This window comes from Acinetobacter sp. AOR12_HL, from assembly GCF_027855275.1.
Lineage (GTDB): Bacteria > Pseudomonadota > Gammaproteobacteria > Pseudomonadales > Moraxellaceae > Acinetobacter > Acinetobacter baumannii.
Genome location: NZ_JAKTIJ010000022.1, coordinates 115,344 through 173,014, shown reverse-complemented (window position 1 = coordinate 173,014; position 57,671 = coordinate 115,344). Strand labels below are relative to the sequence as shown.

General features: G+C 38.5%; 57 protein-coding genes and 2 pseudogenes (1 of these 59 only partly in view). 26 read left to right on the top strand and 33 right to left on the bottom strand.

Annotated elements, in window-relative coordinates:
• Positions 1-84: 84 nt before the first annotated feature.
• The gene (locus MKL36_RS11510; RefSeq protein WP_001112081.1) at positions 85-1,908 is read left to right on the top strand and encodes an acyl-CoA dehydrogenase C-terminal domain-containing protein; all 1,824 of its coding nucleotides are present in this window, start codon (positions 85-87) and stop codon (positions 1,906-1,908) included.
• Positions 1,909-2,005: 97 nt separating this feature from the next.
• Here MKL36_RS11510 and MKL36_RS11505 read toward each other — a convergent pair whose 3' ends face one another.
• Entirely contained in the window at positions 2,006-2,653 is a 648-nt protein-coding gene (locus MKL36_RS11505) for a hypothetical protein (protein ID WP_031222150.1), read from the bottom strand.
• A gap of 253 nt (positions 2,654-2,906) precedes the next feature.
• Between MKL36_RS11505 and MKL36_RS11500 the strand changes: the two genes are divergently transcribed.
• Positions 2,907-3,161: a PspC domain-containing protein gene (locus tag MKL36_RS11500; protein WP_000013717.1), complete on the top strand. Its 255-nt coding sequence runs from the start codon at positions 2,907-2,909 to the stop codon at positions 3,159-3,161.
• Between the two features lie 69 nt (positions 3,162-3,230).
• Here MKL36_RS11500 and MKL36_RS11495 read toward each other — a convergent pair whose 3' ends face one another.
• The 4 genes from MKL36_RS11495 to MKL36_RS11480 all read right to left on the bottom strand — a co-directional run bounded on the left by MKL36_RS11495 (position 3,231) and on the right by MKL36_RS11480 (position 7,052).
• Complete coding sequence (locus tag MKL36_RS11495) at positions 3,231-4,331, bottom strand: HPP family protein (protein ID WP_000111467.1); 1,101 nt, start codon at positions 4,329-4,331, stop codon at positions 3,231-3,233.
• Positions 4,332-4,463: 132 nt separating this feature from the next.
• Positions 4,464-5,261: a TIGR03915 family putative DNA repair protein gene (locus MKL36_RS11490; protein WP_021510127.1), complete on the bottom strand. Its 798-nt coding sequence runs from the start codon at positions 5,259-5,261 to the stop codon at positions 4,464-4,466.
• Between the two features lie 2 nt (positions 5,262-5,263).
• Positions 5,264-6,526, bottom strand: a complete 1,263-nt coding sequence (locus tag MKL36_RS11485; RefSeq protein WP_021510128.1) for a putative DNA modification/repair radical SAM protein — start codon at positions 6,524-6,526, stop codon at positions 5,264-5,266.
• Between the two features lie 109 nt (positions 6,527-6,635).
• On the bottom strand, positions 6,636-7,052 hold the full coding sequence (locus MKL36_RS11480) for a lysozyme inhibitor LprI family protein (RefSeq protein WP_000910993.1): 417 nt from the start codon (positions 7,050-7,052) through the stop codon (positions 6,636-6,638).
• Positions 7,053-7,081: 29 nt separating this feature from the next.
• Between MKL36_RS11480 and MKL36_RS11475 the strand changes: the two genes are divergently transcribed.
• From MKL36_RS11475 to MKL36_RS19105, 6 genes and pseudogenes are all read left to right on the top strand, one after another.
• Positions 7,082-7,504: a hypothetical protein gene (locus tag MKL36_RS11475; RefSeq protein WP_002010652.1), complete on the top strand. Its 423-nt coding sequence runs from the start codon at positions 7,082-7,084 to the stop codon at positions 7,502-7,504.
• A gap of 94 nt (positions 7,505-7,598) precedes the next feature.
• Positions 7,599-8,573, top strand: a complete 975-nt coding sequence (gene glyQ / locus MKL36_RS11470) for a glycine--tRNA ligase subunit alpha (RefSeq protein WP_000085213.1) — start codon at positions 7,599-7,601, stop codon at positions 8,571-8,573.
• A gap of 11 nt (positions 8,574-8,584) precedes the next feature.
• Positions 8,585-9,058 carry a DUF6678 family protein gene (locus MKL36_RS11465; RefSeq protein ID WP_000070074.1) on the top strand — a complete coding sequence of 158 codons (474 nt, stop codon included), beginning with the start codon at positions 8,585-8,587 and terminating at the stop codon, positions 9,056-9,058.
• On the top strand, positions 9,055-11,121 hold the full coding sequence (gene glyS / locus MKL36_RS11460; protein WP_021510129.1) for a glycine--tRNA ligase subunit beta: 2,067 nt from the start codon (positions 9,055-9,057) through the stop codon (positions 11,119-11,121). The genes MKL36_RS11465 and glyS overlap by 4 nt, the downstream gene beginning before the upstream one ends.
• 85 nt (positions 11,122-11,206) lie before the next feature.
• Positions 11,207-11,680, top strand: a complete 474-nt coding sequence (locus MKL36_RS11455; protein ID WP_031222157.1) for a hypothetical protein — start codon at positions 11,207-11,209, stop codon at positions 11,678-11,680.
• A gap of 8 nt (positions 11,681-11,688) precedes the next feature.
• Positions 11,689-11,841, top strand: a pseudogene (locus MKL36_RS19105) (hypothetical protein); the annotation flags it as partial.
• Here MKL36_RS19105 and MKL36_RS11450 read toward each other — a convergent pair.
• Positions 11,838-12,122: a YciI family protein gene (locus MKL36_RS11450; RefSeq protein WP_021510131.1), complete on the bottom strand. Its 285-nt coding sequence runs from the start codon at positions 12,120-12,122 to the stop codon at positions 11,838-11,840. The pseudogene MKL36_RS19105 and the gene MKL36_RS11450 overlap by 4 nt on opposite strands.
• Positions 12,123-12,414: 292 nt before the next feature.
• On the opposite strand from MKL36_RS11450, the gene MKL36_RS11445 reads away from it, so the two are divergent.
• On the top strand, positions 12,415-12,864 hold the full coding sequence (locus MKL36_RS11445) for a hypothetical protein (protein WP_000739385.1): 450 nt from the start codon (positions 12,415-12,417) through the stop codon (positions 12,862-12,864).
• A gap of 159 nt (positions 12,865-13,023) precedes the next feature.
• Here the strand turns inward: MKL36_RS11445 and MKL36_RS11440 are convergent, their stop codons facing one another.
• On the bottom strand, positions 13,024-13,911 hold the full coding sequence (locus MKL36_RS11440) for a DMT family transporter (protein ID WP_021510132.1): 888 nt from the start codon (positions 13,909-13,911) through the stop codon (positions 13,024-13,026).
• Between the two features lie 108 nt (positions 13,912-14,019).
• On the opposite strand from MKL36_RS11440, the gene MKL36_RS11435 reads away from it, so the two are divergent.
• The 3 genes from MKL36_RS11435 (at position 14,020) to MKL36_RS11425 (ending at position 15,980) form a co-directional block, all read left to right on the top strand.
• Positions 14,020-14,886, top strand: a complete 867-nt coding sequence (locus tag MKL36_RS11435; protein WP_021510133.1) for a LysR family transcriptional regulator — start codon at positions 14,020-14,022, stop codon at positions 14,884-14,886.
• Between the two features lie 148 nt (positions 14,887-15,034).
• Positions 15,035-15,454 carry a hypothetical protein gene (locus tag MKL36_RS11430; RefSeq protein ID WP_000644157.1) on the top strand — a complete coding sequence of 140 codons (420 nt, stop codon included), beginning with the start codon at positions 15,035-15,037 and terminating at the stop codon, positions 15,452-15,454.
• 94 nt (positions 15,455-15,548) lie between these two features.
• Positions 15,549-15,980 carry a hypothetical protein gene (locus MKL36_RS11425; protein WP_001088069.1) on the top strand — a complete coding sequence of 144 codons (432 nt, stop codon included), beginning with the start codon at positions 15,549-15,551 and terminating at the stop codon, positions 15,978-15,980.
• A 99-nt stretch (positions 15,981-16,079) separates the two neighbouring features.
• Here MKL36_RS11425 and MKL36_RS11420 read toward each other — a convergent pair whose 3' ends face one another.
• Together MKL36_RS11420 and MKL36_RS11415 are read right to left on the bottom strand one after the other, a co-directional pair.
• Entirely contained in the window at positions 16,080-17,435 is a 1,356-nt protein-coding gene (locus tag MKL36_RS11420) for a S8 family serine peptidase (protein WP_021510135.1), read from the bottom strand.
• Positions 17,436-17,470: 35 nt separating this feature from the next.
• Positions 17,471-17,779 carry a hypothetical protein gene (locus MKL36_RS11415; protein WP_086374154.1) on the bottom strand — a complete coding sequence of 103 codons (309 nt, stop codon included), beginning with the start codon at positions 17,777-17,779 and terminating at the stop codon, positions 17,471-17,473.
• Between the two features lie 593 nt (positions 17,780-18,372).
• Here MKL36_RS11415 and MKL36_RS11410 point away from each other — a divergent pair.
• The gene (locus MKL36_RS11410; RefSeq protein WP_021510137.1) at positions 18,373-19,134 is read left to right on the top strand and encodes a hypothetical protein; all 762 of its coding nucleotides are present in this window, start codon (positions 18,373-18,375) and stop codon (positions 19,132-19,134) included.
• Between the two features lie 62 nt (positions 19,135-19,196).
• On the opposite strand, the gene astE is transcribed toward MKL36_RS11410, so the two are convergent.
• From astE to MKL36_RS11370, 8 genes are all read right to left on the bottom strand, one after another.
• Positions 19,197-20,171 carry a succinylglutamate desuccinylase gene (gene astE, locus MKL36_RS11405; RefSeq protein ID WP_001150820.1) on the bottom strand — a complete coding sequence of 325 codons (975 nt, stop codon included), beginning with the start codon at positions 20,169-20,171 and terminating at the stop codon, positions 19,197-19,199.
• 12 nt (positions 20,172-20,183) lie between these two features.
• Entirely contained in the window at positions 20,184-21,527 is a 1,344-nt protein-coding gene (gene astB, locus MKL36_RS11400; protein ID WP_000679450.1) for an N-succinylarginine dihydrolase, read from the bottom strand.
• 17 nt (positions 21,528-21,544) lie between these two features.
• Positions 21,545-23,014 (bottom strand): succinylglutamate-semialdehyde dehydrogenase, encoded by a 1,470-nt coding sequence (gene astD, locus MKL36_RS11395; RefSeq protein WP_000071645.1) that lies wholly within the window; start codon positions 23,012-23,014, stop codon positions 21,545-21,547.
• A complete protein-coding gene (astA, locus tag MKL36_RS11390) occupies positions 23,014-24,045 on the bottom strand; it encodes an arginine N-succinyltransferase (RefSeq protein WP_000973732.1) in 1,032 nt (343 codons plus the stop codon). The genes astD and astA overlap by 1 nt, the downstream gene beginning before the upstream one ends.
• Positions 24,046-24,063: 18 nt before the next feature.
• The gene (locus tag MKL36_RS11385; protein WP_000437496.1) at positions 24,064-25,278 is read right to left on the bottom strand and encodes an aspartate aminotransferase family protein; all 1,215 of its coding nucleotides are present in this window, start codon (positions 25,276-25,278) and stop codon (positions 24,064-24,066) included.
• Positions 25,279-25,422: 144 nt separating this feature from the next.
• Positions 25,423-26,694, bottom strand: coding sequence for a Glu/Leu/Phe/Val family dehydrogenase (locus tag MKL36_RS11380; RefSeq protein ID WP_001281781.1), 1,272 nt, complete (start codon positions 26,692-26,694; stop codon positions 25,423-25,425).
• A 1,035-nt stretch (positions 26,695-27,729) separates the two neighbouring features.
• A complete protein-coding gene (locus MKL36_RS11375; RefSeq protein ID WP_001191140.1) occupies positions 27,730-29,163 on the bottom strand; it encodes an amino acid permease in 1,434 nt (477 codons plus the stop codon).
• A 413-nt stretch (positions 29,164-29,576) separates the two neighbouring features.
• Positions 29,577-30,854 (bottom strand): hypothetical protein, encoded by a 1,278-nt coding sequence (locus MKL36_RS11370; protein ID WP_086374085.1) that lies wholly within the window; start codon positions 30,852-30,854, stop codon positions 29,577-29,579.
• A gap of 127 nt (positions 30,855-30,981) precedes the next feature.
• Between MKL36_RS11370 and MKL36_RS11365 the strand changes: the two genes are divergently transcribed.
• Both MKL36_RS11365 and MKL36_RS11360 read left to right on the top strand, forming a co-directional pair.
• Positions 30,982-31,776 (top strand): class I SAM-dependent methyltransferase, encoded by a 795-nt coding sequence (locus tag MKL36_RS11365; RefSeq protein WP_021510140.1) that lies wholly within the window; start codon positions 30,982-30,984, stop codon positions 31,774-31,776.
• 15 nt (positions 31,777-31,791) lie between these two features.
• Positions 31,792-32,325 (top strand): hypothetical protein, encoded by a 534-nt coding sequence (locus tag MKL36_RS11360; RefSeq protein WP_021510141.1) that lies wholly within the window; start codon positions 31,792-31,794, stop codon positions 32,323-32,325.
• Between the two features lie 49 nt (positions 32,326-32,374).
• Here MKL36_RS11360 and MKL36_RS11355 read toward each other — a convergent pair whose 3' ends face one another.
• Both MKL36_RS11355 and MKL36_RS11350 read right to left on the bottom strand, forming a co-directional pair.
• A complete protein-coding gene (locus MKL36_RS11355) occupies positions 32,375-32,938 on the bottom strand; it encodes a hypothetical protein (protein WP_000744750.1) in 564 nt (187 codons plus the stop codon).
• Between the two features lie 136 nt (positions 32,939-33,074).
• Entirely contained in the window at positions 33,075-33,545 is a 471-nt protein-coding gene (locus MKL36_RS11350; RefSeq protein ID WP_000118036.1) for a Holliday junction resolvase-like protein, read from the bottom strand.
• Between the two features lie 158 nt (positions 33,546-33,703).
• Here MKL36_RS11350 and MKL36_RS11345 point away from each other — a divergent pair, with 158 nt between their 5' ends.
• From MKL36_RS11345 to yccS, 4 genes are all read left to right on the top strand, one after another.
• Complete coding sequence (locus tag MKL36_RS11345; protein WP_000849145.1) at positions 33,704-34,348, top strand: ParA family protein; 645 nt, start codon at positions 33,704-33,706, stop codon at positions 34,346-34,348.
• 122 nt (positions 34,349-34,470) lie between these two features.
• The gene (locus tag MKL36_RS11340) at positions 34,471-35,589 is read left to right on the top strand and encodes an AI-2E family transporter (RefSeq protein ID WP_000553809.1); all 1,119 of its coding nucleotides are present in this window, start codon (positions 34,471-34,473) and stop codon (positions 35,587-35,589) included.
• Positions 35,590-35,704: 115 nt separating this feature from the next.
• A complete protein-coding gene (gene sodC, locus MKL36_RS11335; RefSeq protein ID WP_001143885.1) occupies positions 35,705-36,280 on the top strand; it encodes a superoxide dismutase family protein in 576 nt (191 codons plus the stop codon).
• Between the two features lie 192 nt (positions 36,281-36,472).
• On the top strand, positions 36,473-38,623 hold the full coding sequence (gene yccS, locus MKL36_RS11330) for a YccS family putative transporter (RefSeq protein WP_001061826.1): 2,151 nt from the start codon (positions 36,473-36,475) through the stop codon (positions 38,621-38,623).
• 37 nt (positions 38,624-38,660) lie between these two features.
• Here the strand turns inward: yccS and craA are convergent, their stop codons facing one another.
• Complete coding sequence (gene craA / locus MKL36_RS11325; protein ID WP_000790118.1) at positions 38,661-39,890, bottom strand: chloramphenicol efflux MFS transporter CraA; 1,230 nt, start codon at positions 39,888-39,890, stop codon at positions 38,661-38,663.
• Between the two features lie 369 nt (positions 39,891-40,259).
• Entirely contained in the window at positions 40,260-40,625 is a 366-nt protein-coding gene (locus MKL36_RS11320) for a hypothetical protein (protein ID WP_000719497.1), read from the bottom strand.
• 224 nt (positions 40,626-40,849) lie between these two features.
• Between MKL36_RS11320 and MKL36_RS11315 the strand changes: the two genes are divergently transcribed.
• Entirely contained in the window at positions 40,850-41,437 is a 588-nt protein-coding gene (locus tag MKL36_RS11315) for an NAD(P)H-dependent oxidoreductase (protein ID WP_000065452.1), read from the top strand.
• 13 nt (positions 41,438-41,450) lie between these two features.
• Positions 41,451-41,765, top strand: coding sequence for a putative quinol monooxygenase (locus tag MKL36_RS11310; RefSeq protein WP_000955560.1), 315 nt, complete (start codon positions 41,451-41,453; stop codon positions 41,763-41,765).
• 44 nt (positions 41,766-41,809) lie between these two features.
• Here MKL36_RS11310 and MKL36_RS11305 read toward each other — a convergent pair whose 3' ends face one another.
• On the bottom strand, positions 41,810-42,178 hold the full coding sequence (locus MKL36_RS11305; protein ID WP_021510142.1) for a hypothetical protein: 369 nt from the start codon (positions 42,176-42,178) through the stop codon (positions 41,810-41,812).
• Positions 42,179-42,273: 95 nt separating this feature from the next.
• Complete coding sequence (locus tag MKL36_RS11300) at positions 42,274-43,683, bottom strand: FAD-binding oxidoreductase (protein WP_021510143.1); 1,410 nt, start codon at positions 43,681-43,683, stop codon at positions 42,274-42,276.
• Positions 43,684-44,071: 388 nt separating this feature from the next.
• Between MKL36_RS11300 and serA the strand changes: the two genes are divergently transcribed.
• The 3 genes from serA to MKL36_RS11285 all read left to right on the top strand — a co-directional run bounded on the left by serA (position 44,072) and on the right by MKL36_RS11285 (position 47,238).
• The gene (gene serA, locus MKL36_RS11295; protein WP_000077814.1) at positions 44,072-45,304 is read left to right on the top strand and encodes a phosphoglycerate dehydrogenase; all 1,233 of its coding nucleotides are present in this window, start codon (positions 44,072-44,074) and stop codon (positions 45,302-45,304) included.
• Positions 45,305-45,402: 98 nt separating this feature from the next.
• Positions 45,403-46,287, top strand: a complete 885-nt coding sequence (locus MKL36_RS11290; protein WP_000098158.1) for an EamA family transporter — start codon at positions 45,403-45,405, stop codon at positions 46,285-46,287.
• A gap of 90 nt (positions 46,288-46,377) precedes the next feature.
• Positions 46,378-47,238, top strand: coding sequence for an EamA family transporter (locus tag MKL36_RS11285; RefSeq protein WP_001180517.1), 861 nt, complete (start codon positions 46,378-46,380; stop codon positions 47,236-47,238).
• Between the two features lie 7 nt (positions 47,239-47,245).
• On the opposite strand, the gene MKL36_RS11280 is transcribed toward MKL36_RS11285, so the two are convergent.
• The 3 genes from MKL36_RS11280 to truB all read right to left on the bottom strand — a co-directional run bounded on the left by MKL36_RS11280 (position 47,246) and on the right by truB (position 49,600).
• On the bottom strand, positions 47,246-47,689 hold the full coding sequence (locus MKL36_RS11280) for a hemerythrin domain-containing protein (RefSeq protein ID WP_001019905.1): 444 nt from the start codon (positions 47,687-47,689) through the stop codon (positions 47,246-47,248).
• 209 nt (positions 47,690-47,898) lie between these two features.
• Positions 47,899-48,675, bottom strand: a complete 777-nt coding sequence (locus MKL36_RS11275) for a sulfite exporter TauE/SafE family protein (RefSeq protein WP_000525222.1) — start codon at positions 48,673-48,675, stop codon at positions 47,899-47,901.
• A gap of 19 nt (positions 48,676-48,694) precedes the next feature.
• Positions 48,695-49,600: a tRNA pseudouridine(55) synthase TruB gene (gene truB / locus MKL36_RS11270; RefSeq protein WP_000208695.1), complete on the bottom strand. Its 906-nt coding sequence runs from the start codon at positions 49,598-49,600 to the stop codon at positions 48,695-48,697.
• 153 nt (positions 49,601-49,753) lie between these two features.
• Here truB and MKL36_RS11265 point away from each other — a divergent pair, with 153 nt between their 5' ends.
• Together MKL36_RS11265 and MKL36_RS11260 are read left to right on the top strand one after the other, a co-directional pair.
• Positions 49,754-50,788 carry a lipase secretion chaperone gene (locus tag MKL36_RS11265; RefSeq protein ID WP_001189451.1) on the top strand — a complete coding sequence of 345 codons (1,035 nt, stop codon included), beginning with the start codon at positions 49,754-49,756 and terminating at the stop codon, positions 50,786-50,788.
• Between the two features lie 114 nt (positions 50,789-50,902).
• Positions 50,903-51,844 (top strand): lipase family alpha/beta hydrolase, encoded by a 942-nt coding sequence (locus MKL36_RS11260; protein WP_085943440.1) that lies wholly within the window; start codon positions 50,903-50,905, stop codon positions 51,842-51,844.
• A gap of 51 nt (positions 51,845-51,895) precedes the next feature.
• On the opposite strand, the gene rplS is transcribed toward MKL36_RS11260, so the two are convergent.
• From rplS to MKL36_RS11225, 7 genes and pseudogenes are all read right to left on the bottom strand, one after another.
• On the bottom strand, positions 51,896-52,264 hold the full coding sequence (gene rplS / locus MKL36_RS11255; protein ID WP_000014562.1) for a 50S ribosomal protein L19: 369 nt from the start codon (positions 52,262-52,264) through the stop codon (positions 51,896-51,898).
• A gap of 207 nt (positions 52,265-52,471) precedes the next feature.
• A complete protein-coding gene (trmD, locus tag MKL36_RS11250; RefSeq protein ID WP_000464596.1) occupies positions 52,472-53,212 on the bottom strand; it encodes a tRNA (guanosine(37)-N1)-methyltransferase TrmD in 741 nt (246 codons plus the stop codon).
• A gap of 45 nt (positions 53,213-53,257) precedes the next feature.
• Positions 53,258-53,806 (bottom strand): ribosome maturation factor RimM, encoded by a 549-nt coding sequence (gene rimM, locus MKL36_RS11245; protein ID WP_000189236.1) that lies wholly within the window; start codon positions 53,804-53,806, stop codon positions 53,258-53,260.
• 19 nt (positions 53,807-53,825) lie between these two features.
• Entirely contained in the window at positions 53,826-54,077 is a 252-nt protein-coding gene (rpsP, locus tag MKL36_RS11240) for a 30S ribosomal protein S16 (protein WP_000260334.1), read from the bottom strand.
• Positions 54,078-54,223: 146 nt separating this feature from the next.
• Positions 54,224-54,649 (bottom strand): type IV pilin protein, encoded by a 426-nt coding sequence (locus MKL36_RS11235; protein WP_021510144.1) that lies wholly within the window; start codon positions 54,647-54,649, stop codon positions 54,224-54,226.
• Complete coding sequence (locus tag MKL36_RS11230; protein ID WP_021510145.1) at positions 54,646-55,128, bottom strand: type IV pilin protein; 483 nt, start codon at positions 55,126-55,128, stop codon at positions 54,646-54,648. Before MKL36_RS11230 ends, MKL36_RS11235 begins: the two co-directional genes overlap by 4 nt.
• 12 nt (positions 55,129-55,140) lie before the next feature.
• Positions 55,141-57,671, bottom strand: a pseudogene (locus tag MKL36_RS11225) (PilC/PilY family type IV pilus protein) (its annotated part continues 1,003 nt past the right edge of the window); the annotation flags it as partial.

Genomic DNA, 57,671 nt, shown 5'->3' with positions numbered 1-57,671 from the left:
AACATTGTATTTTTATCATGCGAGTGAATAATCAAATCATCGATTCAGATAATCCCACAATGATTCAAAATTAGGATTAAAGCCATGCCAGCATATAAAGCTCCGCTACACGATATCCGCTTCTTAATGAATGAAGTACTAGACTATCCTGCTCACTACAAAACTTTATCAAATGGTGAAAGTGCAGATCCTGATACAGTAGATATGATTCTTGAAGGTGCAGCAGATTATTGTGAAAACGTACTGTCTCCACTTAACCAATCTGGCGATGAAGAAGGTTGCCATTTTGACAACGGCGAAGTTAAAACGCCAAAAGGTTTTAAAGAAGCTTATGACCAGTTTGTAATGGGTGGCTGGCAAGGTCTTTCTTATCCTGAAGAATTTGGTGGTCAAGGCCTACCAATGTCTTTAAACCTGATTAAATCAGAGATGATGGGTACTGCGAACTGGTCATTTACCATGTATCCAGGTTTAAGCTCAGGCTGTATGAATACTATTTTGCAATTCGGTACAGATGAGCAAAAACAAACGTATATGCCGAAACTTGTTGAAGGTACATGGAGCGGCACAATGTGCTTAACCGAACCTCAATGTGGTACAGACTTAGGTCAGGTAAAAACCAAAGCTGAACCACAAGCTGACGGCACTTATAAGATTTCTGGTACAAAAATCTTTATTTCTGCCGGTGAGCATGATTTAACAGAAAACATTATTCATATTGTGCTTGCACGTCTTCCAGATGCACCAGCAGGTACTCGTGGTATTTCATTATTTATCGTCCCTAAATTTATCCCAACTGCGGAGGGCGGCGTAGGTGAACGTAATACTGTAAGCTGTGGTTCAATCGAACACAAAATGGGTATCCGTGCTTCTGCAACTGCTGTACTTAACTTTGATAATGCAACAGGTTACCTCATTGGTGAAGTAAACAAAGGCCTACATGCCATGTTTACCTTTATGAACACAGCACGTATCGGTACTGCGGTTCAAGGTATTGCCCATGCAGAGTTATCTTTCCAAGGCGCTCTACCATATGCCAAAGAACGTATGTCTATGCGTGCCCTTTCAGGTAAAAAAGATCCAGATAAAGTTGCTGATGCAATCATTCACCATGCAGACGTACGCCGCATGTTATTAACTCAAAAAGCAATCGCTGAAGGTGGTCGTTCAATGATCTACTACGCAGCACAGCTTGCTGACAAAATGACAGATGCTTTGACACGCGGTGACCAAGCTGCATTTGAAGATTATGACGATAAACTTGGTTTCTATACACCAATTTTAAAAGGTTTCTTGACCGAGCTTGGCCTAGAAGCTGCTAACCACGGTATGCAAGTGTACGGCGGCCATGGTTACATCAAAGAATGGGGTATGGAGCAAATCGTACGTGATGCCCGTATTTCTACTTTGTATGAAGGAACAACTGGTGTTCAGGCACTTGATTTGATTGGTCGTAAAGTGTTGTTAAGCTCAAAAGGTAAAGTAGTTCGTGAATACACTGCTGAAATCTTAAAGTTCTGTGCTGCACATGCTCGTAATAAATACTTACGTCGTTTTGCTTGGGACTTAACAAAGCTTTGTGCTCAGTGGAACACTTTAACTGTTCGTATCATGCTTGCTGCACGTAAAGACCGTGACATCGTATCTTCTGCTTCTGTAGATTTCTTGATGTTCTCAGGCTATGTGATGATGGCTTATTTCTGGGCACAACAAGCAGTTGTCGCTTCTGAAAAATTAGAAGCAGGTAATGGCCAAGAAACTCCTGAGTTCTATAAAGCAAAAATTAAAGTTGCAGATTTCTACTTTGACCGTTTATTACCACGTGCTCAAGGTCATGCAGAATCAATGGTAACGACTTCTCGTACGCTGACTTCATTACCAGCGGAACACTTTAGTTTCGACTACTAATGATGTATAGACTGTAAAATCAAAAGAGCGCAATTGATATTGCGCTCTTTTTTATTTTGCTAAAATTGGCTTTACTCTTTATCAAGTACAATTGGCTTTACTCTTTATCAAGTACATAAGCTTTTGTAGGAACAAAATAATTTTGTTCCAAAAACTCACGGTTTTTACCAAAATCGCTATAAAATAATTTTTCTAAATTTACGACTAATCTTTGTTTTGTATCAATATCAAAATAGAAGTTAACATCTGATAAAGGACATTGAATCGTTAACTCATGAGCGGCAGGTTCGACCTTCCATTTCAAGGAAGGACATAATTGATTGATGACTGCACTTTTTGAGCCATCTTTACTACCAACACGACCAAAATGAACAACATTCCAATACGCAGTTCCATCAGGTAATAAATTTAAAATATATTCTGCCTCGCCTGTTTCACAATCGGCAAAATTATCTTCACATGAAATACGAGTATGATAACGGCCTGCATATTGTTGGTCTGCTTCGGATAATTTTGAGGTTTGATCTGGGACGCCCTCAGGCAAGAAAGTTCGCCCCGCTGCATCATCTAAAGTTTTAACCTTCGTGGTGCTTTTAATCAAACTATCTTCATGTCTAGAAGTCGTTGCTACCGCAGAGTGATCTTTAGAGTCGGCATGATTTACATCGCAGGCACTTAACCCCATACACAAGATGGCTGCCACACCCAAATGTTTCATTAAAAGACCAGACGACTTCAAAGACATATACATCATTCACATACAACAGCAATGCTACAGTTCAACCTTATTGTTCAGGAACGATATCATCGCTGCTACAAACACTTTCAGCCCCGAAACAGTGCATTTTAGTAGATGTTGCTTTCATTGATTTAAACCATTTACATATTTTAACCATTTTTAGTTTTGTGAACCTTTAATTCATTCGGATTGGCTCCATATTCTTATTAACCAAGTGAATAAATGATTCCTTGTAACTTATATATTTGAGGAGACTTAGATGGCCAATTCTGGTTTATATCGCTCGAACCGACAAAGCATGATCGCCGGTGTAATGGGCGGTATTGCTGAACGATTTGGTTGGAATGCAAATTTATTACGCATTATTTTCGTGTTAGTTTCGATAATGAGCGCGGCTTTTCCAGGGATTTTAGTGTACTTAGTTTTATGGTTGGTAATTCCTAAAAAACAGCCAGAACAAGTGCAAGGTTATCAACAACCTGTTCGCACTGTACGAGAAGAACAAATACATTAAATAACTTAGTTTATTTTGGTCGCTACGGTTGCATCCCCTAATCAACCGTAGCTTTTTTTATGTTTAAAATTACAATTTACGATTTAACTGCTGTTGTAAAGCCGCAATCATATCTGCACGGCTAATGATTCCAATCAGTTTTCGTTCCTCAACCACTGGAATATAGTTAAAAGACTTCTCAACAAAGTAAGGTACAAGGTCTTGAATCGGCTGAGTTGGCAGTACAGTGACTACTCGACGACTCATAATTTGTCTTACATAATGCTGCCATGAGTTTCTTGGATCTGTTGCCCCTTTAAACCATTCCACAACTTCATATAGCGCCAAAGTACCCACTAAATGGTTGTCTGCATTAACTACAGGCAAACTCATGAGATTTTCTTGTTTAAATTTATCTAATGCCTGATGAATATCATCATTTTCATGCAATTTAATCACATCACGGCTCATAATATCCTGACAGGTATATTGGTTCACCATACGTTCATTGGCATGTTCTTGCGCTTCTAAAATGATTTTTTCTAAGTCGTACTGGCTGATATCTAACAGTTCAGTATGATGTTCTAATGCATACTCAATATCTTTTGGCTGAATTGATACTTTTTGAGTGGGCGTTGGATCTTTACTACGCTCATTTAAATGTGCAGTAACCGGATAATGTCGCCCAATCAATCGATTAAAAAATACAGCAAAACCGAGTAGAAGTAATGAGTTGAGCAGAACCGGATAAAAAACGAAATAAAAGCCTAATTTATGAATGGCAGCGCCGCCCAACACAGCCGTAATCGCAACTGCTCCACTAGGTGGATGCAAGGAGTCGGTAGTCATCATCAAAAATATGGCCAAACCCACAGCCACGCTAAAAGCCGTGGTTAAATCCGGAATCCACTGTGCACAGGCGACCCCAATAATTCCGGCTAATGTATTACCGACAATAACATTCCAAGGCTGAGCCAATGGACTGGTAGGTACAGCAAATAAGAGAACAGATGAGGCCCCCATTGGTGCAATGTACCAAGCATTAATTCCGCCTAAAACATACCAGCTAATTAACGAGGAAATTGCTAAACCACATAGCGCTCCAACGCCACAAAGCAACCTTTCTTTTAGGGGTAAAACCTTAAAATTCGGTTTTAAAATCTGTAACCATTCTGGCTGTATAACACTCACAGTACACCTTAGGGGATATGCCGTTATTTATAACGGGCAAAAGTATACGCCCAAAGCCACATAAAGTGCATTTAAATTATATCTTTCAATTATCAGAAAACCTGTTGAATGTGCTCTTACTATTTTAATGTTTTAATATTCAATTAACTTTTCATTTAAATAGCGCCAGTATCTTTTTGGCAAATATTGCACATGAAGCTTAATATTTTGGCGTTCCGTAATATTAACGCTTTTAAAATAATCCTTCCAAAGCTGATCATATAAAACTTCTTGCTCATCAAGCTCAAGCTGAAAACTTTGGCTCATTCCATTTTTTAAATTACGGTCAACTTCAGAAGCTTCGAGTGAAACTTCATGTATTTCCCGTAAATCATAATAAATTCCAAACTTACGTTGCTCATCATAAATGAGCCAACGTTGATCTTGATAACGCCGTTTAAAATGCGGCTGAATGAGTGGTAAAACATTAAAATCAGGACGAACCAGACTTAAAAAAAGCTCATCTTTGGTTTTCTTAAATCGAATAAAAGCCTCCATTCGATGCTTCTCTCGTCCGACCTTTTTCGTCCACTGTGCAATCGCTAAGACACTTGGATTTGAATAATCTTTTTCTACAGAAGAATGACTACTAAACATATAGATACAGTAATTAAATAAATGTTGATAGGCGTCTAAAGATTCAGATAAATAAGCAAAATAGAATTGTTTTAATGAAGAGGATGAAAGCTTTTTTTGTAGCGCTGACCAAACACGTTCTGCATGTTGCTCATTATTTGCAACCTCAATTTTATCGGCAAATAAGCCATGTTGAGCTGCATCATTCAAACAGAGCCTGACCTGTAATTCTTTAAATTGAAATGCACGAAACACACAGCTCAGCAGCCCAACCATTGAACCATCAAAATAGTAAGCGACTTCATCATTAAACATGACTAAAACCCAAGGCTTAATTGTGGCGAGAGTTGCTGTACATATTTCGATGAGCCTTGCGTTAAAATTTGCTGCCGAATAAAACTTGAAGACAATTCTTTTTGGAATTTTGGACTGTCTTCACAGCGAATAAAGAATTTTGCTCGTTGGTAGGCCACACCGAGTTTTTTAAGTAAATCGATATGGATTTTTCCAAAACGGCGAGCCTGCACAATTTTCTTGGCTGATTTCACACCAATGCCCGGTACACGCAAAATCATTTGATAATCTGCACGGTTTAAATCTACCGGAAACTGTTCGGGATGCCTTAAGGCCCAGCTTAATTTTGGGTCTACATCAAGGTCTAAATTAGGGTGTTTTTCATTGACGATTTCATTGACTTTAAAACCGTAAAAACGCATCAGCCAGTCACTTTGATAGAGTCGGTTTTCCCTCAATAATGGCGGTGCAGAGCCAACTGCGGGCAAGTAATTATTTTCAGTATTAATTGGGATATAACCCGAAAAATAGACACGTTTGAGTTTAAATTCTTTATAGTGTTTGTCAGCCATAAACAAAACATCTTGGTCTGACTCTTGATGAGCGCCAACAACCATTTGCGTAGTCTGCCCTGCTGGTACATATTTCGGCACGTGCTTAATAATTTGTCGCTCATCTTTAAGTTGAATGAGTCTGTCACGAACTAAACCTAAATCTTTTTGTACTTCCTGATGTGATTTTTCTGGCGCAAAAGTTTTTAACCCAATCTCAGTCGGCATCTCTAAATTAATACTCATCCGGTCAGCATATAAACCTGCTTCATGGATCAGTTCAGGCGATGCACCCGGAATTGTTTTTAGGTGAATATAACCATTAAAGTTTTCTTCAAGACGCAACTTCTTTACGACTTGAAGCATACGCTCCATCGTGTGATCTGCCGATTTAAAAATGCCTGAGCTTAAAAATAAACCTTCAATATAATTACGGCGATAAAAATTAATGGTTAAGTCTACAACCTCTTGCACCGTAAATGCCGCACGCTGGACGTCATTAGAACGGCGTGAAACGCAATAGGCGCAGTCAAAAATACAAACATTGCTAAATAGAATTTTTAAGAGAGATACACAGCGGCCATCTTCGGTATAGCTATGGCAAATACCCGAATGACTGGCATCCCCCAGACCTTTATTTTTGTTTTTACGATCACTGCCACTTGATGAACAAGACACATCATATTTAGCAGCATCAGCAAGAATTTGTAGTTTTTCCCGAATGCGATCAGACATATCAAACGACTCATTTATGACATCGTTTAAAAAATATCATTTCGCATTCTTAAATTTAATCCAGTGAAATACGCTCGGCGTCATGAGATGACGTTTAAAATGAACAAGCTTAATTAACGTATTCTTCAAGCTGCTTTACACGCTTTTCATACTCTTGCATTGGGCAATATGAATACATCGGTGAACCAATGTATGAACCTGCATTATTACATTCCTGATCTACATAAGCTTTCCAAAGTCGTTGAGATTTTAGAATATCTTGGTAACGCTCTGGTTGTTTGTATTCTTCGCTTTGTGTACGAATTTGATCAATTAGAGCAACAATTTTTTCTTCATAAGTCTTTTTAGCTTGTTCAGAACAGCTATGCACAACCATGTTGTTAATACTTTCAAGCTTCATTTCTTTAATGGTCTGGTCTACACATTGGTTGTATTCATCTTGCTCATCAGTTTCTGTTTGCGCGTAAAGCCATGGACTACAGAAAAGACTGGATAAAACAATAAGTTTGCAGCAAAATTTCAACATAACTTCTTCTCAGTTCTATAATTTTTAATATGCTTCAATATAACAAAAAAATGATTATTCACGCACTTGCGCTTGCACCCATCCCATTGCTGAGTTTATCTGCCTTAGGGGTAATAATATTAAATGCTGAGTTCAACCTTTATTCGATTGGAGTTATTTTTCTAGCCCACTTCTTATTTTATTTACTTTTTTATGGCCTTCTGGTTATTCCTTTTGCATATATCATTTCCTATTTTCTCGCCCGTAAAAATCGTTTAAATCTGATGAGTATTTTCATCAGCGCAACTGCGATCTGGATTTTGATTGGCCCTATTACACGTTTGATTTTTGTCGGATCATTCCCTTCCCCTTGGTGGCATATTTATAAGATCTACAGTTTCTATCTGATGATCTTATTTACAGGCTTTTGCTATTGGTTAGGCTTAAAGTGGCTAAGCCAGAAAAACAAATGACCGAATCATGTATTCCCTTGATTAAGCCTTTGCCACTCCCCTACAAAATCCTTATACTTAGGGGCAATTTTTCTCATAAATTCGTGGATGCTACATGAGTCGCGCCATCTCGCACATTGATACATTTCAGGGCTTAATTCTTGCCCTACAAAACTATTGGGCCGAACAAGGCTGCGTCGTACTACAACCTTACGACATGGAAATGGGCGCTGGAACATTCCACACCGCAACATTCTTACGTGCTTTAGGGCCAGAGACTTGGAACGCGGCATACGTTCAACCTTCACGTCGTCCAAAAGATGGCCGCTACGGTGAAAACCCGAACCGTTTGCAACACTACTACCAGTTCCAAGTGGTACTTAAGCCAAACCCAGACAACATTCAACAGCTTTATCTTGATTCTTTAAAAGCAATCGGGATTGATACGCTTACTCACGATATCCGTTTCGTAGAAGACAACTGGGAATCTCCAACTCTTGGGGCTTGGGGCTTAGGTTGGGAAGTTTGGCTTAACGGTATGGAAGTAACTCAGTTCACTTACTTCCAACAAGTTGGTGGTGTTGAATGTTACCCAGTAACAGGCGAAATCACTTACGGTTTAGAACGTCTTGCAATGTACCTTCAAGGCGTTGACTCGGTTTATGACCTTGTTTGGACCAAAGGCCAATTTGGTACTGTAACTTACGGTGACGTTTTCCATCAAAATGAAGTTGAGCAATCGACTTATAACTTTGAATACGCTCCAGTTGACAAACTATTTGAACTATTTGATTTCTACGAGTCAGAAGCTAACCGTTTAATGGAAGCTAAACTTCCACTTCCAGCTTATGAACAAGTCGTTAAAGCGTCTCATACCTTTAACTTGCTTGATGCACGTGGCGCAATTTCTGTAACTGAGCGTCAACGCTACATTTTACGTGTACGTACTTTGGCGCGCGCTATTGCACAAAGTTATGTACAAGCACGTGCAGAGCTTGGCTTCCCAATGGCAGAACCACACCTACGTGATGAAGTATTGGCACAGTTAAAAGCACAAGCTGAAAGTGAAGCAGCAAAGGTAAAAGATTAAGGTACTACCTGATGTCTAATCCACATTCTATTGTTCATTATGGCATTGATGCTGAGCAAAAAAGTATTGACCAAGCAATTGCGAAACAGCAATGGGTTGGTGCTGCTAATAATACTAAGTGGTCAGAATTGATAACATTTATGCAAAATGACGATAAAAGTCCAAGCTATCGTTACTGCTGGATGCCGAATCATTTTATCAGTAATTGGGATGTTGAATGGTTTGGTCATATTCCTCGCCCATTTGCAGGCGTGTTATGGCTAGATATTGGAACACTAGAAGAAGTGGTTGAAAAACCATGGGGACATCAGAAAATTATCGACCATTCTGATCGATTTAAAGAATTACTGGTCAAAATTGGCTTGGAATTTGAACAACGTGAGGACGTTATTCGGATTTGGGGTTATTTACCTAAAGATGAAACGGATTTTCCACCCCAAGCCAACTTTAAGCCACATAAAATTTTTTCGGATACATGGAAATGACACATACTGTTTTATTTGAATTGGGGTGTGAAGAACTTCCACCCAAAAGTCTAAAAACTTTACGCGATGCTTTACAGGCAGAAACGGTAAAAGGCTTAAAAGATGCGGGCTTAAACTTTGCATCAATTGAAGCTTATGCAGCTCCACGTCGTTTAGCGCTTAAAATTGTTGATATCGATGCTGCTCAAGCCGATACACAAAAACGTTTTGACGGCCCTGCTGTTCAAGCAGCTTACGATGCAGAAGGCAAACCGACTAAAGCACTCGAAGGCTTTATGCGTGGTCAAGGTATTACAGTTGATCAGCTTTCCACTTTCCAAGCAGGTAAAGTTGAAAAAGTTTGCTATTTAAAAGATGTGAAAGGTCAAAGCCTTGATGCTTTACTTCCACAGATTTTACAAACTGCGTTAGATAATTTACCAATTGCTAAGCGCATGCGTTCTGCTGCAAGCCGTACCGAATTTGTACGTCCAGTGAAATGGGTTGTCTTACTCAAAGATGACCAAGTTATTGAGGCGACTATTCAAGATCACAAAGCTGGTAATGTGACTTATGGTCACCGTTTCCATGCACCTGAAGCTGTGACCTTAGCGCATGCAAATGACTATTTAGCTGCGTTAGAAAAAGCATATGTTGTAGCGAACTTTGAAAAGCGTCAGGCAACCATTCAAGAACAAGTGAAAAAGTTAGCTGATGAAGTGAATGCAACTGCGATTGTTCCAGCTGACTTACTTGATGAAGTAACAAGTCTGGTTGAATGGCCTGTGGCTTTACGTGCAACTTTTGAAGAACGCTACTTAGCTGTTCCTCAAGAAGCTCTTATTACGACAATGCAAGACAACCAGAAATATTTCTGTTTGATCAATGCGGAAGGTAAATTACAGCCTTACTTCATTACTGTTTCAAACATTGAGTCTAAAGACCCGACTCAAATTATTGAAGGTAACGAAAAAGTTGTTCGCCCTCGTTTGTCTGATGCTGAATTCTTCTTCTTACAAGATCAAAAGCAACCGCTTGCATCTCGTAAAGAAAAATTAGCAAACATGGTATTCCAAGCACAGCTTGGTACGCTTTGGGACAAATCAACACGTATTGCAAAACTTGCAGTTGCATTATCTTCAATCACTGGTGCAAACCCAGCTGATGCTGAAAAAGCTGCATTACTTGCTAAATGCGACTTAACCTCTGAGCTTGTTGGTGAGTTCCCCGAACTTCAAGGTATTGCGGGTACTTACTACGCACGTATTGAAGGTGAAAACACTGAAGTTTCAGAAGCTTTAGGTGAGCAATACTTACCAAAATTTGCGGGTGATGTTTTACCTAAAACCAAAACAGGTACAACCATTGCCCTTGCTGACCGTTTAGATACGCTTGTTGGTATTTTCGGTATTGGACAAGCGCCTACAGGTTCTAAAGACCCATTTGCTCTTCGTCGTTCAGCAATTGGTATCTTACGTTTAATCATTGAAAATGAATTAGACGTAACAATTGAAGAGTTAGTAAATCTTGCACTTCAAGGTTATGGCGATATCGTTAAAGACCACGACAAAACTCGTGCTGATGCTGTTGCGTTCTTGGAGGGCCGTTACCGTGCTAAGTATGAAGACCAAGGCGTTGCTGTTGACGTCCTTCAAGCAGTTCAAGCACTTGCACCAAAATCTCCACTTGATTTTGACAAGCGAGTAAATGCTGTTAACCACTTCCGCACATTACCTGAAGCTGCTGCGCTTGCTGCTGCAAACAAACGTGTTGCTAACATTCTTGCGAAAGAAGCAGCACCAGAAGGTTCTGTAGTCGAAGCAAACTTGGTTGAAGATGCTGAAAAAGCATTATTCGCTGAGCTTCAAGCAGTTACACCTGTAGTTGAACCATTACTTGCAGCAAAAGACTACACTGCTGCTCTTTCTAAGCTTGCAGCACTTCGCGCGCCGATTGATGCATTCTTTGATGGTGTAATGGTCATGGCAGATGATGCTGACCTGAAAGCAAATCGTTTACGTTTATTGGCTCAGTTACGTAACTTGTTTACTGCTGTGGCTGATGTGAGTGTGTTGCAAGGCTAAGCCTTAATTGGTTGTAAATTAATGAGAACCCCTCTATAAATTAGTGGGGTTTTTTAATATTAAGAATAAATCAGCAGTTATCATAATGAATACCACTTCAATTAAAAAGTTTTACCGTATAGATGCTTACCTTGTTCTTTGCCACACCCTTTTGATGGCATTCGGTTATGGTCTATGGAAGCTATATCCTCATATAAAGACCAAACCAGATATGAGCGGCCTGTTCTTTATGATTATCTCTATTCTAGGCGGTTTCGCAGGGCTGATTATGCTAGCTATAACTTTGCCTCGTTTAGATCGTTCTGTTCATAATTTATCAGTGAACAAATTTATTTTGGCTCTGCTGTATTGGGTTTCTAGTATCATTATTTTCGTACTATTTGGCATCAGCAAATTCTTCTTCAATAATCCACTAGTTTTGCTGGTTTTTGTTTTGGTTTTTTTCAGCAGTGTTTATCTTTCGGTGATTCGCCTTGCAGATATGCGTAAAAAAGACTGGCTGATCTTAAGCGGAATTTTTGGAACTATTGTGCTGTTCATCTTTTTGCTAGAGCTTTAGAAAATGGTTTAAGTAAAGATACTGACCTAAAAGCAAACCATTTACATTTATTGGCTCAGTTACGTAACTTGTTTACTGCTGTGGCTGATGTAAGTGTGTTGCTAATTAGCTCATTATTAAATAAAGGGATCTTTTATAGATCCCTTTATTTTTTACGTTAAACAAATTCTTTAATTTCTTCTAAACTTTTTGATGGCTCAAACCACATAAAATCATAATCAGCCACATCATGAATAAAAAACGGATCATTTTTCATGATTTCTTCAGCTTCTTGAACCGAAGAGCTTAGAACTAAAATTACCCCACCTACTCTATTTTCCCGGCGCCCTGATGCCAGAAATTTCTTTTGCTCATAGTAATGCTCTAAAAACGCAATATGCTCTTTGAGTACAGCATCAACTTCGGTCAATGGTTTTTTATAGGTCAAGGTAACAACAATCATCTCATTCTCTTAAAGCAAGTAGCGCATGACATAACATTAATCTATAGATAGTTTAATAATCTATAGATTATTCGATAGTACGCCTATTCATTCCTCCAATTCATCCATACCAAAATTCTTATAATAATTACCCCTCAATAAGATAATAACTAGAGTTTCTTTATTCTTTTATTACACTACCTAATACAATTCTTCTACCCACATAAGTCATTATAATAATTTGATATTTTTTAAGAAAATCGTTATAAGTCTGCAGAGTTTATCAATTAATATCATCTAGAGTTATAAATAAATGAAGAAGAATATTCTACTACTTGTTATTTCTATCTTATCAGTTGGCCAAATGGGCTGTTCGATAAATCCTCATCGGATCACTTTACCTAACACTACAAATGCACCTGCTATAGAAAAGATTAATGTGGTGGGAATGTCTAGAAATGAATTTCTAAATAAATTCCATCCACCTGTAGTAAGTAGACTCGTTGGTGATAAAAGAGTAGATACGATCACTTCATATAAAATTAATAATAAACCCAAAGCATATGGAGTGGCTTTATATAATGGCTTAATAGCGAATACAATCGTGTCGTCAATACATAGTGTAATGCCGAGTAAATTACCGCTCGATTCCGTGGACGAAACTGTATCAATCCCAGACTCAGTAATTGGCAGAGAGAAAGTAGTCATTGCAATTACATATAACTCTTCTGACTATATTGAAAAAGTAGAAAGAATAGAATGATTTCATTACTGCTATTTTTGAGTTCTATCTAACTTTTTACACTGCAGTAATTAGGCTATAAAATACAACTATCGAGATTTGCTGATTTAAATGATCATTTTTTTATTAAAATTAATACTCTCATCTTAAATCAGCGCTCAATAACAAAATATTAAATTACTATCTTTTCCAATTCATCCACACCAAACTTCCCACAATAATTACTCCTCCCAGCAGCACCATCATTGATGGTTTTTCATTTAAGAAAACAACGGCCAAACTCATTGCGACAATAGGCGAGCAATACAAAAAATTTGATGCAATCGTTAACGGCATATTTTTAAGTACATAGCCCCAAAGTACATAAGCCATCGCACTTGGAAAAATACCTAATAAAACAACCGACATATTGGCCTGCCAAGTAGCATGTAAAATTTCACTAGGTAAATGAGCACTATAAAATAGTAAAGGAAGGGTCCCGAACCAAATGATGTAGCACATCATGCTCAAGGCATCATAATTTAAGGCAAATTTTTTATATAAATTAAAATAAATCCCCCAGGCGATTGCAGCTAAAACAATTAACAAACTATAAGGGCTCGGCATACCAAAACCATGATCTCCGCTGACCACTAACACGGCACCACAAAGCCCTAGCAAAATACACAACCACTGTTTGAACCGAATATGCTCTTTAAAAACCAAAGCTGAAATAATAAAAGTGAATAGCGGAATAGATTGACTCAAAATACTAGATGCGACCGCAGTTACATATTGCTGCCCTGTATTTATCAGCAAATGATGCAGCGTTACAGAGAAAAATCCTAATACACCTAGCGCAGGAGCATCTTTCCACGTTAAAGGCTGAATGCCTTTTTTAATGACCAAAAGCAGCAAGAAAACCGATGCAATCAAAAAGCGAAGCAAGGCAATGTGCTGCGGTGTATATGAATGCAAAGCACTATGTACACCAATAGGCGAATAGCCCCAACAAAAAACGGTTACAGCAATACATAAGTAGAGCTTAAATGCTGGAGGCTGGGTTTCGGCAGCAAGAGAAATTGCCATGTTAAATCTGCACTAATGAAATGGAACTCTTTCATCATATGCGCATAGATAGTTGAATAAAATTAACTTATATTGAGTCAAATATTCATTAAAAGTGAATGATTAAACATGGATATTACCCAGTTAAAAATGTTTCAAACCGTGGTTGAATGCGGAACCATGGCTAAAGCATCACTACAACTACATTGCGTACCCTCCAATATCACTACACGCATTAAGCAACTTGAAGAAGAACTAGGCGCACCGCTGTTTTATCGTGAAGAAAAAAGCTTAAAACTCACCCCATCAGGAGAAATCTTTCTCGATTATTGCCACAAAATTTTAGCGCTATGCGATGAAGCGAAACGAAGTATTCATCCAGATGCACCGCCCTCTGGCCCGCTCAAAATTGGAGCTATTGAATCTTCTGCTACAACTCGCCTGCCCAACTTACTTGCAAAATATCATCAACGTTATCCAGAAGTTTCTATTCAAATTATTACTGGCACATGGAAACAGCTACTAGTCGATATTTCTCAGCACAAACTTGATGGTGCAATTGTTGCAGGCAATATTGAGTTTCCTATGCTCAATAAACTTAGTATTTATCAAGAAGACATGGTCTTAATTGCATCTCATTCTTTGGGAGAAATTCGTTGCCAAGAAGATTTGATTGGTAAAGAAATTTTCATGTGGACTGAAGGCTGTCCTTACCGCGCAGCTCTTGAAGAATGGCTTAAACAGAAGAATATATCTCTCCCTATCACCAGTATTACCAGTTACGCCACCATTATTGGGTGTGTCAGTGCGGGTTCTGGCGTGGCGTTAGTGCCTAAGAGTATTTATGAACAATATAAAAATTTAGCGCATATTCAAAGTTATAAATTTGAATACTTTGCCTTTATGCAAAATCATTTTTTCTGGCATAAATATGTGAGTAACCATAAAGCGAGAGACATGTTTATAGAATTGATAAAGTCTGAGTTTTGTTTATAAAGCATTTGGGTAATGATGCTATTCCCTTCAAATGATGATTTCTCGTAATCAAATCGTATGGGTTTTATCTCATGTCTGCACAAGATTTATTTTTAACAGTAAGATCAGCTATCCATATTTTGATAGCCATTGGGGAGATTAATCCAAAATGAAAGCCATAAAAATTTTATGTATTACAAGCTCTATCTTGGTTTCATCATCTCTCTTTGCTGAAACACCTCAACCTCAACAAGTGAATGAAACAACTTCCAAGACAATGCCTTATGGTGATAATCCAAGCTTAGGCCGCGTACTGTTATACAAAACAGGAAAAGGCATTCAAAATTTAGGAGATTCTATTCAAGGCGCTTCTGAAAAAACTTCAAATAAAATTAGTGAAAAATGGAAAGATACGAAAGAATTTACCGCCGAAAAAGCAGAAGTTGTTCAACAAAAAGCGGATACAGCCAAAGTATTTACTGAACAGAAAATAGAACAAGCTAAGCAAAATATCACCAGCAGTAGAAACGGTGAAAATATTCCAATCGAACAAGGTGAGCTAAGTAAATCTAGTACGACTGCCAATTAAAATTAAATCAGAGTAGCGCGATCATATCGCGCTTCCAAAGAAACACACTTTAAAAAAGATATACATCCACTACAAAGAGCTAGGAACCTGCCTTATGAACAGTCAAAAACTTCTCTTTTCTACCCTGTGCTGCTTAGCATTAACTGCATGTGCAACTACCGCACCTCTTTCTTCTTATCCTCAGGCACAAGTTTTAGAACAAGATACCAATATCGAAGCTTATCCAACCACCACAGGCAATGTAGCCAAGCTCATTAAACACGATAAGCAAGCTTGTATGATTGAATTTACGGGTTATTTAGGTGGTGGACAAGTAACTGAACATTGGATTTTTAATAATAAAGGCCTGATTTCAGCTCAATCATTTACAGAGCAATATCCAGACTCTTCTGGCATATTAAGTCAAGCGACCAATTCGACAACTAAAAGCTCTACCACTTTTAATATCCAAGATCCCGAAATTCAAAATAACTTCAAAAAACTTCAAAGTAATTTTAGTAAAGACAACTTAGCAAAGTGTGATTAAGGCTTTTTCATAAAAAAACTCGTTGCAGAAGTTATCTTTTGCAACGAGCCATAGCCATTTAAATTTTTTGGACCTAATAAAAAATTATAAATATGCCATTTAGTTAACGGTTAAACCATTGGTTGCCGCCAGTAAATCAATCCGTGGGAAAACCAAGCCCGTTCTTGAGTCAGTAATAGGTTTACCCGTAGCTTTTAACCGGCTAATAGTTTGATCGATACTTTCAGTTGGACTCACGCTATTCGCTCTCAATAGAGCAATCGCACCTGCCACATGTGGTGTCGCTTGAGAGGTACCGCCCATGGTATAGCCACCTGCGGTAATCATTGCACCCGGCGCCAATAAAGTCACAAGGCTTCCCCCATTACTAAAGCAGGCTACCTTATCTGCTGCTGTAGTAGGGTCAGAACATTTCACGGGGTTACCCCATGACACACCACCAATATTACTATCATAAACAGCGCCTACCCTTACTGCCCCTGCCACACAAGCAGGAGATGAAATTCCGTCAGGGAAGGCATCATTACCAGAGGCTACAACCGGAACCACGCCAGCAGCTCGCGCATTGGCAAATGCTGTTCCATAACTGCTATCGCTACACTCAGAGGTATATTTGACTCCCGGCACACCAAGGCTCAAATTCACCGCTTTAATATTATAGGTTTGTGCATTGTTTACAGCCCAGTTAATCCCCGCGAGAATATCACTATCATAAGCGGTGCTTACCCACTTACCTTGCGATCTGACCTTTCTAAATACATCAATACCAATAATTTTAGTTTTAGTGGCGACTTTCGACACAATAGCGGAAACGTTACTACCATGCCCATCATCATCCAAAGTGCCATCATCTGGTGCACTATCAAAAGAATAAACCACACGGCAAGTACTTGATGGAGTATTCACAGCGGTACATCCGAAATCTGAATGTAGATAATTTACCCCTGTATCCAGCACAGCAACACTAGATCCCTCCCCCGTAAAACCATTGGTATTGGCTTGTGGTTGATTAATCAAAGGCAAACTTTCAGTAGTTGTAGTACGGTTAATACGGTTTGGATAAACTGCTTTAACGTTCGGATCATTTAATAAAGATACTAAAGCCTCACGGTTACTAATCCGATAAAAAGCCAAAGGCAGGTTATTGTAATCCCGAAGTACTTGTACACCACCGGCACGATTAAACCTTGTCTGAAGATTCTTTTTATTTGTAGCAATATAACTTCGCCGTTCTAAACCGGAAGGTATGCTCGATGAAGGAATATTGTATTCGACAATTAAATCGTTTGAATCATTACTAACCAAGGCATCTAAATCTATTTTACCTTGGAACACTTTTTGTTTTGCTGCCTGACTTAACCGCTGTTTGGCCCCTTTGGAATCCAAAGGAAGAGCGGACACAGTTGTACTGAAAATTGTACATAGACCTAATAGAAACAACGTTTTACTTTGCATTATTTTTCTCCGTAGTTTTTCAACTAACAATTTGCTTATTTCGCTTTTATTTCATTTGCTGGATCTTTTTCTGGATCAATCGGTTGAATCGAAGGATCACTTTTTGTGTCATAAAAAGGAACGGTATCTGCTGATACCGATTGAGAGTGGTTTGAATTTAAAGATACGTTTTTAGGTTGAGTAGGCTCCTTAAGTTTAGAAAGAGAAGATGAAGTATCTGGTTGTGGAAAATTCGTCTCATGTAAAGCAGAATTGAACACATCAGATGCACCGCTTGTGGGTTTGAAATAAAGAACAACGGCGATCAAGCCGACTATTACAAGTAGGGAAGCTATAATTTTCATCATTTAAGATCTCTGTTCTTTTGTTTATAGACATCTATATTTATTTTTGATTATTCGAAATAAAGAGACATTTCTTGAGTTACATTTCATGTGAAATTTCTATTTCATAAAATGTATAAACATGAGAAAAGCTAAAATATCTTTTCTCGAATAAGCAAAAATACAGTTCTGCCCTTTACGTTTATATTTCTGGCAGAATAAGGTTCAAAAAAGTGCTAAAAAAGCACCCTATTCTCATAATAAGCAATTATTATGCCGTTTTCTCCAATAAATAATGAGAAACACATCACATTTAGAGATATAGGCATGTATCACATGAACAACGATAGAAAAATTTAGGAGATGAAGGTTAAAAAGCTGTAAGATGAAAATAGGACCAGCTTAATAAGAATAACTAAAAAATAAATGTTCTTTTTCACTTTATTATTAATTTTTATTAATCTTCACAATTTATCCCTAGTCTGTTTACTCAATGTAACACTGTTGTAACGTTTTGATGAAGTGAGTTCCCAAGCTCATATTTCCTTAGCTATGATGCGATTGCGTTTATGAAATACCTCACTAAAAGGGTATATTCTTTGAAGGATATCGCAATGAAAATGATGAAAACAGCTATCGTTACTGCAAGTGTACTTGCTTCTGCCTCTATTTTTGCACAAAGTGCGGGCGTTAATGCAGGTGCATCTGCTCAAGTCAACGTACAACCAGGTGGTCTTGTTAGTGGCGTAGCCAATACAGTCAAAAATACTGCACATACTGTAGGGAACACAGCAAAACATGCTGGTCACGTAGCTGCTGACACAACCGTTAAAGCTACAAAAAAAACAACAGGTAAAGTAACTGAACTTTCTTCTAAAGCTGCTACTGGCACTAAACATGTAGCAAGTGAAGCTGTAACTGGTACTAAACATTTTGCTACCGAAGCAGCTACAGGTACAAAAAATTTAGCGACTAAGGCTGCAACTGGCACTAAAAACCTAGCAGTTGAAGCTAAAGCAGATACAAAAGCACATCTTGATGCTGTAAAAACTAAGGTAGCAGAAAAACAAGCTGACCAAAAAGAATTTACTGCTGAAAAACAGGCCGATGCTCAAGCACGCGTAGATGCTGTTAAAGCTCGTGTAGCACAAAATCAAGCTGAGCAAAAAGAATTCGTTGCTGACGCTAAAGCTGATGCTCAAGCAAAATTAAATGCAGCTCAACCGGCTCATGGAGTTAACGCTCAAACAGGTGTAAACGTTGGTGTTAATGTTGCTGGTATTAATGCAAATGCAAACGTAAATGCAGGCGCTCAAGCGACTACACAAAAAGGCGAAAAGAAATCTTTTATTAAAGGTCTTTTCGGTACTAACTAATTAAGTTAGCAATAAAAAAAGGGCGATTCATCGCCCTTTTTTATTTGTCTAAAATTAACTATTCAGATTGTTTCAGTTAAAACCAAGCCTGCACGTAAACCAATCTTCACATTCGGGTTTGGAAATAAAATCCAGACCTGATCTTGTTCAACTACATAGTTACCAGAAGGTTGAGTCGCAATGATTTCGCCTTTAGTAAAAGTTGAAAAGTTTGGAGCCTCAGCAGATAAATTCATGTGGAACTCTTCATCTTTTTTTATTAAAGAGTCAGATACCTGAAACACACGAATTTTTGGTTTATTACGCACTGGTAAAGCTTGCTCAGAAACCACGTTACGAATGACTTCATCAATTGAAGCAAATTGACTCAAGTCATTTTGTCCAAATGGCAATGCTTTGCCTAACTCTAAAGTTGCACTCGCCGCCTTAAAATTCTCACTCGTAAAATGGGTAAATGTTTTACCTACCGCATTATGATAAACCAAAGCATCCAAATCAGCTGCTTCAAGACTTGCCGTTAGATCAGCATCATAGCTATGCGTTTGATATGGAAATAAAGCAAATGTTGGTAATAATGAAGCCCGAATTGCTGTGTGCAAATCATAATGATAACGTTTTGCCTGACTCGAACTTTCCTGAAAGAAGGTGGCAACAGTTTGCTCTAAAACCTCAGCACGCTTAGATTCTTCAGTTACAGGTAGATTTTTATACCCACCACAGAACATACGGTTTACATCGTCATGTACATAACGCTTGCCTTGACGCATCGCATAGGGATTACCCAATACAAGCAATAATCTCACCGCAAGCTTTAAACGCCCAGCAAATAAATCGGTGCAAAGATGAGATAGCAATTCAATTGGTGCCGTTTCATTCCCATGTACTCCAGCTGACAGTACGACAGCTTTGTCGTACTGCGCATGTGGTGTACATTCAAGAAGTCCCTCACCTAACCAACGCCAAGAAAAATTTGCTTGTTTTCCCTCGCGCGTTGCAGGTTGCTCACCTTGTAAGGTTAATGCTAGAAAATCTTGCATGTCACCTCCTCATTATTTTTGGAAAGGATAAACCGAACCTAAACCTAAAATTTTAGTCAGTTCATCAAGTGCCATACGGCTTTCCATGAGTAAATGCGGATCTGCCAAATCTTCTTGTGCTAAACGATCGCGATAGTGTTTATCTACCCACTGATTAAGCGTCATAAACAATTGATCATTCATGAGAACTTTTGGATTTACGGCATTTAATTCGGTTTCATTTAATGCTACACGTAAACGTAAACAAGCCGGACCACCACCGTTACGCATACTTTCACGCAAGTCATAAACCTGAATTGCATCAATTGGTGTACCCATTTGAATCATGTCATTCAAATAGCTCCACACTGCAGCATTTTGGCGAGACTCTTCAGGCACAACAATGGTCATTCCGCCATCTGGACGAGTCAAAATCTGACTATTAAATAAATATGTTGCAACAGCATCGTCCACCGTCACACGGTTTTCAGGCACTTCAATTGAAATAAAGTCTTCACCGATGCTTGCCATTTTCTGACGAATTTCGGCAAATGCCTGATCTTGATTTAGAAATGCATGTTGATGGTGGAATAAAACCTGCTGGTTACTTACCGCAATTACATCATTATGGAAAACACCCTGATCAATCACATCCGGGTTTTGCTGAACAAAAACGGTATGTGCTTCATCTAAACGGTGCAATCGTGCAATGGCCTCGCTCGCTTCACGTGTCTGACGTGCAGGATAACGTTTTGGTCCCGGTAAACCATTATTTAAATGTTGTTGACCATAAACAAACACCTGAACACCACGTTTAGCATAATCACCACCTAAACGATTGTGATTTGCTGCCCCTTCATCACCGAACAAAGCCACTTGCGGTAAAGCTTCATGGTGTACAAAATGACGTTCATTTTTAAAGATCGCTTGTAAAACTTGGCTTGTAGTTTCAGCTTCAATTGAACGGTGAAATTTATTGTTCAGGTTAGCCGCTGTAAAATGCACGCGCTCATCTTGGCTATCAGCCGAAGGTGAAACTGTCGCAGCATTTGCAGTCCACATTGGAGAAGCTGAGCTTAAAGATGACAGTAGCTCTGGTGAATAACGCATTGCTTGAGCCACAACACTAATGTCATCTCCGGTAAAACCTAAACGGCGTAACATCGGAACATGTGGACGCTCATGCGGAGCAAGTACACCTTGTTTCATGCCCATGTCAGCCAAAGCTTTCATTTTTAATAAGCCTTGTTTCGCCGCCAATTTTGGGTTAGACAAATTATTGCGGTTTTTGGTCGATGCTTCATTACCAAAAGACAAACCCGCATAGTGATGTGTTGGTCCCACTAAACCATCAAAATTTACTTCATATCCTTTCATTTTTTCTTTCCCTAGTGTTAAGGCAACACAATCCCTGGAGATAATTTTTCTGGCAACGTCAAGCTTTCACTTTCGAGTGAAGCCATTGGCCAAGCACAGTAGTCAGCAGCATAAAATGCACTTGCACGGTGATTACCTGAAGCTCCTACACCACCAAATGGTGCTGCACTCGATGCTCCTGTTAATGGTTTGTTCCAGTTCACAATTCCGGCACGTGCTTCAATGAGTAAGTCATCAAACAATTCACGTTTTGGAGAAACTAATCCAACTGACAAGCCGAAACGAGTTGCATTGGCAATTTTTAATGCTTCATCAAAACTGTCATAACGCTGAATAGTGGTAAGCGGACCGAAATATTCTTCATCTGGAATACCCGCCACACCTGTTACGTCAATAATGCCTGGAGTAAGTAATGAGCTGTCTTCTTGAGGACGTGTCATTGGCAACAAGCTTTTTGCACCAAGCTCAAGCAACTTTTGCTGAGCATTCATCATGTTTGTTGCAGCAGCCGATGAAATTACGCCGCCCATAAATGGTTGTTGCTCATCGTTCCAACGACCAACTTTTAAGTTTTTAGCAACCTCAACAAAACGTTGAATAAATGCATCGCCTTGCGCACCATTTTTTACCAAGATACGGCGCGCACATGTACAACGCTGCCCAGCCGAAACAAATGCAGATTGAATAGTGAGGTTAACAACAGCATCCATATTTTCGATTTCATCGATAATCAATGCATTATTGCCGCCCATTTCAAGCGCAAGAATTTTCTCAGGAGCACCCGCCATTTGTTTGTGTAGGTGATAACCTGTGTTTGCACTTCCGGTAAATAACAGGCCATCAATTTCATGTGAGGCAGCTAGCGCTTCACCCGTGGTACGACCACCTTGCACCAAATTCATTACACCATTTGGCAAACCGGCTTGTTGCCAAAGTTTTACAGTTTCTTCAGCAGTCCAAGGCGTTAATTCACTTGGTTTGAATACAACTGTGTTACCAGCAAGTAACGCAGGAACAATATGTCCGTTCGGCAAGTGGCCCGGGAAGTTGTATGGACCAAAAACTGCAAGTACGCCATGTGGGCGGTGACGTAAAGATGCCACACCATCTGCCATTTCAGTTGAGCTTTCACCGGTACGTTGGTGATAAGCACGAATCGAAATTGCAACCTTGCCAATCATTGACTGAACTTCAGTTAATGTTTCCCAAAAAGGTTTACTGGTTTCTTGGCTAATCACTTCCGCTAAATGCTTTTTATTTTCTTCAAGCAAAGCTGCAAACTTTTCTACAATCGCCACACGCTCAGCAAAAGGTAAACGCGCCCACGCTGGGAATGCTGTACGAGCAGCTTGGCAAGCTTTCTCAACATCACTAGCCGTAGCTTCAGCACCTGACCATACAGTTTGGTTATCAACCGGGTTTGTTTTTACAAATGTTGTACCGCTGCCTTGTAACCAGACACCGTTTATAAATAAAGAGTTTGACATCAGGATACTTCCATAGGATTTAGTGATAACACACGAACAGCGTGACCTTCTTGTACACCGAGTTTTTCAGCTTGTTCATGCGTTAAATTTAAAGTGTTATCTACGAGATCAAGCTTCAATAACATGGCCCGATAGTCGTGGTAATTATCATTGGCAACAAGGTATTGTGTTTTACCCACTGTTGCCTCATTGGTAATTTTGACGTTTAAGAGTTGACTTTCTTTGACTGCACGCAACTCATCAATATTCGCTTCAATAGTTGGCCCCGCATCAAAAATATCGACATATCCTTGATAACGTAAACCTTCTGATTCAAGCACATGATAAGCAGGCAAAGTATGTGGATGCATTTTTCCAATCACTTCTTGCGCATCTTTTGGCAAAAGGTCAACATAGACTGGAAAACGTGGCATCAGCTCGGCAATAAAAACTTTTTGGCCAATACCACTTAAATAGTCTGCAGTTGAGAAATCCATATTGAAAAAATGGTGCCCAATCGCATCCCAAAAAGGTGAACATCCATTTTCATCAGAGTAGCCACGCATTTCCGCAATTAATTTTTTCTCAAAATATTGCTTAAATGCTGCGATAAACATAAAACGGATTTTCGATAAGAATTTACCGTTTTGGTTTTCACGGCGTTCCGGATCTAAAAATAATGTACAGAGCTCACTACTTCCTGTTCTGTCATTACTTAAAAATAAAGTCGGTAATGACTTATATACGTTTAATGCTTTTGAAGCGTGTACTTGTGTTCCCACATGAAAGTTGTACCAAGGTTCAATTAAACCTACCGCAACCTCAATTGCACTTACACCAATAACACGTTGAGCTTCGGTATCTTCAAGAACAAATAAATAGCCTTGTTCACTCTTATGAACATTGCCATTTAAAGTATTGCGAGTACGTGAAATTCGAGCCGAAAGCGTATCCATATTTTGTGGCAAGGAAGTCAGGCCAACACCTGACTTACCTGCTAATTTATAAATATCTTCAAGGTCTCGAAACTCGGCATGACGGACAATCATCATGGCTAGCTTTCCTTTTTTTTATTTAGCCAACTTTGCCAAAGCTCTTTTTAAACGAGCAATCCCTTCATCAATATCTTGTTCAGGAATAATTAGAGAAGGAGTGAAACGAACCACGTTAGGTCCTGCGATTAAAGCGAGTAATCCTTCTTCGCCTGCCCATGTGGTAATGTCTTTCGCTTTACCTGCATATTCAGCTTTTAGTACACAGCCAATCAATAAACCTTGACCACGAATTTCATCAAATACTTGATATTCAGCATTTAAAGTATTTAATGCATCAAGGAAATATTGATGACGGTGTTTTACGCCTTCAAGTACTTCCGGTGTATTAATAAACTCAAAAACTGCACCTGCAACCGCACTTGCTAACGGGTTACCACCATAAGTCGTACCATGTGTACCAACAGAAAAATGCGGTGCAAATTTATCAGTTGTTAACATTGCACCGACCGGGAAACCACCGCCCAATGCTTTTGCAGTCGTAAGTACATCTGGAATCACACCGTAGTTCATGTAGGCATAAAGTGCACCGGTACGGCCCACACCAGTTTGTACTTCATCAAAAATAAGTAAGGCACCGAACTGATCACACAGTTCACGTAAACCTTTTAAAAATTCGATATCAGCCGGAATTACCCCGCCCTCACCTTGTACAGGCTCTACAATTACTGCACAAGTTTGTTCATTTATGACTGCTTTAGCTGCTTCTAAATCATTATAAGCAACATGGCTAATACCGTTTGGAAGTGGTGCAAAGTCTTGTGAATATTTTGGTTGGCCACCTGCTGAAACGGTAAATAAAGTACGGCCGTGGAAAGCATTGTTAAATGCTACAATGCCACTTTTACCTGCAACACCGCTGTCGAGTCCAACTTTACGAGCCAGTTTTAATGCTGCTTCATTCGCTTCTGCACCTGAGTTACAGAAGAAAACCTTGTCTGCAAATGTATTTTCGGTGAGTTGTTTTGCAAGGCGTAGTACGGGTTCATTGGTATAACCATTACCGACGTGCCAAAGTTTTTTTGCTTGTTCTGTTAACGCATTGACTGCCACTGGATGCGCATGACCTAATGCATTTACTGCAATCCCGCCTGCAAAATCGATATATTCTTTATTTTCTTGATCCCAGATACGTGAACCTTCACCACGTACCGGAATGAAATTTGCCGGTGCAAATACTGGAACCATCCAGTCATTAAAGTTGCTTCGAGTTACAGAAATTGGCTGTTCCATGCTTACCTCAGTATCTATTTAATTTATTTAATCTGTCTTACTGTCTTTAATTTAATTCATTTAGAAAAAGGGACCGAACAAATAACCCTATAACATCCTTTATATTTGCTCGGCCCACCTTTCCTAAAAGGTAGTTTCCTCAGATTAGCCTGGGAAAATACCGCGTTCTTTACGAGCTTTTAAGATACGCTCACATGCCAAGATGTAAGCTGCTGTACGTAAAGTACAAGCATTCTTATTCGCTGTATTCCAAACGTCATCCATTGCTTGAACCATCAACTTGTCTAAACGCTCGTTGATTTCTTCTTCGCTCCAGAAGTAGCTCGCCATGTCTTGAACCCATTCGAAGTAACTTACAGTTACACCGCCGGCGTTACATACCACGTCAGGAACGACAACAATGCCACGCTCAACCAATACATCTTCAGCTTTAGGATAAGTCGGGCCGTTCGCGCCTTCTAAAATCAACTTAGCTTTAAGTTTTTCAGCACGCTCAACTGTAATTTGGCCTTCTAATGCAGCAGGAATAATGATGTCTACTTCTGCAGTCCAGAAATCTTCATCTGCAATTGCTTGTGCACCAGCAAAACCACCAACACCTTGGTTTGCATTTACGTGATCACGTAGCGCAACAAGATCAATACCATCAGCATTGAAAATTGTGCCAGTGTGGTCTTGAACGTGAGTGATTTTTGCTTTTGATTCAACAAATAAGAAAGCAGCTTCACTACCTACATTACCAAAACCTTGAACAGCAACTTTTGCGCCTTCAATTGGTAAGTTGATTTTTGCAGCAACTTCACGACCAGTAACGAATACACCGCGACCAGTTGCTTTCACACGACCTAAAGAGCCGCCTAAGTGAACTGGTTTACCAGTTACAACACCAGTCACTGTGTGACCTTGGCTAGTAGAGTAGGTATCCATCATCCAACCCATAATATTGGCATTTGTACCAACGTCTGGAGCAGGAATGTCTTTTTGAGGCCCGATAATATGACCAATTTCAGTCGTATAACGGCGAGTTAAACGCTCTAATTCACGATTTGATAATTTACGTGGGTCAACACGGATACCACCTTTTGCACCACCAAATGGCAAGTTCAAAACAGCAGTTTTAATTGTCATCCATGCAGACAATGCCATCACTTCATTTAAGTCAACATTTGGATGGTAACGAACACCACCTTTACCAGGACCACGAGACAAGTTGTGTTGTACACGGTAGCCTTCAAAGTGCTGGATTGAACCGTCGTCCATTACAATTGGCACGTCCACAATAAGCGCACGCTTAGGACGTTTTAAAGTATCGATATAATCAGCTAAATGTTCTAAGTATGGCGCTACACGGTCAATTTGAGCCAAGTAAGTTTGCCATGCATCGCTATGTTCGTTTACGTATGAAAGATCTGACATCTTTTTTCCTATCTACCTACACAGACTCAGATGTGATAAATCTGCAGTCTTTATTATTCAGCAACCAAAACCTTGCAATAACAATGTTTTGATTTATTTATAAAATCTTCAGCTCTTCTAAAGCTTTAGACCTTTTAAATTCCATCTTGTGATATCAAAAGTACGATTTACTTTTATATATCGATATCTTTTACAATATTCTTTTGCCTCATCTGCCATTTATAAAAATTCTTTATAAAAGCAAAAGTTCCACCGCAACCAACTCAAATAAGTCGACTGGAAATAAGTACAAAAGAGGTGACATAACCGTTTGGGAGTTAAAAAGAACTAGGGTTCATGAAACAAAAAAACCATAAGTCCCTAAAATTATTTTTGACTAATCGATAGATCCCTCCATTAGTCTTTTTAAATAAAAATTGTTCAGTAATACTGCAAGTTTCACATCACTACTCAAGCGAGTTAATCAAGCCTTCATATAGACATAAAATCTTTAAGTAAATATAGCACAGAGCAAGTTAATTTAGAACATTTTAAAATAAACAAGCAGAGAAAAAATAATCAATTTTCTCTATTTTTTATAATAAAAAAGTAACCAAACCTAAAAAAACACTAGACTATAATAATTTTATTTTATGGAAATTAAAAAAATATTAAAATTAAAAATGATTAAAAAATTACCATTTAATAACAAAGACTTAATTAACAAAAAATTTCAAAAAATTCTTAAAATTTCTATAAATTTTCATAATATTTATTCAGTTTCTCTAATTCAAAACAAAGATATATAAATATTTAAACAATCTCTTTATTAAATAACCATGATAAACATATACTTATTTAAAAACTTATAATAATTAGCTATTAATAATATTCCGACAAGTGGTTAATTTATGTGTCAATATTTGCTTTTATTATCAAAATAAAAAAAACATTTTCAAAAAAAATATATAAAACTCACTTTAAAGCTCAAGTTACGCCCATGAAAAAAGGCCCCATAAGGAGCCTTCAATCAACACAACCAAGTAAGCAAAAGACTTAGTTTTGAGCTATATCTTTTTTACGATAAAAGATGAAATAGCTGACATAGCATAGCAAGATAAAAATAATGCAGCAGATAAAGCCCACTTGCATAGAAGGATCAAATACCATACTGATACAAGTAACTATACAGAATAGCCCGCCTACAATTGGAGTAAGAGGAAAAAGTGGTGCAGCGAAACGTAGATCTTTTACTGTTTTTCCTGACTTATACCACTGTCTACGGAAGTTAAATTGCGAAATACAAATTGCAATCCAAACAACAACCATTGTAAAAGCAGCAACACCCAACAAATTTTTAAAAATTGTTTCTGGTGCAAATTGTTCTGAAAGCAATCCTGGAATAGCACCAAACATGGTGACAATAATGGCAATAATAGGTGTTCCAGACGGCGTGAGTTTCGCGAAAATTTTAGGTAATTGATTTTTTGCTGAAAGCGACCACATCATACGTGATGCAGCAAATAGACCCGAGTTAGCAGCTGAAAGTAAAGCCGTAATAATTACGAAACGGATAATATCCTCTGCATACGGAATACCAATGTAATTAAATACAGTCACAAATGGGCTACTGCTCACATCATTTGCACTAAGACCTGCTAGGTGGTATGGCAATAGTGAACTAATCACTACAATCGTACCAACAAAGAAAATCAATAAGCGCCAAATAGCCGCATTAATTGCCTTAGGAACTGTTTTTGCTGGATTCTCAGCTTCGCCAGCCGCCACCCCAATTAATTCTGTGCCAGAAAAAGCAAAGTTAACGATAAGCATAGTGGCAAAAATTGGGAAAAGACCATTTGGGAACCAACCATGAGCAGTCAAATTACTAAACAATGGTGCTGTTTCATGCCCCTGATAAGGAATAAAGCCGAAAATTGCAAGCAACCCCAAACCAATAAAACAGATAATGGTGATTACTTTTACAAGCGCCAGCCAAAATTCAGACTCCGCAAATAAGCGGGTTGAACTTACATTAAGAAAAAAAACCAAGGCGCCAAAGAAAAGAGTCCAAGCCCACACCGAGGTAGATGGAAACCACTCCTGAACCAACAAGGCCGCAGCGGTAAACTCAGTTCCCAAAGTTGCAGTCCAAGTCAGCCAATACAGCCAAGTAATCATATATCCCGTACCTGGACCGATATAACGCCGTGCGTATTCACCAAAAGAGCCAGACTCAGGGACATGAACCGCTAGCTCACCGAGACACAGCATAACGGTATAGGCAATTAAACCGCCCAAGAAATAAGAGATAATTGCGCCAATTGGACCTGCTTGAGAGATTACGTCGCCAGACCCAAGAAAAAGACCTGTACCTATGGCACCGCCAAGGGAGATCATCACCAAATGTCGAGTACTCATTGCTCGTTTCAAAGGTGCAGAACTTCCATGTTGCGATGCATCATTATTCCGATAATTTAATGATTGCATATAAAAAACTGTAACGACAATTTAGTAAAAAATCATTTTAGGATAAAAAAATAAATATGCAATTATCTTTGAATAGTGGAGTTATTTTAAGCAAACCTTTACCATTCAAATAAAATATATTTTAAAAACAAACAATTAATAATTATTAGGATAATTATTGTATTTTAATTAATCTTACATCATTTCTTTAATTTATATAAATTTAAAAACTATACTTTTTAAAACATAATAATTTTTCACTTAATTCCCCATGCCTGCTTTTAGCTCTATCTTTATTTAAAAATTAGACACACTATTTATTTAAATAATGACTTTTAATTTTATATACAAATAAATTGATAAAAAAATATTTTTTAAGCAAAAAATAAAGCTCAAATCTTAAGATTTGAGCTTTATTTAATCGAGGAAATAACTTAGTAACTGGTCAATACAAACTGTTGAGATGGCTGAACGGAACCTTCAACGTAATCACATACACCTTGTTCATCACAATTTAAATTTAATTGCTTGTAGCTTAACGCAAAGAAATCAGAATATTGTTTAATGGCAAATGGACTCATATCCGAAGTGAGTGCATCACCCTGTTTAAACAATTTAATAATTTTTCGGTCATTCATCCCTAACAAATAAAGTTCATTATTTAATTCAATCTGAACAACCCCAGTGTGTTCTGCCACAATCGGAATCAAATATAATGGGTTCGCCAACACTACATCTACAGCATAGGTTTCAAGCTTTAGATTAATCAAATTAAATACCAGTATTGCCTCAAATTGATTTTTCAAACCCTTTTTATGGTTTTCAGCTTGCTGCCTATACTGAATTTTAATTCCAAGCTTCTGGAAATCTTGCTCTGTAGCTTGCTTTGTTTTAATAAGACTACGAGTGACTGCTTGCTTAAGTGGATTGTCTAAATAACGTTCATCTAACTGAAAGTCATTTTGACGCAATATTTTCAATAACATGCTGTCATGGTATGTCAGCACATTTGCAAGAACATTACGATAATAGAACTTGCTTTGTTTTTTGATTTTACGAACTTGTTGATAGAAATACGTTTCATCAAATTCATGCTCAATAAAATCATGTAAAAGGCTTGAGCTTGCCAATACAGATAAAGCTTCATGTCCTGTAAAAGGCAAATGAATTGTATGTAAACTTGGTAAGATCTCTTTTATTTTTAAGTAATGTTCGCGATCAATTGAAAAGTAAGGATCATAAACAATAATGTATTCACGACTTGCATCTACATCTTGCGGCTGAATTTGCATGTCTTTATTCGCGACAGCATCGAAGAACTCAGCATAGCGTCGGTCTTCAACTTGTTCAGGGTCAATTGAATACTGAGGCACAAATGCAATGATTCGATTCATATTTAATAAATTCGAATATTTAATTGCTGCATAGCCGCCCATTGAGCCACCATAACCTACAATATTTTTAAAACGCTGAATAATAGGCAAAATGACTTTTGCCAGCTCAACCATACTGGCCTTTGGAAACCATGATTTTTGTTTTGGCATCACCCCAATAACATTGTATTGGTACTTTATTAGAGACTTTTCAGCATTGATAGATAAGCCACTCGCCCGGGTAATCAAATCGCCAAAAGAGAGAACTAATGTATTAGAATCGCCTTGTAAAAAAATGGCTCTAATGTGTTCGTCTTCAAAAATAATTTGCTTATCCATGCTCACACCGAAAGAAAATTTACTCCCACATACATCGTCAAAAATGAAACAAAATAGGTGTTTTGCCAATTTATGATTGCGGAGTATCTTATTTTATAGATGCCAGTCAGATTAAAAAGCGCAAAATATGACACAATCCTTACATCCTGCCGCTCAAAAAGGCTTCAGCTCTGCTGCTGAGCTTTATCAGCAAGTTAGACCAAATTATCCCGTAGAAATAGTAAGTTGGCTACAAGATCGGCTCCAAATACATGAAAATTCTACTGTTATCGATCTTGGATCGGGTACTGGCAAATTCTTACCTTACTTAAAACAGACACATGCCAATATTATTGCGGTAGAGCCAATTGGCGAGATGTTACAACAGCTTCAGCAAGCCTATCCTGATATTAAAACTTTACAAGCCTTTAGCCACAATATTCCGGTAAATGACCAACAGATTGATGCGGTCATTTGTGCTCAATCTTTTCATTGGTTTGACAACATAGAAACATTGACCGAAATCCATCGGGTATTAAAACCTCAAGGACATTTAGGACTTGTTTGGAACCAGCGCGATGAAGGTACAGACTGGGTAAAAGCTTTAGCAGATTTTTTACTACCACTTGAAGGTGATACACCTCGTTACCATAGTGAAAGGTGGAAAAAGGTTTTTGAAGAGCAAGATTTATTTACTTTTGACAATTTAAATACTTTTTCGCAATCGCAACATGGTACTGTCGAACAAGTGGTGAGTAAACGGTTACTTTCAACAAGTTTTATTGCAGCAATGACCGAAAAAGATCAATTACAGCTCAAAGCTCAGTTTGAAAAAATTGTTTATGATTTTACTGGGTTAGGCCCACAAGATCAGATTGATTTTCCATATGTCACATATGCATATCATTTTCAAAAAAGTACGTCGTCAAATCATAGAGAATAGGTTCGGTTGAAAGCTATGTTAAAAAAAACGCCTCATATCATCTTAATGTCTTTGCTCAGCTCTAGCCTATTATTGACGGCTTGTAAAAAAGCAGATGAGCCAGCAAAGACTGAGCAACCTCATACAAGTTCATCTACCGATCAGGTAATGGAAAAGCTCAATGAAAGACCTGTTAAAAAGTTCACGGCCAGTGCTGACGATGCGCATGACATTGCTTTATTGGAAGACTATGACCGTCGCTTTACTGAAATGAGTGATGAAATGGAAACTGAGCTAGAAAAAATGCATGAGGCAGGTACGCTCACCACAGAATTTGAACAAAAACGTACGCTTGATAATGTGCGCTCAGCATTGACCATGTTAAAAGAGCTCGACTTAAAAACTGAACAAGGCCGTTACATTCAAGGTCTACTTTATCAATACTGGGAAAACCAAGAAAAGAACTTTAGTGATAAGCAAGCAAGTAAAGATGAGCAGGTCAAACAGCTTGCTGACTATTTACAAGCACAAAATCAGTTAAAGTACTGGAAAGCCTCACAGCAGCATTAATTTAACTGCATGCAATAAAAAGCCTTCTTATAAAGAAGGCTTTTTTAATTTAAATATTTTGTTTTTCAACCCAGTGAATGGATTGAACACGGAAGAGTTCACATGCACCATCGCCGGTATCAGTTGGGGTCAAAGATGACTTCCAAACCAAATCTTTATCTTTGATTTCAACCAGATCACCTTTTAAATAAACCAAATCACCACGTTTAACTTGCTTAATTTGTTGGGCGATTTCAGGGTTTGCAGGAATAATGTGCATATTCGATACCATCTGCATCGCTTGCTCAGCTGGTACAGGAAGTTTTGCTATTTTCCAGTTTAAATAGCGGTCATATTGTTTCACTGAAATATGTCGCGCTATTTCAGGTTGAGCAAATAAACCCCAACTTACCGCATAATCAATCGGTGAAAATTTGGCTTGCTCATCATTGTGATAAATTTTTGAACCTAAAATCCTAAAATTTCCCTGAAATGGTTGTAATACAGAAATTGATTGATCTTTTTCAACTGGAAGCAAGCCATTGGCAATATTGTATTCACTCGAGGTTGATGCAAATGCTGAACCCATACCTAAAGTCGCCAGCAAAGCTATCATCAAACGTTGTTTTTTCATCGCTTTATACCTCAAATATTGCTAGATCAAATTCATTAGATCTTCGTTTTATGGTAGCTCTAAGGTATGAAAAAAATATCGGAATTTAGTAACAATACAGATCAATTTCGTCTATTTTTGTGCCTAATTAAATAGATTATTGATCTTCAAAATCTATTCTTAAAGTTTCAAAGCGAACTTTCCCTTCCTTAATTGCCTGAGCAATTGCTTGCTGCCCCTTTGTTAAACGTGCCCCTCCACTTTTGACATCCAGCAAAATAATTTGAATATCATCGGCAGTTCCGTCTCCATCTCGAAAATCGGTATAGCCATCGAAAATAATATAATCAACTGGGTCGCCCATAAACTTGGCATCACTTGGCAAATACTGAAACTCCGGCAAGACTGGCGCAAATTGTTCTGCCATTTTTCCTTTTAATACGGCGCGGCTCGTATTCACACTTCTCTTTTGTGCTTGGGCAAGGGCTTGTTGATGCTCAAGCTCCAACTCGGCAATATATTGCTCGTATTCAGCCTTGATTCGGCCATTACGGGTATTTGATAAAATGAGCGTCGTGATAATAATACCAATACCAGCACCAATAAGCATGGCCAGCCATACGGACATAAATTTTCCTTAACAAATACACATCATCGCGATAGATGAGCAATCATATCTAAAATTAGGGAGTAGCTTAAACTTTTGTCAAAGGCAGTCATCTACTTCACATAAAAAGATGCTAAGGTATAAGTAGAACAAGTGTGCTGCTGAATATAACTGAATTTATGAAAACGATACTTATTGCAAATCAAAAGGGCGGATGCGGAAAAACCATGACAGCCATTACGTTGGCAACAGCTTTGGCACAAAAAGGATATAAAGTAGCATTGGCAGATTCTGACAACCAGAAATCTTCCTTACAATGGTTAAAGCAACGTCCAGATAACGTAGCTGTAATTCAAAGCCTCGACTGGCGTCAAGAAAAATCAATTGGTGATGCACCTAAAAATTTAGACTATTTAATTATTGATGCACCGGGTGCCCTTTCAGGTGATCATGCTGAACAATTAGTCAGCGAAGCCCATGCGATTATTACTCCACTTCAGCCTTCATTTTTCGATATCGACAGTACACGACGTTTTCTCAAGCATTTGCAGGATATTAAACGTATTCGTAAAGGTAAAGTACAAATTTTACTACTTGCAAACCGAGTTAAACCGAACAGCGCCAGCTCAAAAGATATTCAGCAATTTTTTGAAAAAATCGAACATGAACCTATCGCATGGATTGCAGAGCGTAGTGCTTATGGCAGTTTAGCAATGCAAGGTTTAAGTGTATTTGATAAACCACAAAAGAACTTTATTGCAATTCAAAGCCAGTGGCAGCCTCTTTTAAATAAATTGATTGAAGATAAATCTGAGTGGTTCTAAAACCATCTCTTTATTTTAGGTGGGCAAGATGCAGAAATGAGCACGCCTGCCTAAAATTTGTCTCAGGTCATTTTTCAGTTAATATGACCTTATTCTATTTTAAAAATTAGAGAATTTTGTTCGTGCATCCATACGCTCCTACTTTACAGCGCGTTTTATTGTTTGGGCTGTTTTTTATCCTGATCTTTTTAGGATTTAACATCCTGAAGTACTTTATTGTACCTGTACTTTGGGCTGCCATTATTGCCTACATGACTTGGCCGATTTATTTAAGAATTCAGCATTTTTTTGGTGAAAACCGAAATAATTTAAATGCTACAGTTATGATTAGCTTAGTCATTTTAATTGTTGGTGTGCCATTTACATGTGCTATTTTTATTCTACAACATGAAGGCCGAAACCTTTATTTTGATTTACAGCGTCAAGTCTTTTCAGGTCATTTAAGCGTTCCCGATTTTATTCGTAATCTTCCGTTTATTGGTAAAGAAATATCTCGCACACTCAACGAAATTAACACAGACCCTAATAGTACTATTCAAAATATTGCAGCTTGGGTACAAAGCCATTTAAGTTATGGGCGTGTGTTATTAAATGAAATTAGTAAAAATATCGTCAAACTTTGTTTTGCAATTTTAAGTCTTTTCTTCTTTTATCGTGATGGTCACACGATCTTAACCCAAGTGAGTAAAGCCTTGGAAATGGTGATTGGGCCACGTATTCATCATTATCTCGACACAATTTCAGAAACCACTCGTGCCGTTGTGTATGGCGTGGGTTTAACTGCAATTGCTCAAGCAGTACTGGCTGGATTAAGTTATTTCGTCGCTGGTGTACCTAACCCAATGGTTCTCACCATTGCAACGTTCTTATTAGCCCTAATTCCGTTTGGTACTCCTGTTTCCTACTTAGGCGTTGGACTATGGTTGTTCTCTCAAGGTCAAACTATGGAAGCTATTGGCGTCATCTTATGGGGTGTGCTGATTGTAAGTAGTTCAGACAACGTGATCCGTCCACTTGTAATCTCTGGTGCGACTCAAATTCCGTTTTTATTGATTATGTTCGGTGTATTGGGTGGAATTGCAAGTTTTGGTTTAGTTGGTCTATTTATTGGCCCTGTTATTTTAGCTGTTTTATTAGCAATTTGGCGTGAATGGCTTCACGAGACAATTGACCCTGAACCCATGCCAAAAACGACCATGATTTATGATTCAGATGATGATTTACCACCATCTAAAAACTAAGCTAATGATTTAAAAATATTTCAAGATACAAAGTGACTATTTAAATTAACTTGTAGGGTTCACGCACCTTTGCTTGAATAAAAAAATCAGATTTATAGTTATAAGGATATCTATAATGCCAGTATTTAATAAAATTGGTGCAGTATGTGCACTGACAGCTTTATTAACGGTTGGTTGTAGCACGGTAAGTAAGACTGTATCTGATACAGCCCATGCACTTACCACAATGCATACTAAAAAAGTGGTGGATGTTAATGAAGTGACAGCTAATGGTATAGGTAAAAAAATTGGTACGATTAGCTTTCAAGATAGTGATAAGGGCTTAATCATTACCCCTGCTTTAGCAGATTTACCAAGTGGTACTCGCGGTTTCCACATCCATGAAAATCCATCTTGTGCCCCTGCTGTTAAAGATGGAAAACCAGGCGCTGCTTTAGCTGCTGGTAGCCACTATAACCCTAACCAAGCCCCACATCATGGTACGCCAACTACTGGGCATTTAGGCGATTTACCAGCATTAGTCGTTGACAATACTGGTGTAGCTACAACTGCTGTTATTGCACCACGTTTAAAACTTGCTGACATTCAAGGTCGCGCTATCATGATCCATGCTGGTGGTGATAACTATTCAGATTCTCCTCTGCCTCTAGGTGGTGGCGGAGCGCGAATCGCATGTGGTGTAATCAAATAAGTGCTTTTTTTAAATTGTGGGTATCTAAAAAGATATCCACAATTTTGCTATTTTATTAAGCAACTTAGACTAATTAATTATTATAAAATCTTAAAAAATAAACTGACTTTTTTAAACAAAACGCATAATATTTTTCAAGTAATAAAAATTTAAATACCAATTGTCACGTACCCTCTCATTTAGAAAAAAGCCGTGAATAACCTGACTCAACTATTCAATCGTTTTAAAACGAATTCAATTTTAATTTATTGCCTGCAAATTTTAATTGTACTCACAGGCACAACTTTAGGTTTACTTTGGTTAGGTCATAATGAGCTGATCGTTCCTGTGACTTTAGGTGCGATTGCTGCTGCACTTACTGATTTTGATGATCGCTTAAGTCTTCGTTTACGCAACCTGCTCTATGTCTGCCTACTCTTTTTTACTGTCAGCACTATTCTTGGTTTTTTAGCACCTTATAAATTTTTATTTATTTTATATCTTTCAATTTCCAGTGCTTGTTTCATTTTATTGGGAGCTTTAGGGCAACGCTACGCTACCATTTCTTTTGGTACGATTTTACTCTCAATTTATAGCATGTTTGGTTTAGGAGAATATGCACACTGGTACCAACAGCCTACTTATTTTGTCTATGGTGCGTTGTGGTACGGCCTAACTTCTATTTTATTTTTTATTCTTAAACCAACACTTCCTTTACAAGATAAACTTTCACAAATTTTTGAAGAAATTTCAGCCTTACTTCAAGCTAAAGCACGGTTGTTCGACCCAGATAATAAAGAAAATGTTGAACAGCTTTTATTTGAGTTATCACTACAAAATACACAAGTTGCGCAAAGTCTTAACCAAATACGCAGCTCTCTGCTAACTCGCCTTAAGGCATCACGAGTCAGTAATAAAAGTATTTACTGGTTAAACCTATACTTTTTTGCGCGAGATATACACGAGCAGGCAACTTCTAATTATTTACACTACGAGCATATCCAACAAAATTTTAGCCGTAGTGATCTCATTTTTCGTTTTCAGAAAAACCTACGCTTACAGGCACAAGCTTGCCATGATTTAGCCCAATGCATTTTGCATAATCAACAATATCAGTCTTCTCAAGAAAGCCAAATTGGCCTAAACCATTTGGAAAGCTCTTTGAAAGACTGGATACAACAGCATCCACAAAATTTTGAAGTTAAAAATTTAAAGCTGATTTTTAATAATTTAAAAGGAATGCATGAACAATTTGAACAGCTTCAATATGCTCAACCGCTTAATGAAACGCTAAGTCAGAACAAGCAAGAACATCTCAATTTACTAGATGATGATATTCAAGGATTTTCAGATCTTGTTTTAAAAATTCGGCAGCAACTGACGCCACAATCAGCCCTATTTAGACATGCAGTACGAATTGCGGTTGTATTTGCCGCAGGTTATGCCATTTCCCTCTTACCTTTTGCCCAACATGGTTACTGGATTTTGCTCACTAGTTTATTTGTTTGCCAAATTACTTACTTTGCAACCAAAAGTCGTTTAAAGCTTAGAACGATTGGGACTTTACTCGGCGTTTTATTGGGTATTCCCATTTTATATTTTGTTCCTAGTATCGAAGGCCAACTCATTCTTACCATAATTTGTGGAGTTAGCTTTTTCTACTTACGCCAGAAAAAATATGCGCTGGCAACACTGATGGCAACCTTAATGGTATTGCTCATTTTCAACTTAAAAGGTGCAGGTTACAGCATTATTTTACCTCGCCTAATCGACACCTTATTAGGCTGCTTTATTGCTTGGCTTGCTGTTAATTTTATTTGGCCAGACTGGAACTTCCGTAATATTCCAAACAATATTAAGAAAAGTAGCCAAGCCACCTTTGATTACTTCAATATGATTGTCGAGCAATATCAGCATGGGAAAAATCAAGACATTGAATATCGTCGAATTCGCCGAGCTGCACATAACGCACAAATTGAATTGTCGAATATGATTTCAAGCTTAAGTGCCGAGCCCAACCCAAATCCAGAGCTGATTCATTACGCCTTTCGTTATTTGGTTTATAGCCACAGCCAGTTGAGTTATGTCGCAGCATTAGGCAGCCAAAGACAAAAAATTGATGATCAACAGGTATTACAACTTTTACTGGATTGTCAGCAAATTCTTAAACAAAGTTTATTTGAACAAGCTTCGGTTAACTTTAGTTTTCTTGAACAGACTTTAAAGCAAATTCAAAGTTTAATAACTCACGAACATTTTTCAGAGAACTACACACTTGTCTTAAAACAAATGAGTTTATTATTAGAAACCTTGCCTGAACTCATAAGCTTAAAAGGCAAACTTTTAGAGCATGAAATTAAATAGAATAAAAAAATACCGGAATATAAATTCCGGTATTTTTTTAATGTAAGTCTTGTGCAACTCTTTCCTGCATTTCTCGTTTTAAAGCTAAACGTGGTTGAGTAAACCACAAGGCAATAAATGCAAAAGCAGATAAGACAAAAGCCCATAAATGAAATTGAGTGTAGAGATAGCGTACAAGCTCAATCATTGCAAAGAAGCTCGTCATCAATAGCATTGAAACAGCAGCAGCTACAGTTCCTTTTGACACTTCAGATGACATGAGCGCAAAACGGTACAACACTGAGAAGCTAATTCCTTCACCAAAACAAATGAGTGTCATACCTATTAATAAGCAAGGAATTAAATAGGCTTGCCAGACAACACCTAATATTAAAATTAGCGTACCAGTGAGCATAATCGGTAAGCCAATTAAGACAGTTTTACCTAAAGCTAAACGGTCAATAATTTTAATTAAAACAATGTTACCAACAATTAAACCTAAAAATACCGGGAACTGTGCTAAACCATATTGCACACTCGTTAGCTTCAGTTCATCGACCAAAATAATTGGCGATAATGCAATCCAAAGCATAAGCGGCATACCCACAAGTGGTAAGGCCAACGTTAACCCAAGGAACTGTCGATTGCTAAATACCTTTTTAAAGTCATCAAAAAGATAACTAAAAGGCTGTTTGGTTACACTCACCTTATGACTAGGCATTTGTTTCTTTAAGCCAACCCAGCTCAGCAGTGCAAGTAAAGCAATTGCCACAAAGCCCCAGTGCCATGAAACATAATCAATTAAGAAAGCTCCAAGTACAGGCCCTAGCAAAGGCGCAAGCAATGAAATATTTGCCATGAGGGCCATGACTTTAATCGCATCACGCTCGGCAAAGTTTTCCTGAATTGCGGCATATCCCACTGCTGAAATTACGCTTAACCCAATACCTTGTAAAAAACGTAATGTCAGAAAGTGTTCAATTTGTCGCGTTAATAAAATTAAAAAACAGCACAAGGCAAAAAATAAAACACCAGACAAAAGTACTTTTTTACGGCCTAATCGATCTGATAAAGGTCCTAGTAACCATGCAACAGATGCACCACCTAATAAATAAAATGACATTGAAGACGGCGCCCAAGTTGCACTTACACCGAAATCTTCAGTAATTGCCAACATGGCTGGCTGAATCAGGTCATTACCAATATAAACCGCAAATTCAAATAGCACTAAAGCTAAAGGAAACATCAACGTTGTACGGTTCAACGCTGTCGTTTGAATATTTTTCATGAGTTTGTACACTTCAAAATAGCGGCCACTATGTCTCAGCAACTACATATTGAAATAAATAATGTAGTCATGACGATGACAGTATGGTCAGTCAATCTTTAGTTAAGTTGTTATATGCCGTGAGAGTGCATGTTTAGAATGTGAAACACCGTATTCACAAGGTGTCTAAAACGAGAAAAAATGTATGACGTGAGATTCGGTAATTTTTACCATCTGGCATAATTGCCGGATGACACAATATCACTTTTCAAATTGATCATCAATCGGACAATTCCAACAATTTTAAATTCTATATTTTAATGATGACGAACTCATTTTTATATTGTGAATAACCCTAAAGTTATCCACATATTCAATAGAAATTCAGCTTTAAGGACAAGGATTAACTTGAAAGTCTGCTGCTTCCTCGCCTTTTGTACATTGATAACTTTGTTTTTTATTCACGATTTTCCAAACAGTCTGATCTTTTTTTAATAAATACTCAGTACGTGTTTTCGAAACAGCATCCTCACTCGGCTCTGTCTGCAAAATAGTAACTTGAGCATTAGAAGGATCTTCTAAAGCATTCATTTGCTGTGAAATACTTAAATTACTGGCATTATTTAAAAGATTAGGTTGATCGAGTAAAACAGCTTGTATCGGACTGTTCGCTTGAGGTGTGGGTGGATTTGTATTTGGTGTACAAGCACTCAGAATCAACAAATTACACATCATGAGTAAACCAATCTTTTTCATACTCAACTCCACCACAACTTCACCTTGATGCTAAAGGCTACAAACAATTTTTTCCGTTCAACTTTGTAAAGTATTTGCCATTAAAATGAAGAAACCAGTATGAGGTATCAAACCAAGATTAATGATTTTTAATCAATAATATTTTTCCAATTACTACATTTTTCTTTAAGAGTAAGTTCTCTAAAGTATCGCTCAAGTTTAAGAATTGAATTAGAGTAACTCCCATGAGCAATATTTTAGTCATTAATGGTGCCAAACAATTTGCGCACTCAAATGGTGAATTAAATGACACACTCACGACATTAGCGACGAATCACCTCACTGAACTCGGTCATGAAGTAAAAGTCACTCGTGCAGATAGTGACTACAATGCTGAAGCCGAAGTAGAAAAATATTTATGGGCAGATGTCGTGATTTATCAAATGCCGGGCTGGTGGATGGGTGCACCGTGGACTGTAAAAAAATATATTGACGATGTATTTACGACAGGTCATGGTTCTCTTTATGCAAACGATGGTCGTAGCCGCTCTGATGCCTCAAAAAAATATGGTTCAGGTGGTTTAATTCATGACAAAAAATATATGTTGTCGCTTACTTGGAATGCGCCAATGGAAGCATTTGACGATGCGGATCAGTTTTTCCATGGTGTGGGTGTAGATGGTGTTTATTTACCATTTCATAAAGCAAATCAATTCTTAGGTATGAGTACCCTACCAACATTTATTGTAAATGATGTAATTAAAATGCCTGATGTAGATAGTTATGTGGAAGCATACAAAGCACATTTGAACACACTATTTGCAGCAGCCTAATCCGGAGAAAACCATGCTTACTATTATCGCGGAAATTCGTACTCAATCGGGTGGACAGCACCGCCAAAACGTATTGAATGCATTTCAAAAAATCATTCCAACTGTTTTAGCAGAAGATGGTTGCCATGGTTATGAACCTTTAGTTGACCACATTTCAAATGCGAGCTTCCAGAACAAAGACCCTGACATTATTGTGATGTTAGAAAAATGGGAAAGTGTAGCTCATCTTGAAGCACACTTAGCTACACCACATATGCAAGCGCATCATGAAGCAGTCAAAGATGATGTAGTTGACGTCAAAATTAAAATTTTAGAAAGCGGCGTATAATTTAAGAAATAAAAAAGACGATATATTTATCGTCTTTTTTATGCTTAAGAACAAAGCTGCATTTGGAAATCTTTAGAACCTTTTCCTCTTGCACATTGGTAGCTCTTTTGCTTATTTTGCAATTGCCACTTTTCATCAACCAATTTAAATAAATATTCCGTCCGAATTGCTGAGACAGAGTCATCCATTAAACCGGTTTGTATAACAGTAATGCGAGAAACAGTTGGGGATTCTACACGGTTAAATACCTGCTGAACTGAAGTATTGTTATGCTCTTTTACAATCTCGGGTTGCGTTTTAAGTACTTGTTGCATTGGGGTTTCTGAGCCCACAAAAGGAATTAATTTACTTGTGGTTGCACAACCCGTCATAAGTCCAGCACAGAGTGCAGAAATTAAAAATAAACGTTGCATTTTCATCACCAAAAAACAAAAGGCATAGCTTTATGATGCTATGCCTTTGTCGGTTACTCTGTAGAAACTATGTAGTTCTACAAAATAGATCTAATTTAAAGATCGAATAATTTACCCGGATTCATAATGCCATTCGGGTCAAATACTTTTTTCAAAGCTTTCATATATTCGATTTCTTCAGCTGAGCGCGAATATTCCAAATATGGCTTTTTCGTCATACCTACGCCATGCTCGGCAGAGATTGAACCATCGTATTTTTTAACAGTATCAAACACATATTTATTCACGACCTGACACTTCGCAAAGAACTCATCTTTGGTTAAGTTTTCAGGTTTTAAAATATTTAAGTGTAAGTTACCGTCGCCGATATGGCCGAACCAGCAAATTTCAAAGTCAGGATAGTTTTCTTGAACAATCGCATCAATTTCACGAATAAATGCAGGTACGTGAGTAATTAATACTGAAATATCGTTTTTATATGGAATAAACGGCGCGATTGATTCAGAGATATCCTCGCGTAAACGCCACAAACTCTCTACTTGGTCAAGACTCTGGCTCATTACACCATCAAGTACCCAACCTTGTTCCATACAGTGCTCGAAAATCTCCATTGCTTTGTCGATAATCGGTTCGTATGACGCTTCAAACTCAAGCAATACATAGAATGGACATTGAGTTTCAAATGGACGTTGAACATGACCACGGTCGAGTACTTTTTGCATTGCAAGCTCACCAAAGAACTCAAATGCAGTTAAGTCGATATCTTTTTGGAAAGCATGTAACACAGGCATTACTGCATCAAAATCAGGAACACCTAAAACTAAAACTTGTAGGTTTTGTGGTTGACGCTCAAGTTTAATTTCTGCTTCAGTCACTAAACCTAATGTACCTTCACCACCAATAAACAAATGCTGTAATGCATATCCAGTTGCATTTTTAATCATGCCTTTGTTTAAACGTAAAATGTCGCCCTTACCCGTCACTACAGTTAAACCGAGTACCCAGTTACGCGTCATGCCATATTTAATGACTTTAATACCACCAGCGTTGGTACCGATATTACCGCCAATCTGACTAGAACCCGCTGACGCAAAGTCAACCGGATAATACATACCCTGCTCTTCTGCATAATTTTGCAATTGCTCAGTCACAACACCAGCTTGTACACGAACCATACGGTCTGCCGGGAAGAACTCAAGAATCTGGTTCATTTTGTCCATGCTAATGACAATTTCACCATTGGTTGCTACAGCACCAGCAGAGAGTCCAGTACGACCACCTGACGGTGTAATTGCAATATTAAACTGGTTTGCAAGCTTCACAACTTCCTGAACTTGTTCAGTCGTTGATGGAAAAACGATGACCGATGGGTTCGGATTAAAATGCTTGGTATGATCTTTACCCCAGTTTTCGAGACTATCAGCATCGGTTTTAATACGGTTTTCACCGACGATTGCTGTTAATTGGGTGAGTAACTCAGGTGTTAAAGCGACTGGAGCATTCATCGTTTGCAGACCTAGCAAGAAGTAAACTGTGGTGGGACTATGACCTCATATTTCTCAAGGTTTTCACCTGAGCAAAGTCATAATGTTCATTTGAACATTTGAACACCTATATTCTACATGCAACAGCACAAGCGATAAAGTTCAGAATAGAGATACTGTCACTACAAAACATGTTTAACACCAATAAAACACTTTTTATAAGGCCTTAAAGGAAAATTTGAGCCTAAACGTAGACCAAGCATATTTTATAACGCTCGACAAGCCATAAATGGAAGTGATTAGACATAGATAAAATTGCCATAAGGCGATGGTATAAACGAAATATCTATAGCGCTGCCCAGTATGTTATTATACCGCCACCAAATTTGGCCTTTGTAGCGGAGCCGTAATGAGCCAACATCTTTCACTACCTAAAGATAAAATCCGTTTCCTTTTGTTAGAAGGCGTTCACCAAAACGCAGTCGATACTTTAAACGCTGCGGGTTATACCAACATTGACTATCGCAAAACTGCTCTTGAAGGCGAAGCGCTTAAAGAAGCAATTAAAGATGCTCACTTTATTGGTATTCGTTCGCGTACCCAATTGACTGAAGAAGTTTTCGAAGCTGCAAATAAATTGATCGCAGTAGGTTGTTTCTGTATCGGAACAAACCAAGTAGATCTTAAAGCAGCGATGGCACGTGGTATTCCTGTATTTAACGCACCATATTCAAATACGCGTTCGGTTGCAGAGCTCGTACTTGCTGAAACTATTCTTCTTCTTCGCCGTGTTCCTGAAAAGTCAGCGGCTTGTCATCGTGGTGGTTGGGACAAATCTGCTGTGGGTTCTTTTGAAACTCGTGGCAAAACTTTAGGTATTGTGGGTTACGGTTCCATCGGTTCTCAACTTTCAGTTCTTGCTGAAAGTATGGGTATGCATGTCATTTATTATGATGCAGTCACTAAATTACCAATGGGTAATGCTCGCCAAGTTGGTTCTTTAGATGAACTTTTAGCAACTGCTGATGTTGTGACTTTGCATGTACCGGATGTTCCGTCTACACGTAACTTCTTCACTAAAGAACAATTTGCAAAAATGAAAGAAGGCGCGATCTTCTTAAATGCTGCACGTGGTACATGTGTAGTGATCGAAGATTTAGCTGATGCAATCAAATCTGGTCACCTTGCAGGTGCGGCAGTTGATGTATTCCCGAAAGAACCAAAAGCAAATGGTGAAGAATTCCAGTCTCCACTTCGTGGTTTAGACAACGTGATCTTGACTCCTCACGTTGGTGGTTCAACGATGGAAGCTCAAGCAAACATCGGTTTAGAAGTAGCAGAGAAATTTGTTGCTTACTCTGATAAGGGTATGACACTTTCTGCGGTAAACTTCCCAGAAATCGCGTTGCCATTGACAGCGGGTCAACACCGTTTACTACATATCCACAAAAACGTACCGGGTGTATTGTCTAAAATCAACAACTTGTTTGCTGAACAAGGCATTAACATTTCAGGTCAGTCACTTATGACTAAAGGCGACATCGGTTACCTTGTAATGGACGTAGATGCTTCTGCTTCTCAAGAAGCTTTAGATATGTTGCATGAAGTTGAAGGCACAATTCGCGTACGCGTATTGTTTTAATACAGACTGTAAATTTAAAAGCCACAGCATTGTCTGTGGCTTTTTTATAGGTATTTACATTATCATGTGAAAAGTATACCAATTGATCAAATAATAAAATGTCCAGTCCAAGCCAGAAATCCCAGCTTCATGCTTTGGGCTTTCTTATTCTTGCCATGTTAAGTGTCCAAAGTAGCGCATCCTTAGCTAAAGTCCTGTTTCAGAACTTTCCTGTACTGACTGTTTCTGCAATGCGTTTATGTATCGGGGCATTTATTTTGGCTTTCATTTTTCAGATCTGGAAAATTAATTTTAGTCAGGTCCGATGGAAAGCTATTTTGAGCTATGGCTTTGCTCTTGCTGGCATGAATGCTCTTTTCTATTTATCGCTTGAACGTTTACCCATTGGTATTGCGGTTGCATTTGAATTTATTGGTCCACTCAGTGTGGCCCTTTACCATGCTAAGCAAAAATATGATTTTGTCTGGGTCACTTTCGCAATTATTGGTCTCATTTTATTATTTCCTTTTAACCAAGCACATAGTTTGGACTGGATTGGAGTCCTATTTGCGATGAGTGCAGGTGCTTGTTGGGCCCTATATATTATTGCGGGGCAAAAGCCTTCTGGTATCTCAGGTAACCATACAGTTTGTTTGGGCATGACTGTAGGTGCTTGTATACTTTTACCTATTACTTTTTTCTCAGGCTCTATTGGGCAAGTTATAGAATTACCATACTTTTTTTATTTTATTGGTCTCGCCGTTTTAGCTAGTGCACTTCCATTCTCTTTAGAAATGTTAGCTCTACGCAATTTAACACCTTTAAGTTTTGGAACATTGATGAGCCTAGAGCCAGCTGTTGCTGCACTTTCCGGTTTTATCTTCTTAGGTGAATACCTGTTATGGAATCAATGGTTGGCACTCGCCACTATTATTACTGCTTCTGTGGGTTGTACCATAACCACCCAAAGAGCCCGACAACAACGTGAAAAAACAGTAGGTTAATTCTGCAAAACCTGCGGGTTGAAACCCAGTATTGGCTATAATTAATCACCCTTATTTTTTAAATATCAAATAAAGCGTTAAGGTATTTCCATGCAAAATCTTCCAATTATTGCTGTGCTCTATATGATTTTGTCGATGGTTTCGTATCAAATCAGCGCTTCATTTGCCAAGCAACTTATCGCAGCTTTAGATCCGCTTACCGTTACTATTTTAAGACTATGTTTTGCAGCAGTGATTGTTGCCGTTATGTTCCGTTCTTGGAAAATCTGGTCTCGCTTACCTTATTTAAAATGGCGTGATTTATTAATGTATTGCGCATCTTTAGGGTTAATGAATATTTTATTTTATACCTCTCTTGGAAAATTACCCCAAGGGATTGCAGTAGGTCTAGAATTTATTGGTCCATTAGGCTTAGCCCTAGTTTCTATCAAACAAAAGAGCGAATATATCTGGGTAGCTTTTGCCATGCTGGGTATTGCACTCATGGTACCTTGGCAAGATCCAACTCAACACCACTTTTCTTACGTAGGTGCAGCCTGTGCTTTAGGCGCAGGGCTTTGTTGGGCATTCTATATTTATTTTGGTCAAAAAGTTGTAACTCAAAATATAGGAATGCATGCCTTAACCATAGGGATTACGGTATCTGCCCTCACCTTATTACCAATTGGTATTTGGTATAATGGCCCAGCATTACTTGATACACAGTACTGGGGTAAAGCCTTACTTATTGCAGTTTTAGCGACTGCTATTCCCTATGCACTTGACCTAATGGCACTCAAACAACTTAATAAATTAACTTATGGCACCCTAACAAGTTTAGCACCAGCATTGGCAGCATTAACAGGTTTCTTACTACTTCATGAAGAAATCAGCATGCTGCAATGGGTGGCTTTAGCTTGCGTAATGCTAGCGTCAATTGGGGTTACTTTAAGAAGCAAAACAGCATCATAGGTGTAGCTTATTGCTGTTTTTTATACTTTTTATATTCCTTTAAATATTTATTGCCTAGCGTTTCTTTTTCACTGTCTTTAAGAATTTTACCGGCTTGCTGAAAAAATTTATGCTCTTCTTCTTTTAAATGGTGATGGACTTTTTCGCTCAACTGTTTAGCGGTTGCCAACCAACTTGGGCTACTCATATCCGTTTTTTCAAGTTGCTCGACCAACTCATCCATTTCATGGTGTTCAGATAAAGCATGTCTCGTAATATCCAAACCGACATCATCAAACATTAAAGGGATATATAAATAACGGTCTTCGGCAACTGAGTGAGCATAAAGTTCGTTTTTTAATGCATCAAATAATTCTTTTCGTTCTTCGGTTAAACCATGTGTCTGGATTAATTGTTCAGAAAGGTTGCGTTGATTTTCGTGGCTTTCTCTTAATGCTTCGAAAATATTCATTCTCTTCCTCATTTTTAGTTAAAAAATCTTTTTTATTTCAAGGTTTATCGTACGGCAAAATTTATATTATTTAAGTAGCTTAAAATGAGACTATTTTTTACACAGTTTTCTTTCTAGTAAGTTTCTGTAATGTTTTTTATATTTCTAATTTTAAAAGATACATAAAAGTATGAACCACTCCTCAGGACAGTTCATACTTTTTATCTTATTTAACCTGTAACAAACATTTGATATCCCAAACGGCAAATCAGGATACTCACCAAAATTAAAAAGATAATACGTACAAAACCACTACCGTATTTAAGCGCGGTACGCACCCCAACAATAGAACCTAGCACGTTAGCCGCTGCCATCATTAAACCAATATGTAAAATAGCGTGCCCAGTTGGGATGAGGAAACTCAGCGCAGCTAAGTTAGTCATAAAATTACCGATTTTTGACAACGCCGAAGCATGTAAAAAATCGACTTGTAAAAAACGAATGAAGAAAAAGATAAAGAAACTACCAGTACCCGGCCCGAAAATACCGTCATAAAAGCCAATCGCCAGACTACCGATACCAGCTAAAACGAGCATTTTCGTGGTAATTTTTTGCTCGGTATGAACCTGTCCGAAGTTCTTTTTAACTAGGGTATAAATCGCAATCACAATCAACATCACGAAAACGAAAGGACGCAATACCGATTGAGGGATAAGCGACAAACAAGCCGCACCAGCGAAAGAACTAATCAAGGCACAAATGGCAATAACGGCTAAAAGCTTCCATTGCAATTTTACTTTTTTAGCAAATGTATAAGCTGCCGATGCCGTACCAAAAATGGATGAGACTTTATTGGTACCAATCACCGTAGCAGTCGACATGTTAGGAAAAGTGCTCATGATCCCGGGAATCTGGATGAGTCCGCCGCCACCAACAGCAGCATCAATTGCTCCCGCAGTAAACGCAAAAAAGATCAAACTAAGGATAACATCCCATTCCATGCCCATGTTTTATACTCTACATCTACTACAAATTTAAGATACGTTTAGGTACCAACCGTTTTTTATCGGTAATTTCAGCTAAACCTAGACAGCGTTCACCCGAAAAAACCAACACTTCTGCTTCTGCAGAATGATCAATATTGCTTTCTAGACCGTTACAAAAATATTTTTCCCGTCCTTCGGGAACCTGAATTTTTAAGAAATGGTCAATTGGAGCATATACGGGCAGTAGCAAAGCTTCTCTTTGCTCTTCCGTTAAGCTTTCCAAATATTCAATGGTATAACTTGGGATGAGTTCAAAATGTCCAGTTTGAATACGGTGAAGCATGGTTAAATGACCACCACAACCAAGTGCCTCACCAATATCTTCACCTAGCACACGAATATATGTTCCTTTAGAACAAGTTACATCTAAAGTGATACTATTTTCAGTAAATTCAATGAGTTCTAAGGCATAAATCGTAACCGGGCGTGCTTCACGCTCAATCTCTATACCCTTTCTGGCCAGCTCATATAGTGGCTTACCTTCTTTTTTTAATGCCGAGTACATTGGTGGAACTTGTTGAATATCGCCCCTAAACTTTTCTAAAGTTTGCTCAATAAGCTCTTTGCTAAGAACCGGGATAGGACGTTCTTGTAAAATATCGCCTTCAACATCGCCTGTTGTTGTAGTTTGGCCTAATCGAACAGTAGTTTGATAACGCTTTGTCGAGTCTAGCAAGTAATGTGAGAATTTAGTGGCCTCTCCTAAACAAATAGGAAGTAAACCGGTTGCTAATGGATCTAATGCACCAGTATGACCCGCCTTTTGGGCACGGTAAAGCCAACGCACTTTTTGCAAAGCAGCGTTAGAACTTAGCCCTAATGGTTTATTTAAAAGAAATACACCACTGATATGGCGACGAGAAATTTTTTGATTTTTTGTCGTCATTTTTACTGGAACACAAAGCTAGAGAAAAGTGCCGACATGTTAGCAAATTCAGCAAGATATTTTCATAATATTTAGGTGCCTTTTCACTTATTTTATGGCACATTAATGATCGAGTAAAAAAACAACAAATGAAAACTTAAGGAAGATATCTTTATGCAAAGGATGCAGAAAAAGATATGGTGGTGTGTGCTCGGATTTTTTATTTTGAGCCTCATCGCATGTGTGTATTGGCTAAGCCCAGACTCGGAAAATACTTCACCTCAGCCAAATCAGGATGAAGCTAAAAGTTTGGTAGCTACTTCGCAATCTACTTTAAATTCACCATTAAACGAAAATACTTATTTGAGTAAAAGTCAGCAAGATACTCAAGTTAACTGCCAATTAAAAATTGATAGTTCACAACATTTAGTTGTGAATAGCCAAACCCGTGACTGCTTTGAATATTTTATTACGCAGTATGGCGAGAGCAATTTACAACAAGTTAAAACTCATTTTGAGAAATTTATACAAGATCAATATTTAGAGCCAGCCCGCTCACAGATTATTGATTTGTGGACGCGTTATTTAAAATACCGTGAGCAGCTTGCACAAATTCAACCGCCTCAATCTAAACAACAAGATCAAAATTATTTTCAAAAGATCTTCAGTTCAATTCAAGATATAAGAAAACGTTTCTTCTCTGCCTCTGAAATTGAAGGGTTATTTTCAACAGAAGACATTTATCAGAACTACACATTAGATCGCATGAAGATTTTAGAAGATTCATCTTTAAGCGAAATTGAAAAAGCTAAAAAACTCAAAGAGCGCTTTGAACAATTACCAGAAGACTGGCAAGAAAACCTACAAGAACTCTCAAAGCTTGATGATTTACACACACTGACCAAACAAATTAAAGCTCGCAATGGTTCAGCAGAGGAACTTCGGCAAATGCGTACAGCACTTGTTGGAGCCGAGGCAACTCAACGATTAGAAACTTTAGATATACAGCGTAATGCGTGGCAACAGCGAGTGACTGGCTACTTAAATCAACGTGATGAAGTCCTGCATAGCAATATGAGTGACAGCGCTAAAAAACAAGCTATTCAACAACTACGCCAACAACAATTTAGCTCATCGCAAGAACAGCTTCGTCTTAGAACTTTTGAAACAGTCCATGACCAAGGAGGTGAACTACCCTTTAACTACTAGGCTTTTCTATTTCAAAGTGAGCCAAACCTTATCCAGCAGTAGAAGCTGCTTCTCATACAAAATAAAAATAGTGAGTAAAAAATGAAAAGGAACTTAATATTTTTCTGTGCTGCAATACTCTCAGGACTGAGTGTTTCAGCAACCCATGCCACAAATGCTGAGCAAGTCAAAAGCTCATTCGTCTATTCGACTTATGCACAAACCAAATATCCATTGGTTTTTAACCATGGTATGGCGGGTTTTAACCGAGTTGGAACAGATACGCTTGGTCTGGACTACTGGTATCAGATTCTTCCTGATCTTGCGCGTAACGGAGGAAATGTCTGGGCAACAAGAGTTTCACCGTTTAACTCAACTGAAGTTCGTGGAGAACAACTTGCCCAACAAGTAGAAGAAATTATTGCCATCACCGGAAAGCCTAAAGTCAACTTGATCGGACATAGCCACGGGGGACCAACAATTCGCTATGTCGCTGGGATCATGCCTGAAAAAGTCGCTTCGCTTACTACTATTGGTGCACCTCACAAAGGATCGCCAATGGCAGATGTCATCCTGAATGTTGAGGGTACTCCTCTATCCGGGCTGGCAACATTAGTAAACTGGTTTTCCGCAGCAATTACTTGGGCAGGAGGTCTAGACCCAAATAGTTATCCGCATGACTCCCTAGCAGGTGCCCACAGTTTATCGACTCAAGGCTCTGCACAGTTTAATGCCCAGTTTCCAATGGGTGTTCCTACCACGTCTTGTGGTGAGGGTGCTTATCAGGAGAAAGGCATTTATATGTATTCATTCTCTGGTAATAAAGCGCTGACGAACCCATTAGATCCATTTGACATGGCATTGACAGGAAGTAGTCTAGTAGTTGACCCATTTGGGGATAATGATGGGCTTGTGTCTCGATGCAGTGCCAAATTTGGTAAAACTATTCGTGACGACTATAACTGGAATCATTTAGATGAAGTCAATCAGGTCATGGGAATACGTTCTATTTTTGCAGCAGACCCTGTATCGGTTTACCGTCAACATGCTAACCGTTTAAAACTTCAAGGATTATAAGCTTTAAAACAAAAAATGCGCCAAAAGGCGCATTTTTTACTCGCTATAAGCTTACGCTTTACGAGCTGGTAATTTTTCACGAATACGTGCAGCTTTACCAGACAAGTCACGGAGGTAGTAAAGTTTAGCACGACGAACGTCACCACGACGTTTCACTTCGATTTTAGCAACAACTGGTGAGTGAGTTTGGAATACACGCTCAACACCAACACCGCTAGAAATTTTACGTACTGTGAACGCAGAGTTCAAACCACGGTTTTTCTTAGCGATTACAACACCTTCAAATGCCTGAAGACGTTCACGGTCACCTTCTTTTACTTTAACTTGAACAACTACTGTGTCACCAGGAGCAAATTCAGGAAGGTCAGTTTTTAACTGTGAATTTTCAATAGCTTGAACTAAAGGATGTTTACCACTCATTGTGGGAATCTCCAATATGTGCGGAGTCAGAAGAGGCCTGAGTTTCCGCTGGGGATAGAGGCTAAAGCGCATATCAACCCGTTTAACTTTCCCTTTACGACAACCGTAAAGAGCCTTAAGTACACATAAATCTATAAAAAATAGACTTATGCTTTAATTCGAAGCAAAGCTTCTCATCTTTTACTCAGAAAAACACAGGGGATGTGCTTACCCTTGTTCATCTGACAGCCATTTTTTTTGCTGCTTAGTCAACGCAACCTTTTCAATCAACTCAGGTCGACGCTCTAAAGTTCGTTGATAACGCTGCAAAAAACGCCATTTCTCAATATTGGCATGATGTCCCGACTTTAAAATTTCAGGAACATCTAAACCTTCAAACTGATCTGGCTTAGTGTATTGCGGACAATCCAAAAGACCATCTACAAAAGAATCCTGTATCGCTGATTGCTCATCTGACATTACATTCGGCAAACGGCGAATAATACTATCAAGCAACACCATGGCAGGTAGTTCACCACCAGATAAGACATAATCTCCAATTGACCATTCCTGATCAACATAATGCTGGATCAAACGCTCATCGACGCCTTCATAACGCCCACACAATACAATTAAGCCATCATAATCGACAAACTGCTGTACTGCCTGTTCATTTAAAGTTTTGCCTTGTGGAGACATATACACCACAGGTACATGAACACATCCTGCTTGCGAAGCAAGTTGTTTGGCATGGTTAATTGCTTTTGCCAAAGGCTCCGCCATCATCACCATACCAGGGCCACCACCAAATGGACGTTCATCCACTCTTCGGTAATTCCCTTCAGCAAAATCACGTGGATTAATACAAGTGACTTGTACTATGTCACGTTTTGCTGCACGCCCGCTAATCCCGTAGGCTGTAATCGCTTCAAACATTTCAGGAAAAAGCGTAATGACTGCAAAAAACACCGCAGACTCCTCTATTTTCCTGCTGCGTTAATCCTATAAAAAGGATTAATAATCTACGCCCCAATTGACGTAAATGCGACCAGCTTCAAGATCAACGCGTTGCACCACATCTTTATGCCACGGGATCATGCGTTCTTCTGAATCAATGCTGTCTGGTGTAGCGCGTACAACCATCACATCATTGGCTCCAGTTTCAAACAACTCATGAATTTGCCCCAAGTTCACTTCCTGTTCGTCGTCATCAAGACCTAACACTGTTAAGCCTTTCAAATCTGACCAGTAGTACTCATCTACATCTGCTTTCGGCAGTTGAGATTTAGCAATCCAGATATTAGCGCCAACCAAGCTTTCTGCTCCTGTGCGATCACTCACACCTTTTAGAGCAACAACCAGACCTTTGCCATGTGGTTTCCAACGTTTTACATCAACGATTTGCCAACCGGCCTTGGTCTCGATGTACCAAGGCAAGTAGTCAAACATATTGCTCATGGGTTCTGTATTGGAATACACCCAGAGCCACCCATTTAATCCATAAGCTGAACGTAACTGTCCAATCTGAATACGATCTTCGGGAACATTCTGTGTTGGTGTCATGGGCTACCTACTACAATAATTATGCAGTAGCTTTTTTAGCTTGAGCAGCCAAAGAAGCAACACGTTCAGAAGGTTGAGCACCTTGAGAAACCCAGTGAGCAAAACGGTCTGCATCTAAACGAAGTTTTTCTGCTTGACCTTGTGCAGTTGGGTTAAAGAAACCGATACGCTCGATGAAACGACCATCACGTGCATTGCGGCTATCAGTCACAACGATTTGATAGAATGGACGTTTTTTTGCGCCGCCACGTGCTAAACGAATAACAACCATGATAAAAGCCTTATAATTCTTACGGATTATCCCTGCGCCGACCATCGGCAACACTTCAAACCCCTTTCATAGAGGGCGACATTCTACGTGATTTTCACCCTGAAAGAAAGATTAAATTTTGAGTTATCCGCAGTTTTGAATTTAAATTACTCTGTCCAACTTGATGAAGCCGATAGTGCACAATCTGTAGCACCTTTTGCCCAAAATTTTTGCCCTTGATCATTTAAGCAAATAATTCCATCACCAGCTTGTGAAGTATTAGCGATTGGTGTTGCCGTAAGCACCCATGTCGAATCGTTTAAAGTAGTAAAAGCTAAAGTATATAAAGCTTTGCCCTGAAGAGGACTCACATTAGAGCCATAAATTGATTGTATAGTTGTATTTGAAGGATAACGGTTATTTACTATTTTTTGAGATTCTAATGTCTGCGCAATATTCATCATTTCAGATTGAACAGCTGTACGATGCCCTTTACGTAAATATTGCAAATATGAAGGTGTCGCTATAGCTGCTAAAATTGCAATTATTGCTACTACAATCATAAGTTCTATCAGGGTAAAACCATTCTTCATTGCCAATTCTCACTATTTGTTTCACATACATTGCAAGTGACTGTTCCACCACAGTCATTATCAACAGCCGTAGCTGTTAAACTTTGGCAACGCAAACCTGAATTCTTAGCAATAAAATTAAAGTTTCTGGAGTCTGTAGTTGTCGCTTTAATGACCCATGTCTGCCCATTTGCAGCAGCATTCGTCAATAAATTTCCTGTCGTCGTATCATCACTAATTTCAATTGTATAACCACCCCGTGGCAAAGTTACAGATGTGGTGGTAAATCCCCTATAAGTAAAGTTCTTGGATTTATGCCGTTCCAATTGTTCAGCCAATTTTAGAATTTCACCTTTAGCAGCAGAGGCCGTCGCTCTGCGGCTATAACTTTGATATGAAGGGATAGCGATCGAAGCAAAAATAGAAACAATCACTATAACAACCATGAGCTCAATCAAGGTAACCCCCTGATTGAACCGTAGAATAGAGTATTTATTCATAAGCTGTTCCTTCTAGCGATAGCGCTCATACCAACGCGTAGGAACTAAATGACTTGTACACTGCCACTCGCCCGTTCCATTCTCGTTTCCGGCCAATTGTAACTTGCCACAACTATTAGTCACAGGAGGTTCATCTATTTTGGGAACATATGCTAGGCCACGAATACCTGTGCCAATAACATTTTCATTACATTCAGAAACTCCAGCTGGACAGTTACTACCAGTTTTATTTGTTTGAAACCCACTCGGCTCTTCTTTATTTGAATTAATAGTTCCATCTGGATTAAGACAAACGCCAAAGGGTAAACAATACGTTTGTCGGTCTGTTTCTCCCACAACACGGGGTAAGCAAGGATCTCCCGCAACAATTCCCGTTCCTTGAGGGTCATAAACTGGAATAATTAAATTACCCGTAATTGCCATCGGTTCCTCAAAAGCTTTAAGTCCTCCTTTAATACGAAAACTATTATTAGCTTTTTCTGTACCATCGCTCGTACTAGAAAGCGAGCGATACCAACCGCCTTTACCTACTCCTGTAGTTGGGAAGAAAATTTGAGCTACTCTTGTTTCACCTGTTCTTAGAATTTGTGGATTTTTTCTTAAACCTGTCCGTGTAATATCTTTTGTTTCAAGCTGATTATCAGTTAAAGACATTAAGTTCTTTTTAACAAAGTCTCTATCAATAATTCCATAAACGTTGTTTACAGGTCTTCCGCTTAATGCTGTGCTTGGTGACATCCCCTCACGGCCTGTAAGTGGGTAAACGTCTAAAGGTGTACTACGGTCTCCTGATGCGATACCTACTGTAATAAAAGTGTGAATTCCATAATCGTGAATTGTCACTGTTGGCGGTTCATAAAAACGTGGCGCATTCCCAGCGGTATAGTCATTCGAGGCATCATCAGTTGAGTCATTTGTTGCCAAATTGGCTAATCGCACAACTCGAATACCAAAACTACTATAAGTAGAATTCGTTTTTGTCTGGTTATTATTAAGATCGATACGGAAAATTTGCCCGCCTAAATCACCGAAATATAAATGGTCTACCAAACCATCAGCATCTCGATCCAAGGTACTAATGCGACTAACAATACTGTGCTTCATATTGGCGTTATCAGTATTAGAACCTGTATCACTTGTCCACCATAAACGTTCCCCAGTTTTGGCATCAATAATATAGACAGCGTTTCCTTTTGCTTTTCCATTAGTAAAGCAAGAGTTGCTCAAAGTAATATTCGGGTTTTCATAACATTGGTCGTAGCCACCACCAACAATCATAACCCGTTTAATAACCCCGTTATAACGTATATTTGCAAGTACAGGTTTAGACCAACTCTGCCCCATACGACTATAATTAGTTTGATCTGCTCCTACTCTAAAGAGAAGCTTAGGTGCAGCAGGATTTAAGACATTTAAGCCATAATAACTGCTGCCCCCCATTCGCATGCCTCCATAAATATTCATTTGCTTTGCAGCTACTTTTGATACTGCCGAGCTACCACTTCCCACTGTAGTAATATTGTAGGCTGGGTCAGATACCCAAGCTCCATCCATACCATGAGCGGGAGCTGAAGCATCACTTTGACCAACAACTAAAGCTTTGGAAGCAACTGAATCATTTAAAATATCTGCAGGAACAAAGACCATTTGCTCAATACCAGATGAAGCATCCACAATATGTAATCCGCCTTCCATAGTTCCATAGAGGATGGATTGTTCTCGGGCAGATGTTAAATTCCCATTATCATCTAGTGTTCCATTGTAAGTTAGTTGAACCGGTAAAGAGTGAATACTTCCCCCCATCGATAAATAAGGTTCATTCGATGTAACCAAAGATGGAGGCAGAGTTGTTGCATTAATATCTGTTGAATAACCTAAATAATTTAATATTTTTAATTTCAAGCTTATAGGAAAAGCTTTTAAAATATTTTGTCCAGTTGATGGATCAAATTTACCTAAAACATAACTTGCTGTATTAGCCACCGTATCAAAAGGATTAGTTCCTTCTGGTGGAGCAGCTGGAATTTTTAGCAAATTAGTTCCAGAAGTTGAAATTTTCGTTAAGCTACCATCTGCTGCAACGGCGGAAACATCAGTAAATAAGTTGCGGATTTTACTTTGTACTGCGTAATAATATTTTGTGATATTTCCTTCTGCATCACGTGTTTCAGGTTGTCCAGCAATGGGTAAAGGCACATTCGCATATGAACCACCTAAAAAGACTTTGCCTCCGTCAGTATAAGTAGAGCTATTCCAATAATCCTTTGTTCCAGTCCTAAAAGCCCCACTTGCATTGTAGACTAATCCGCCAGAATTGGCCTCAAAAGCACCTGCATTCGCTCCAGATAAAACAACATGATATTTCTTTAAATTTCCACGCCATGTTAAGTATGTATTAGCCGGATTTGGCTCAAAAGCACGTAAGTAACCATATTCCTGTAAATTTTTAGGATTTAAAGCATCATAAGGAACAGAGATCACACCTGTTGTTAACGGTGCTAAAGGTGCTGCACCCAAGTTATTAATAAATGCGATAACACTAT

Excerpts from the sequence above, each read along its gene's own strand:
- MKL36_RS11485 (WP_021510128.1), bottom strand. The coding sequence starts at position 6,526 with ATGTCTGATCGCATTCGGGAAAAACTACAAATTCTTGCTGATGCTGCT.
- serA (WP_000077814.1), top strand. The coding sequence starts at position 44,072 with ATGAGCCAACATCTTTCACTACCTAAAGATAAAATCCGTTTCCTTTTG.
- MKL36_RS11380 (WP_001281781.1), bottom strand. The coding sequence starts at position 26,694 with ATGTCAGATCTTTCATACGTAAACGAACATAGCGATGCATGGCAAACT.
- MKL36_RS11230 (WP_021510145.1), bottom strand. The coding sequence starts at position 55,128 with ATGAATAAATACTCTATTCTACGGTTCAATCAGGGGGTTACCTTGATT.
- MKL36_RS11410 (WP_021510137.1), top strand. The coding sequence starts at position 18,373 with ATGAAAATGATGAAAACAGCTATCGTTACTGCAAGTGTACTTGCTTCT.
- truB (WP_000208695.1), bottom strand. The coding sequence starts at position 49,600 with ATGACGACAAAAAATCAAAAAATTTCTCGTCGCCATATCAGTGGTGTA.
- MKL36_RS11415 (WP_086374154.1), bottom strand. The coding sequence starts at position 17,779 with ATGAAAATTATAGCTTCCCTACTTGTAATAGTCGGCTTGATCGCCGTT.
- MKL36_RS11345 (WP_000849145.1), top strand. The coding sequence starts at position 33,704 with ATGAAAACGATACTTATTGCAAATCAAAAGGGCGGATGCGGAAAAACC.
- MKL36_RS11315 (WP_000065452.1), top strand. The coding sequence starts at position 40,850 with ATGAGCAATATTTTAGTCATTAATGGTGCCAAACAATTTGCGCACTCA.
- astB (WP_000679450.1), bottom strand. The coding sequence starts at position 21,527 with ATGAAAGGATATGAAGTAAATTTTGATGGTTTAGTGGGACCAACACAT.
- MKL36_RS11425 (WP_001088069.1), top strand. The coding sequence starts at position 15,549 with ATGAACAGTCAAAAACTTCTCTTTTCTACCCTGTGCTGCTTAGCATTA.
- rplS (WP_000014562.1), bottom strand. The coding sequence starts at position 52,264 with ATGAGTGGTAAACATCCTTTAGTTCAAGCTATTGAAAATTCACAGTTA.
- MKL36_RS11280 (WP_001019905.1), bottom strand. The coding sequence starts at position 47,689 with ATGAATATTTTCGAAGCATTAAGAGAAAGCCACGAAAATCAACGCAAC.
- MKL36_RS11290 (WP_000098158.1), top strand. The coding sequence starts at position 45,403 with ATGTCCAGTCCAAGCCAGAAATCCCAGCTTCATGCTTTGGGCTTTCTT.
- MKL36_RS11265 (WP_001189451.1), top strand. The coding sequence starts at position 49,754 with ATGCAAAGGATGCAGAAAAAGATATGGTGGTGTGTGCTCGGATTTTTT.
- glyS (WP_021510129.1), top strand. The coding sequence starts at position 9,055 with ATGACACATACTGTTTTATTTGAATTGGGGTGTGAAGAACTTCCACCC.
- MKL36_RS11440 (WP_021510132.1), bottom strand. The coding sequence starts at position 13,911 with ATGGCAATTTCTCTTGCTGCCGAAACCCAGCCTCCAGCATTTAAGCTC.
- MKL36_RS11465 (WP_000070074.1), top strand. The coding sequence starts at position 8,585 with ATGTCTAATCCACATTCTATTGTTCATTATGGCATTGATGCTGAGCAA.
- MKL36_RS11420 (WP_021510135.1), bottom strand. The coding sequence starts at position 17,435 with ATGCAAAGTAAAACGTTGTTTCTATTAGGTCTATGTACAATTTTCAGT.
- MKL36_RS11450 (WP_021510131.1), bottom strand. The coding sequence starts at position 12,122 with ATGATTGTTGTTACCTTGACCTATAAAAAACCATTGACCGAAGTTGAT.
- MKL36_RS11435 (WP_021510133.1), top strand. The coding sequence starts at position 14,020 with ATGGATATTACCCAGTTAAAAATGTTTCAAACCGTGGTTGAATGCGGA.
- MKL36_RS11505 (WP_031222150.1), bottom strand. The coding sequence starts at position 2,653 with ATGTCTTTGAAGTCGTCTGGTCTTTTAATGAAACATTTGGGTGTGGCA.
- MKL36_RS11430 (WP_000644157.1), top strand. The coding sequence starts at position 15,035 with ATGAAAGCCATAAAAATTTTATGTATTACAAGCTCTATCTTGGTTTCA.
- MKL36_RS11375 (WP_001191140.1), bottom strand. The coding sequence starts at position 29,163 with ATGCAATCATTAAATTATCGGAATAATGATGCATCGCAACATGGAAGT.
- rimM (WP_000189236.1), bottom strand. The coding sequence starts at position 53,806 with ATGACACCAACACAGAATGTTCCCGAAGATCGTATTCAGATTGGACAG.
- sodC (WP_001143885.1), top strand. The coding sequence starts at position 35,705 with ATGCCAGTATTTAATAAAATTGGTGCAGTATGTGCACTGACAGCTTTA.
- MKL36_RS11500 (WP_000013717.1), top strand. The coding sequence starts at position 2,907 with ATGGCCAATTCTGGTTTATATCGCTCGAACCGACAAAGCATGATCGCC.
- MKL36_RS11320 (WP_000719497.1), bottom strand. The coding sequence starts at position 40,625 with ATGAAAAAGATTGGTTTACTCATGATGTGTAATTTGTTGATTCTGAGT.
- MKL36_RS11300 (WP_021510143.1), bottom strand. The coding sequence starts at position 43,683 with ATGAATGCTCCAGTCGCTTTAACACCTGAGTTACTCACCCAATTAACA.
- MKL36_RS11385 (WP_000437496.1), bottom strand. The coding sequence starts at position 25,278 with ATGGAACAGCCAATTTCTGTAACTCGAAGCAACTTTAATGACTGGATG.
- craA (WP_000790118.1), bottom strand. The coding sequence starts at position 39,890 with ATGAAAAATATTCAAACGACAGCGTTGAACCGTACAACGTTGATGTTT.
- glyQ (WP_000085213.1), top strand. The coding sequence starts at position 7,599 with ATGAGTCGCGCCATCTCGCACATTGATACATTTCAGGGCTTAATTCTT.
- astE (WP_001150820.1), bottom strand. The coding sequence starts at position 20,171 with ATGCAAGATTTTCTAGCATTAACCTTACAAGGTGAGCAACCTGCAACG.
- rpsP (WP_000260334.1), bottom strand. The coding sequence starts at position 54,077 with ATGGTTGTTATTCGTTTAGCACGTGGCGGCGCAAAAAAACGTCCATTC.
- MKL36_RS11490 (WP_021510127.1), bottom strand. The coding sequence starts at position 5,261 with ATGTTTAATGATGAAGTCGCTTACTATTTTGATGGTTCAATGGTTGGG.
- MKL36_RS11475 (WP_002010652.1), top strand. The coding sequence starts at position 7,082 with ATGCTTCAATATAACAAAAAAATGATTATTCACGCACTTGCGCTTGCA.
- MKL36_RS11365 (WP_021510140.1), top strand. The coding sequence starts at position 30,982 with ATGACACAATCCTTACATCCTGCCGCTCAAAAAGGCTTCAGCTCTGCT.
- MKL36_RS11275 (WP_000525222.1), bottom strand. The coding sequence starts at position 48,675 with ATGGGCATGGAATGGGATGTTATCCTTAGTTTGATCTTTTTTGCGTTT.
- astA (WP_000973732.1), bottom strand. The coding sequence starts at position 24,045 with ATGATGATTGTCCGTCATGCCGAGTTTCGAGACCTTGAAGATATTTAT.
- MKL36_RS11445 (WP_000739385.1), top strand. The coding sequence starts at position 12,415 with ATGAAGAAGAATATTCTACTACTTGTTATTTCTATCTTATCAGTTGGC.
- MKL36_RS11305 (WP_021510142.1), bottom strand. The coding sequence starts at position 42,178 with ATGCAACGTTTATTTTTAATTTCTGCACTCTGTGCTGGACTTATGACG.
- MKL36_RS11310 (WP_000955560.1), top strand. The coding sequence starts at position 41,451 with ATGCTTACTATTATCGCGGAAATTCGTACTCAATCGGGTGGACAGCAC.
- MKL36_RS11455 (WP_031222157.1), top strand. The coding sequence starts at position 11,207 with ATGAATACCACTTCAATTAAAAAGTTTTACCGTATAGATGCTTACCTT.
- MKL36_RS11235 (WP_021510144.1), bottom strand. The coding sequence starts at position 54,649 with ATGAAGAATGGTTTTACCCTGATAGAACTTATGATTGTAGTAGCAATA.
- MKL36_RS11355 (WP_000744750.1), bottom strand. The coding sequence starts at position 32,938 with ATGAAAAAACAACGTTTGATGATAGCTTTGCTGGCGACTTTAGGTATG.
- MKL36_RS11510 (WP_001112081.1), top strand. The coding sequence starts at position 85 with ATGCCAGCATATAAAGCTCCGCTACACGATATCCGCTTCTTAATGAAT.
- MKL36_RS11360 (WP_021510141.1), top strand. The coding sequence starts at position 31,792 with ATGTTAAAAAAAACGCCTCATATCATCTTAATGTCTTTGCTCAGCTCT.
- MKL36_RS11285 (WP_001180517.1), top strand. The coding sequence starts at position 46,378 with ATGCAAAATCTTCCAATTATTGCTGTGCTCTATATGATTTTGTCGATG.
- MKL36_RS11370 (WP_086374085.1), bottom strand. The coding sequence starts at position 30,854 with ATGGATAAGCAAATTATTTTTGAAGACGAACACATTAGAGCCATTTTT.
- MKL36_RS11350 (WP_000118036.1), bottom strand. The coding sequence starts at position 33,545 with ATGTCCGTATGGCTGGCCATGCTTATTGGTGCTGGTATTGGTATTATT.
- MKL36_RS11480 (WP_000910993.1), bottom strand. The coding sequence starts at position 7,052 with ATGTTGAAATTTTGCTGCAAACTTATTGTTTTATCCAGTCTTTTCTGT.
- astD (WP_000071645.1), bottom strand. The coding sequence starts at position 23,014 with ATGTCAAACTCTTTATTTATAAACGGTGTCTGGTTACAAGGCAGCGGT.